The sequence below is a fragment of the Chryseobacterium sp. C3 genome, assembly GCF_014218905.1.
GTDB lineage: Bacteria > Bacteroidota > Bacteroidia > Flavobacteriales > Weeksellaceae > Chryseobacterium > Chryseobacterium mucoviscidosis.
Window position 1 is genome coordinate 170,961 of record NZ_JACLCU010000008.1, and the last position, 57,671, is coordinate 228,631.

The 57,671-nt window shown below is 36.3% G+C and carries 59 protein-coding genes (2 of these 59 cut by a window edge); 34 read left to right on the forward strand and 25 right to left on the reverse strand.

Features of this window, described 5'->3' with window-relative positions:
• On the forward strand, nt 1-59 hold the 3' portion of the coding sequence (locus H6W53_RS17805) for an SIMPL domain-containing protein (RefSeq protein WP_185208697.1). It extends 676 nt beyond the left edge of the window; 59 of the gene's 735 nt are visible here — the last part of the coding sequence; its start codon lies beyond the left edge, outside the window; the stop codon is at nt 57-59.
• 51 nt (nt 60-110) lie between these two features.
• On the opposite strand, the gene H6W53_RS17810 is transcribed toward H6W53_RS17805, so the two are convergent.
• From H6W53_RS17810 to H6W53_RS17830, 5 genes are all read right to left on the reverse strand, one after another.
• Nucleotides 111-623: a GNAT family N-acetyltransferase gene (locus H6W53_RS17810; RefSeq protein ID WP_185208698.1), complete on the reverse strand. Its 513-nt coding sequence runs from the start codon at nt 621-623 to the stop codon at nt 111-113.
• 2 nt (nt 624-625) lie between these two features.
• Nucleotides 626-847, reverse strand: a complete 222-nt coding sequence (locus tag H6W53_RS17815) for a PspC family transcriptional regulator (RefSeq protein WP_029297636.1) — start codon at nt 845-847, stop codon at nt 626-628.
• Complete coding sequence (locus tag H6W53_RS17820; RefSeq protein ID WP_185208700.1) at nt 840-2,114, reverse strand: DUF2851 family protein; 1,275 nt, start codon at nt 2,112-2,114, stop codon at nt 840-842. The genes H6W53_RS17815 and H6W53_RS17820 overlap by 8 nt, the downstream gene beginning before the upstream one ends.
• 279 nt (nt 2,115-2,393) lie before the next feature.
• On the reverse strand, nt 2,394-3,542 hold the full coding sequence (gene bshA, locus H6W53_RS17825) for an N-acetyl-alpha-D-glucosaminyl L-malate synthase BshA (protein ID WP_185208702.1): 1,149 nt from the start codon (nt 3,540-3,542) through the stop codon (nt 2,394-2,396).
• A 45-nt stretch (nt 3,543-3,587) separates the two neighbouring features.
• Nucleotides 3,588-5,282 (reverse strand): glycoside hydrolase family 3 protein, encoded by a 1,695-nt coding sequence (locus H6W53_RS17830; RefSeq protein WP_185208704.1) that lies wholly within the window; start codon nt 5,280-5,282, stop codon nt 3,588-3,590.
• A 118-nt stretch (nt 5,283-5,400) separates the two neighbouring features.
• On the opposite strand from H6W53_RS17830, the gene H6W53_RS17835 reads away from it, so the two are divergent.
• Nucleotides 5,401-5,913: a hypothetical protein gene (locus tag H6W53_RS17835; protein WP_185208706.1), complete on the forward strand. Its 513-nt coding sequence runs from the start codon at nt 5,401-5,403 to the stop codon at nt 5,911-5,913.
• 68 nt (nt 5,914-5,981) lie between these two features.
• On the opposite strand, the gene ribA is transcribed toward H6W53_RS17835, so the two are convergent.
• From ribA to H6W53_RS17875, 8 genes are all read right to left on the reverse strand, one after another.
• Nucleotides 5,982-6,578, reverse strand: coding sequence for a GTP cyclohydrolase II (ribA, locus tag H6W53_RS17840; protein WP_076395085.1), 597 nt, complete (start codon nt 6,576-6,578; stop codon nt 5,982-5,984).
• An 18-nt stretch (nt 6,579-6,596) separates the two neighbouring features.
• The gene (locus tag H6W53_RS17845; RefSeq protein WP_185208708.1) at nt 6,597-7,055 is read right to left on the reverse strand and encodes a hypothetical protein; all 459 of its coding nucleotides are present in this window, start codon (nt 7,053-7,055) and stop codon (nt 6,597-6,599) included.
• Nucleotides 7,052-7,666: a DUF4254 domain-containing protein gene (locus tag H6W53_RS17850; protein ID WP_087707868.1), complete on the reverse strand. Its 615-nt coding sequence runs from the start codon at nt 7,664-7,666 to the stop codon at nt 7,052-7,054. The genes H6W53_RS17845 and H6W53_RS17850 overlap by 4 nt, the downstream gene beginning before the upstream one ends.
• A gap of 17 nt (nt 7,667-7,683) precedes the next feature.
• The gene (locus H6W53_RS17855; protein ID WP_042721620.1) at nt 7,684-7,890 is read right to left on the reverse strand and encodes a twin-arginine translocase TatA/TatE family subunit; all 207 of its coding nucleotides are present in this window, start codon (nt 7,888-7,890) and stop codon (nt 7,684-7,686) included.
• Nucleotides 7,891-7,920: 30 nt separating this feature from the next.
• Nucleotides 7,921-9,486, reverse strand: a complete 1,566-nt coding sequence (locus tag H6W53_RS17860) for a peptidoglycan DD-metalloendopeptidase family protein (RefSeq protein WP_087707866.1) — start codon at nt 9,484-9,486, stop codon at nt 7,921-7,923.
• Nucleotides 9,483-10,322: a DUF4292 domain-containing protein gene (locus tag H6W53_RS17865; RefSeq protein ID WP_185208710.1), complete on the reverse strand. Its 840-nt coding sequence runs from the start codon at nt 10,320-10,322 to the stop codon at nt 9,483-9,485. The genes H6W53_RS17860 and H6W53_RS17865 overlap by 4 nt, the downstream gene beginning before the upstream one ends.
• Before the next feature lie 107 nt (nt 10,323-10,429).
• Nucleotides 10,430-11,446 carry a sugar phosphate nucleotidyltransferase gene (locus H6W53_RS17870; RefSeq protein ID WP_185208712.1) on the reverse strand — a complete coding sequence of 339 codons (1,017 nt, stop codon included), beginning with the start codon at nt 11,444-11,446 and terminating at the stop codon, nt 10,430-10,432.
• A gap of 143 nt (nt 11,447-11,589) precedes the next feature.
• Nucleotides 11,590-13,008 (reverse strand): lipopolysaccharide biosynthesis protein, encoded by a 1,419-nt coding sequence (locus tag H6W53_RS17875; RefSeq protein ID WP_185208715.1) that lies wholly within the window; start codon nt 13,006-13,008, stop codon nt 11,590-11,592.
• 161 nt (nt 13,009-13,169) lie between these two features.
• On the opposite strand from H6W53_RS17875, the gene H6W53_RS17880 reads away from it, so the two are divergent.
• Entirely contained in the window at nt 13,170-14,507 is a 1,338-nt protein-coding gene (locus tag H6W53_RS17880; protein ID WP_185208717.1) for a dihydroorotase, read from the forward strand.
• Nucleotides 14,508-14,673: 166 nt separating this feature from the next.
• Here the strand turns inward: H6W53_RS17880 and H6W53_RS17885 are convergent, their stop codons facing one another.
• Together H6W53_RS17885 and H6W53_RS17890 are read right to left on the reverse strand one after the other, a co-directional pair.
• Nucleotides 14,674-15,354: a response regulator transcription factor gene (locus tag H6W53_RS17885; RefSeq protein ID WP_185208720.1), complete on the reverse strand. Its 681-nt coding sequence runs from the start codon at nt 15,352-15,354 to the stop codon at nt 14,674-14,676.
• A gap of 15 nt (nt 15,355-15,369) precedes the next feature.
• Nucleotides 15,370-16,617: a sensor histidine kinase gene (locus H6W53_RS17890; protein ID WP_185208722.1), complete on the reverse strand. Its 1,248-nt coding sequence runs from the start codon at nt 16,615-16,617 to the stop codon at nt 15,370-15,372.
• A 162-nt stretch (nt 16,618-16,779) separates the two neighbouring features.
• On the opposite strand from H6W53_RS17890, the gene H6W53_RS17895 reads away from it, so the two are divergent.
• Nucleotides 16,780-17,190 (forward strand): DUF1573 domain-containing protein, encoded by a 411-nt coding sequence (locus tag H6W53_RS17895; RefSeq protein WP_076395107.1) that lies wholly within the window; start codon nt 16,780-16,782, stop codon nt 17,188-17,190.
• A 295-nt stretch (nt 17,191-17,485) separates the two neighbouring features.
• Here the strand turns inward: H6W53_RS17895 and H6W53_RS17900 are convergent, their stop codons facing one another.
• Nucleotides 17,486-19,102: a DUF1501 domain-containing protein gene (locus H6W53_RS17900; RefSeq protein WP_185208724.1), complete on the reverse strand. Its 1,617-nt coding sequence runs from the start codon at nt 19,100-19,102 to the stop codon at nt 17,486-17,488.
• A 4-nt stretch (nt 19,103-19,106) separates the two neighbouring features.
• The gene (locus H6W53_RS17905) at nt 19,107-20,741 is read right to left on the reverse strand and encodes a DUF1800 family protein (RefSeq protein ID WP_185208726.1); all 1,635 of its coding nucleotides are present in this window, start codon (nt 20,739-20,741) and stop codon (nt 19,107-19,109) included.
• 230 nt (nt 20,742-20,971) lie between these two features.
• Here H6W53_RS17905 and H6W53_RS17910 point away from each other — a divergent pair, with 230 nt between their 5' ends.
• From H6W53_RS17910 to H6W53_RS17950, 9 genes are all read left to right on the forward strand, one after another.
• Entirely contained in the window at nt 20,972-21,853 is an 882-nt protein-coding gene (locus H6W53_RS17910; RefSeq protein WP_185208728.1) for an SDR family oxidoreductase, read from the forward strand.
• A gap of 484 nt (nt 21,854-22,337) precedes the next feature.
• Nucleotides 22,338-23,210 carry a DUF2589 domain-containing protein gene (locus tag H6W53_RS17915; RefSeq protein ID WP_228457828.1) on the forward strand — a complete coding sequence of 291 codons (873 nt, stop codon included), beginning with the start codon at nt 22,338-22,340 and terminating at the stop codon, nt 23,208-23,210.
• A gap of 16 nt (nt 23,211-23,226) precedes the next feature.
• Entirely contained in the window at nt 23,227-23,925 is a 699-nt protein-coding gene (locus H6W53_RS17920; RefSeq protein ID WP_185208730.1) for a hypothetical protein, read from the forward strand.
• On the forward strand, nt 23,925-24,503 hold the full coding sequence (locus tag H6W53_RS17925; RefSeq protein WP_185208732.1) for a hypothetical protein: 579 nt from the start codon (nt 23,925-23,927) through the stop codon (nt 24,501-24,503). Before H6W53_RS17920 ends, H6W53_RS17925 begins: the two co-directional genes overlap by 1 nt.
• A 161-nt stretch (nt 24,504-24,664) precedes the next feature.
• Nucleotides 24,665-25,921, forward strand: a complete 1,257-nt coding sequence (locus H6W53_RS17930; protein WP_185208734.1) for a S8 family peptidase — start codon at nt 24,665-24,667, stop codon at nt 25,919-25,921.
• Nucleotides 25,922-25,923: 2 nt separating this feature from the next.
• A complete protein-coding gene (locus H6W53_RS17935) occupies nt 25,924-26,118 on the forward strand; it encodes a hypothetical protein (RefSeq protein WP_185208736.1) in 195 nt (64 codons plus the stop codon).
• Nucleotides 26,119-26,197: 79 nt separating this feature from the next.
• On the forward strand, nt 26,198-28,396 hold the full coding sequence (locus H6W53_RS17940) for a M1 family metallopeptidase (RefSeq protein ID WP_185208738.1): 2,199 nt from the start codon (nt 26,198-26,200) through the stop codon (nt 28,394-28,396).
• 271 nt (nt 28,397-28,667) lie between these two features.
• Nucleotides 28,668-29,495, forward strand: coding sequence for an endonuclease/exonuclease/phosphatase family protein (locus H6W53_RS17945; protein ID WP_185208740.1), 828 nt, complete (start codon nt 28,668-28,670; stop codon nt 29,493-29,495).
• A 143-nt stretch (nt 29,496-29,638) separates the two neighbouring features.
• A complete protein-coding gene (locus H6W53_RS17950; RefSeq protein ID WP_185208742.1) occupies nt 29,639-31,501 on the forward strand; it encodes a M1 family metallopeptidase in 1,863 nt (620 codons plus the stop codon).
• A 62-nt stretch (nt 31,502-31,563) separates the two neighbouring features.
• On the opposite strand, the gene H6W53_RS17955 is transcribed toward H6W53_RS17950, so the two are convergent.
• The 5 genes from H6W53_RS17955 to H6W53_RS17975 all read right to left on the reverse strand — a co-directional run bounded on the left by H6W53_RS17955 (nt 31,564) and on the right by H6W53_RS17975 (nt 35,379).
• Nucleotides 31,564-32,556: a zinc metalloprotease gene (locus H6W53_RS17955; protein WP_185208745.1), complete on the reverse strand. Its 993-nt coding sequence runs from the start codon at nt 32,554-32,556 to the stop codon at nt 31,564-31,566.
• Nucleotides 32,557-32,748: 192 nt separating this feature from the next.
• The gene (locus H6W53_RS17960; protein ID WP_185208747.1) at nt 32,749-33,387 is read right to left on the reverse strand and encodes a response regulator transcription factor; all 639 of its coding nucleotides are present in this window, start codon (nt 33,385-33,387) and stop codon (nt 32,749-32,751) included.
• On the reverse strand, nt 33,384-34,169 hold the full coding sequence (locus tag H6W53_RS17965; RefSeq protein ID WP_185208749.1) for a sensor histidine kinase: 786 nt from the start codon (nt 34,167-34,169) through the stop codon (nt 33,384-33,386). Before H6W53_RS17965 ends, H6W53_RS17960 begins: the two co-directional genes overlap by 4 nt.
• Nucleotides 34,148-34,795 carry a hypothetical protein gene (locus H6W53_RS17970; protein WP_185208751.1) on the reverse strand — a complete coding sequence of 216 codons (648 nt, stop codon included), beginning with the start codon at nt 34,793-34,795 and terminating at the stop codon, nt 34,148-34,150. The genes H6W53_RS17965 and H6W53_RS17970 overlap by 22 nt, the downstream gene beginning before the upstream one ends.
• A gap of 29 nt (nt 34,796-34,824) precedes the next feature.
• Nucleotides 34,825-35,379: a hypothetical protein gene (locus H6W53_RS17975; protein WP_185208753.1), complete on the reverse strand. Its 555-nt coding sequence runs from the start codon at nt 35,377-35,379 to the stop codon at nt 34,825-34,827.
• Between the two features lie 192 nt (nt 35,380-35,571).
• Here H6W53_RS17975 and H6W53_RS17980 point away from each other — a divergent pair, with 192 nt between their 5' ends.
• The gene (locus H6W53_RS17980; RefSeq protein WP_185208756.1) at nt 35,572-36,273 is read left to right on the forward strand and encodes an FKBP-type peptidyl-prolyl cis-trans isomerase; all 702 of its coding nucleotides are present in this window, start codon (nt 35,572-35,574) and stop codon (nt 36,271-36,273) included.
• A 121-nt stretch (nt 36,274-36,394) separates the two neighbouring features.
• Here H6W53_RS17980 and clpB read toward each other — a convergent pair whose 3' ends face one another.
• Nucleotides 36,395-39,001: an ATP-dependent chaperone ClpB gene (gene clpB / locus H6W53_RS17985; protein WP_185208758.1), complete on the reverse strand. Its 2,607-nt coding sequence runs from the start codon at nt 38,999-39,001 to the stop codon at nt 36,395-36,397.
• An 807-nt stretch (nt 39,002-39,808) separates the two neighbouring features.
• Between clpB and H6W53_RS17990 the strand changes: the two genes are divergently transcribed.
• The 20 genes from H6W53_RS17990 to H6W53_RS18085 all read left to right on the forward strand — a co-directional run bounded on the left by H6W53_RS17990 (nt 39,809) and on the right by H6W53_RS18085 (nt 56,442).
• Nucleotides 39,809-40,384 (forward strand): TetR/AcrR family transcriptional regulator, encoded by a 576-nt coding sequence (locus tag H6W53_RS17990; RefSeq protein ID WP_185208760.1) that lies wholly within the window; start codon nt 39,809-39,811, stop codon nt 40,382-40,384.
• A 351-nt stretch (nt 40,385-40,735) separates the two neighbouring features.
• Entirely contained in the window at nt 40,736-42,052 is a 1,317-nt protein-coding gene (locus tag H6W53_RS17995) for a phenylacetate--CoA ligase family protein (RefSeq protein ID WP_185208762.1), read from the forward strand.
• A complete protein-coding gene (locus tag H6W53_RS18000) occupies nt 42,053-43,138 on the forward strand; it encodes a 2Fe-2S iron-sulfur cluster-binding protein (RefSeq protein WP_185208764.1) in 1,086 nt (361 codons plus the stop codon).
• Nucleotides 43,139-43,250: 112 nt separating this feature from the next.
• Nucleotides 43,251-44,189 (forward strand): 1,2-phenylacetyl-CoA epoxidase subunit PaaA, encoded by a 939-nt coding sequence (paaA, locus tag H6W53_RS18005; RefSeq protein ID WP_108409168.1) that lies wholly within the window; start codon nt 43,251-43,253, stop codon nt 44,187-44,189.
• A gap of 4 nt (nt 44,190-44,193) precedes the next feature.
• Entirely contained in the window at nt 44,194-44,595 is a 402-nt protein-coding gene (locus tag H6W53_RS18010; RefSeq protein ID WP_185208766.1) for a hypothetical protein, read from the forward strand.
• A 22-nt stretch (nt 44,596-44,617) separates the two neighbouring features.
• Complete coding sequence (paaB, locus tag H6W53_RS18015) at nt 44,618-44,899, forward strand: 1,2-phenylacetyl-CoA epoxidase subunit PaaB (RefSeq protein ID WP_002981782.1); 282 nt, start codon at nt 44,618-44,620, stop codon at nt 44,897-44,899.
• 30 nt (nt 44,900-44,929) lie between these two features.
• Complete coding sequence (gene paaC / locus H6W53_RS18020) at nt 44,930-45,718, forward strand: 1,2-phenylacetyl-CoA epoxidase subunit PaaC (RefSeq protein WP_082171027.1); 789 nt, start codon at nt 44,930-44,932, stop codon at nt 45,716-45,718.
• A gap of 97 nt (nt 45,719-45,815) precedes the next feature.
• Complete coding sequence (gene paaD / locus H6W53_RS18025) at nt 45,816-46,280, forward strand: 1,2-phenylacetyl-CoA epoxidase subunit PaaD (protein WP_116548138.1); 465 nt, start codon at nt 45,816-45,818, stop codon at nt 46,278-46,280.
• A gap of 94 nt (nt 46,281-46,374) precedes the next feature.
• Nucleotides 46,375-47,175: an enoyl-CoA hydratase-related protein gene (locus tag H6W53_RS18030; RefSeq protein WP_185208768.1), complete on the forward strand. Its 801-nt coding sequence runs from the start codon at nt 46,375-46,377 to the stop codon at nt 47,173-47,175.
• A gap of 35 nt (nt 47,176-47,210) precedes the next feature.
• Nucleotides 47,211-47,564 carry a four helix bundle protein gene (locus H6W53_RS18035; protein WP_116095973.1) on the forward strand — a complete coding sequence of 118 codons (354 nt, stop codon included), beginning with the start codon at nt 47,211-47,213 and terminating at the stop codon, nt 47,562-47,564.
• A gap of 40 nt (nt 47,565-47,604) precedes the next feature.
• A complete protein-coding gene (locus tag H6W53_RS18040; RefSeq protein ID WP_185208770.1) occupies nt 47,605-48,738 on the forward strand; it encodes a 3-hydroxyacyl-CoA dehydrogenase NAD-binding domain-containing protein in 1,134 nt (377 codons plus the stop codon).
• 2 nt (nt 48,739-48,740) lie between these two features.
• Entirely contained in the window at nt 48,741-49,157 is a 417-nt protein-coding gene (locus tag H6W53_RS18045) for a hypothetical protein (RefSeq protein WP_087707812.1), read from the forward strand.
• Between the two features lie 9 nt (nt 49,158-49,166).
• Complete coding sequence (locus H6W53_RS18050; RefSeq protein WP_087707810.1) at nt 49,167-49,481, forward strand: hypothetical protein; 315 nt, start codon at nt 49,167-49,169, stop codon at nt 49,479-49,481.
• Nucleotide 49,482: 1 nt separating this feature from the next.
• Nucleotides 49,483-49,896 carry a PaaI family thioesterase gene (locus H6W53_RS18055; protein WP_185208772.1) on the forward strand — a complete coding sequence of 138 codons (414 nt, stop codon included), beginning with the start codon at nt 49,483-49,485 and terminating at the stop codon, nt 49,894-49,896.
• Nucleotides 49,897-49,993: 97 nt separating this feature from the next.
• Entirely contained in the window at nt 49,994-51,199 is a 1,206-nt protein-coding gene (gene pcaF, locus H6W53_RS18060) for a 3-oxoadipyl-CoA thiolase (RefSeq protein WP_185208774.1), read from the forward strand.
• 108 nt (nt 51,200-51,307) lie between these two features.
• A complete protein-coding gene (locus H6W53_RS18065; RefSeq protein ID WP_076395268.1) occupies nt 51,308-51,901 on the forward strand; it encodes a transferase hexapeptide repeat family protein in 594 nt (197 codons plus the stop codon).
• A 95-nt stretch (nt 51,902-51,996) separates the two neighbouring features.
• Entirely contained in the window at nt 51,997-54,492 is a 2,496-nt protein-coding gene (gene paaZ / locus H6W53_RS18070; RefSeq protein WP_185208776.1) for a phenylacetic acid degradation bifunctional protein PaaZ, read from the forward strand.
• 147 nt (nt 54,493-54,639) lie between these two features.
• The gene (locus H6W53_RS18075) at nt 54,640-54,801 is read left to right on the forward strand and encodes a bacteriocin-like protein (protein WP_165762953.1); all 162 of its coding nucleotides are present in this window, start codon (nt 54,640-54,642) and stop codon (nt 54,799-54,801) included.
• 178 nt (nt 54,802-54,979) lie between these two features.
• Complete coding sequence (locus H6W53_RS18080) at nt 54,980-55,714, forward strand: DUF4241 domain-containing protein (RefSeq protein ID WP_185208778.1); 735 nt, start codon at nt 54,980-54,982, stop codon at nt 55,712-55,714.
• Nucleotides 55,715-55,752: 38 nt separating this feature from the next.
• On the forward strand, nt 55,753-56,442 hold the full coding sequence (locus H6W53_RS18085) for an SMUG2 DNA glycosylase family protein (RefSeq protein WP_185208780.1): 690 nt from the start codon (nt 55,753-55,755) through the stop codon (nt 56,440-56,442).
• 179 nt (nt 56,443-56,621) lie between these two features.
• Here H6W53_RS18085 and H6W53_RS18090 read toward each other — a convergent pair whose 3' ends face one another.
• Together H6W53_RS18090 and H6W53_RS18095 are read right to left on the reverse strand one after the other, a co-directional pair.
• Complete coding sequence (locus tag H6W53_RS18090; RefSeq protein ID WP_185208782.1) at nt 56,622-57,449, reverse strand: T9SS type A sorting domain-containing protein; 828 nt, start codon at nt 57,447-57,449, stop codon at nt 56,622-56,624.
• 24 nt (nt 57,450-57,473) lie between these two features.
• Nucleotides 57,474-57,671, reverse strand: partial view of a phage tail protein gene (locus H6W53_RS18095; RefSeq protein WP_185208784.1) — the 3' end only. 348 nt of this gene lie beyond the right edge of the window; the window shows 198 of its 546 coding nt (coding positions 349-546); its start codon lies off the right edge, out of view; its stop codon occupies nt 57,474-57,476.

The following is a 57,671-nucleotide window of genomic DNA, read 5'->3' on the forward strand; positions in this document are numbered from 1 at the left end:
CCGCTTCAAAAGATAAGGAAGCAAGTATTACCATAAAGCTGGAATATCAGGTAAATTAATTTTTTACTGAAAAAAAAATCCGAAGCATTTAAAACTTCGGATTTTATATTTTAATGATAAACAATATCGTAGATTTCGTCTTTTACTTCCTTTAGACTTTCAGGTTGATAATTAGCAAGAAGCCATAAATTCAAAGGATTTTTTCCTTCGCCGTAACTTGGCTGAACATACATTTCATCAATCAGGCTGAAACCATTTTTCTGATAAAAAGAATAGCGTCTTTTCGTATCTTCGGTTAAATGCCCGTGTTCTATCTCCAGAACAATTCTTGGATAATTTTCAAAAAGATAACGGGTAATGTGAGATCCCAGTTTCTGGCTTCTGAATTCCTCAAACACTTCAAAATGTTCCACAAAAGCAAAATTGCTGAGTTCCCAGATGATGAGGTAGCCTATATTTTTAGCTTCGTGAAGTACAGAAATTATTTTCACTTTAGGGTGTGAGAACAGCGGAGACAATTTGTCCCAGTCTCTTCTTTCGTCTGCGGGAAACGTTTTGCAGTATGCCTCAAAAATTTCCTTAACCCTGTAATCTTCTGTAGAAGTGATGTGTAAAAATTCCATATCTATAAATCAAAAACATTGGGTCTTCTAGTGATAAAAATATCTTTTACCCAAAGTGTGAATGCCAGTCCCAGATAAATTAAAAAGAAAAATCCTGCCGTTGCAAAAGTAGAGTAGATGAAAAATACTCTCAGTTTAGAAACAGGAATTCCGAGTTTTGCGCCCGTTCTTGTAAGAACGCCAAACCATTCTCTTTCCATTTTGTGGCGAATATTGTCAAGCATTTGAAGATTCTTTTAAAATTTTAAATCCAATACCGCAATTTAAGCAATTTTTTCCTTCACAGGAATTTTTAAAATGATAAATCAGGCTTTGCGATTCCAGTGCTGTTTTACACTTCAAGCCCAGCTTTTTCCAGTCAGCAATAACTGAATTTTTTTCGGAGGGAATGTTTTTGTAGAAAAGCAGAATTTCGTCTGCAATTTCTTCGTTGTGATATTGATGATAGGTATATTTTAAAGGTAAAATAGTGTTCAAAATAATCAATTCGATAAAATCCCGCGATACAACTTTGTGCTGATTTACCGATGATATTTTCCCGAAATTATAATGATTGTTCCAGTATTCGGAAGCTTTTACATTCTTAAAAATTTCGAAAAGCTCTTCTGTATTTTTTACATGGATGATTTTTGAAAATAAGTTCTGATGCAGGAAATAAAGGTTCGCCAACTGCGACAAACGGAGCGTAGGAAAATTGGGTGGTCGTAATCTGAGAAATTTAGGGTGAAATTTAAGATCGGAAATGTTGAATTTTGCCTTAATAAAATCAAATTCCCGCTTCCAGATTTTCATCGTTTCATCCTCAGGATTTTCCAGCCAGCCGGAAACACCGAAAAATAAAGCTTCCAGTTGGGTTTCGTTTTGCCGGATCTTATTAATGATGGTGAAATCTATGCTTTCCGCAATTTGCCTGAAAATAAATGCATTCACCTTTAATCCGAAAGAATAGGCTAAAGAATGAAATAAAACGGCTTCAAAATTATTTTTAAACTGAGCTAAATTCTTCTCAAATTCTAAAGATTTCTCCGCCAGTTTTTTAAGAACATTTTCTTCATGAAATTGAACCGGAATTTTGCCGGGATCAAAAATATTTTCGCAGGGAACAAACTGTGTTCCGCCGATCAGTTTTTCATATTTCCACAGGATATTTTCGTCGATATGATCTTTTAATTCTATGGTAGGAATGTTTCTGTTTTTTAGTTCCTCAATCTCGCAATCGTTCTGAAAAACGACATGAAGAATTATATTCTGATAGTTGGGATCGTGTGAATGGTTGTGAAAGATCCAGTCGGAAGATTTTAAATGAAGTTCGATGTTTCCTGCAAAAGTAATCTCATTGATCTTTACCTTCGCCGCCAGAAAATCAGGACCGGAATCTGTATTCCATTTCCCGAAGTCTAAAATTTCAACAGGATTGCCTTCAAGATCTTTGAAGTCGAAATGCTTGAACACTTTATAGTTCCAGAGATATTGTAGTAGTTTTTCGGTCATGGGTGTTTAATGCAAATATAGAATAAAAATGATTTAAAAATATTAAATATTTGAAAATCAATTAAATAAGAAAATTATTTTATGAATAATTCAAAATTCATAAATCCTTTCAAAGAAAATAATTATTTGCATGAAAAATATTAATCTTCCAAAACTCGATGTATAAAAAAGCTGCATCCTTTTGAATGCAGCCGTTGTATTTTTATGGTATAAACCTCACAGGTTTTTAAAAACCTGTGAGGTTTTGTAATTCCAATTCCAATTTTTTTCAATATAAAACTATGCTTTGGTAAGTTCACTTTTGAAATTTTCGATGGTAGTTCTGTACATTTCTTCGTAGATCGGAAGAATATTTTTAAGGTCGAATTTTATCGCCTGTTCTTTGGCATTGATTTTCATCTTCGCCAGAAGTTCGTCGTTACTTAATAACTTGATGGTGTAATTGCTCATCGCTTCCACATTTCCGATCTCGGCAAGAAAACCTGTTTCTCCCTGAATGTTTACTTCCGGAATTCCTCCTGCATTCGAGCTGATGACCGGAGTGTTGGCTGCCATTGCTTCCAGTGCGGCAAGACCAAAGCTTTCCTGTTCAGAAGGCAGTAAGAATACATCCGAAAGCTGAAGGATCCTGTAAAGATCATTTACTTTACCCAAAAGACGGATTTTTGAAATCAGATCCGGATTTTCTTCCAGAAACTGGTTTACTTTCTCCATATCGGGACCTTCTCCGATGATGATGAGTTTGGATTTTACCTTTTTCTGAACATTCTTGAAAATCTGCAATACTTCTTCCACACGTTTTACAGGACGCAGGTTAGATACGTGGATCAGGATTTTTTCGTCCGGATTGGCAAACTGTGTTCTCTGGCATTCGTTGCATTCGTCAAATTCAGAATTATCGATAAAATTCGTAATCACCTGAATTTCTTTTTTAATCTTAAAGAACTGGAGCGTATCTCTTTTCAGACTTTCCGACACCGAAGTGATCGCATCCGATTGATTGATGGAGAATTCCACGGCGTGTTTGTAACTTGGATGCTGCCCGACCAATGTAATGTCTGTTCCGTGAAGGGTTGTAACCAAGGGAATATCGTTGTCGTCTTCCTTCAGCATCTGTTTGGCTGTAAACGCAGCATAAGCGTAAGGAATCGCGTAGTGTGCATGAAGCAGATCCAGTTTGTAGAGATTCACCACTCGGTAAATCATCGAGCTCAGCGCAATATCATAAGGCTGATATTGGAAAAGCGGATAAGTCTGAACATTTACCCTGTGAAAGAAAATATTCGGATTGGTAATATCTAATCTCGCAGGTAGCGCACTGCTGATGAAGTGGACTTCATAGCCTTTGTTGGCAAGCGACATTCCGAGTTCTGTTGCTACAATTCCGCTTCCTCCGTAGGTGGGATAGCAAAGTATGCCTATTTTCATTTATTTTTTTGGTTTTGATGTTGTAAATTTTAGAATTTACACCTTTTATTTTACAATTGCTGGAATGAGATCCATTCCCATTCCTGCCTTCAAAGTATCATTTACCAGAACAGGAAGTCTGCCTTGGATTTTTGTTTTTCCGTTGTATGCATCGGCTGTTGCGTTCATGGAGTCTTCATTGTTTTCATATGAAACCAGAACGGTAGAAACTTTAGAAATATCAATATCCTTCAATGAATAAGCACTTCCGAAAACATTTAGAATCACATTTTGGTTTTTCGTAAGATCGGATAATACTTTTTTTGAAGCGTCCGAGATTTTATATGGTTTGTAAGCCGTAGAATTATCTTTATGGAAACCGACAATCACTGTGGAATTTGCAGGAATCGTAGCAATTTCATCAGCTTTTTTAATCGTAATATTTGAACCTAATCGATTGACAAACGTCTGATAAGGAGCTTCTTCCAACGGAACGTAATAGGTTTGTTTTCCGTTTAACGGAAGTAGTTTTTTTTCATCCTTCAGTAAAGTGATCGCATTTGAATAGAGATTCTGAACTAAAGTTTTATGAGAATCATTATTTAAGTCTGAATTGATGTTTTCGGGATTCTTAGGAGTGTATTTCTCAAGCCCTAAAAAGTATTTGGTTAAAAGAATCTTTTTCACACTTTCCTCCACTCTGGATTGTGAAATTTCGCCGCTTTCAATAGCTTTCTGAATTAGTTTTTTTCCTTCTGCAACTCCCTGTGAAAACAGCATGATATCGTTTCCGGCTTTAAAAGCCATTGCATCCAGTTCTCCGGGTTTGTATCTGTTCGCAACAGCGCCCATATTAAGAGCATCGGTAATAATTAACCCTTTATATCCAAGCTTATTTTTCAACAGTCCGGTAATAATGTTTTTAGAAACGGAAGCAGGAATTCCTTTGGTGGTTTCCAATGCAGGAACATATAAATGAGCCACCATAACACCGCCGATTCCCTGATTGATAAGAGCTTTGTAAGGTGCCAATTCAACAGCGTTAAGTCGGTCTAAATTGTGAGCAATTAAAGGAAGATCCGCATGAGAATCTGTACTTGTATCTCCATGTCCCGGAAAATGCTTAATCGCCGCTAAAATATTGTTATTCTGAAGTCCGTTTGCGTAAGCTGATGCAGAATTCACCACATTACTTACTTCCGAACCGAAGCTTCTGTTTCCGATAATCGGGTTGTTCGGATTGGTATTTACATCCACAACCGGCGCAAAATCCCAGTTGATGCCCATTCGGTGACAGTCTTCAGCAATTTTAGCCGACATTTTTTCAATTAAACTTTTATCCTGAATAGCTCCCAAAGTCATTGCCCACGGAAATTTGTGTGCAGTTGCAATTCTCTGGTATAGTCCCCATTCTGCATCCATCCCGATCATTAAAGGAACTTTAGATTTCTGCTGAAATTCATTTACCAAAGTGATTTCTCTTGCCGCATCGTCCTGCATCAGAATTAATCCTCCGATCTTATCATTGGCAACAATATTTCTTACTTTTTCAATTTCACTTTCTCCTCTATTGGTGTAAAGTGCCACAATGAAAAGCTGTCCCAGTTTTTCGTCCTGAGACAGGTTTTTATAGGTTTTATCTACCCATTGGTTTGCCTTTTTCAAATCGTCTTTAGAAATATTTTTAGGCTGATATTGAGCAGATAGTTTTGAGCTTGAAAATATGAAAATGAAAAGTGAACTGTAAATAAGCTTCTTCATAATTTTTTGAATAAGAACAAAAATACAATTAAAAAAATGATGAAAACAAAGTTTTTGAAATTTTTGGTATATGATTTGAATACGGATTATAAATAATAAACAACTAAACTTTTATAAAATGAAAAAATTTCTTCCAATCTTAATAATGGCTTTTGTAAGTTTATTTATATTTAGCTGTGATAATAATGATAATACTGTTGGTGATGGTGATACATATCCAAAGATGAGAGATGTTTCCGGAAGTTTTACAAGTTCAAACGGGTATTCTTTTACTGTTCCTATTAACATAGAAAGTACAGATGTGGTTTTAGTATACAGAAGAGACCCGGCTGCAAGTAATGCTTGGCAATTAATTCCTAAAACCTATTATCTTTCAGGAGGTAGAGAATTAGATTATAATGCACTTTTCAGTTCTCAAAATCTTGAAATTTATACAGAAGCGAACTTTGACCAAGCAACAATGACATCTTCTGAGATGAGTACTTACCTGAATAACCAGACGTTCAGAGTTGTTTTAGTTCCGGCTAGTCCTGCTAAAAATTCATCCACTGTAGATACAAGTGATTACAATGCGGTAATTAAATATTATAACTTAGATGAATCTAAAGTAATCACTGTTAAAGCAAATTAAGAATATATCTTTTCAGTTTTTTATAATTACAAAAAAGCTCCGGAATTTCTTTCGGAGCTTTTGCTTTTTTATTTATCGCTGTCATCGAGTAAATGACCAAAATAATCTTTCTTTGTCTGTAAATATCCTTTACTTATCTCATTTGCCGGTATCTGCAACGGAACTCTTGAGTTAAGATGAATATTGCTTTCGGTTACGTATTTTACTTTTTCAGGATTGTTGGTAAGAAGATTAATGTCTTTTACCCCCAATAAATTTAGGATTTCAATGGCAACTCCAAAGTTTCTGTCATCCGCCGGAAGTCCAAGTTTTAAATTGGCTTCTACGGTATCAAAACCTTTTTCCTGTAAAGAGTATGCTTTTAATTTATTGATGATCCCGATGTTTCTTCCTTCCTGACGAAGGTAAATGATAATTCCTCCATTTTCATGGATGTATTTCATCGCAGCATCTAATTGCTGTCCGCATTCACATTTTTTGGAATGGAAAACTTCCCCGGTAATACATTCTGAATGAAAACGCACGTTTACAGGTTTGGAAAAATCTGTATTTTCTGCAACGATCGCCATGTGAGGCATCCAGTCGTTTTCGTTTTCAGAAAGCGCGATCATTCGGAACGTTCCGTATTCCGTAGGAACGTTGGATTCCGCCTGAATTTTAATCATTAATTCCTAATTGGTTTTTTAATTTCTTTTTACAGAATCTTCTATCGCAGAAATGTTGGTTTTTAATCTTACCAGATATCTGTTGAGAACCTCATTGTCGTCCCCTTTAAGATTCTGTCTTAGCTTTTGAATTTTTTTATAGGATTTTTCAAAGTCTTTTATTGCTCTGTTTTTCCCTTGAAGATTTCCTGCATCTATAGCGTAAAGATAATTTTGCAGGCTGTACTTTAAAATAGTGATTTCGGTATTTAAAGCATTGTTTTTAAACTGTGGAAAAGTAGCAATAAGATTGGATATTTCTGAAGCATTTACATTGTCACCAACATTAACTTCGATGTTATTTTTGGCTCCTTTATCAGAATCTGATCCTTTGGTTTCGCTATAAAAACTATTCGACAACGGAGAAAAATTGGGTTTTTCCGTTGCGCAGGAAGATATTATAATTAGTAGTACTCCAAAAAAAATTATTCGTTTCATTTTTGCTGCCCCTTTTGATAAAGGATTGGGTTAAGACTTTCATCATTGTACATTTTCATTTGTTTGTACACTTTCATCTTAACATCTCCGTTCTCGATATCAGTAAGCAACTGATTTATAGAAGTGGAAAGATCTTCATGCTGGGTAAGAAGAACATCCAGTTTGGCTTTACAAGCTGCTCTGTGCTCTTCTGAAGCAGATTCTCTATAGGCTTCCTGCGACATATGATAAACCTTTAATGCCAGAATTGATAACCTGTCTACCGCCCATGCGATTGTTTCGGTATTAATTTTTGCATCAGGTTTAGGAGTAATATTTTCAAACTTTTTCAGAAACCAGCTGTCGATGAATTCTACCAGATCAGTTCTTTTCTGATTGGAAGCATCAATAGTTCTTTTCAGTTGAAGAGCTTCAGTGGGATCTATATTTTCATCTCTAATTATATCTTCCAAATGCCATTGAACGGTGTCAATCCAGTTTTTAGCATACAAAATCCGTTCCAAAGTATCCTTTTCGAACGGGTTATTAATTAGAGTGTTAACGTCATCAGACACGTGATAGTCTTCAATAGCCTGATTGAAGACTTTCCATGCAGTCTCAGTAAAATTCATTGAGTGTGAAGAATTGTTTAGTTGCTCGAAGAGTTGTTGTTTGTTGTCTTATTTTCAGAACCCGGTTTGTCCTCTTCTTTTACAGCATCTTTAAATTCTTTGATACCCGAACCTACACCTCTCATTAGTTCAGGAATTTTTTTTCCTCCGAAAAGTAAAAGCAGAATGATCGCTACGATCAAAATGTGTTGCCAAGATAATGACAGTATTGTTAATGTATTCATTTCTAAAATTTTTACAAAGTTAGTCTTTTTTTAATAAGAAACCCAACCTAATGGATCTACCGGAGTACTTCCGTTCCATACCTGAAAATCAAGGGTATAGGTTCCGTCAAAATCCTGTCCTACTACTCCGACCGGTGTTCCTGCAGAAACCTGCTGTCCTTTGGAAACACTTACGCCGGAAAGATTGGAATAGATGGTAAAATAATTTCCGTGTCTCAGCATAACGGTTTTTGTTCCGTCGCTGTTTGCCAATACTGAAGATACAGTTCCCGGAAATACAGATTTTGCTCTGGTTCCGGAAGGTACGGAGATTTTTATCCCGTTATTTTCTTCATCAATATTTTTAAATACAGGATGAGGATGTCTCCCGAAACGGTGCGTAATCTGCCCGATTCTGTCTGCAGGATATCCTAATCTTCCTTTATTGTCTGCAAAATTACTTCCCGCAACAGTAGTAACGCCATAATTGGTCATTGCTTTGCTTTCTGCAGCTTTTTTGTCATCCTCTTTTTTCTTTGCTAAAGCAGCTTCTGCGGCTCTTGCGGCAGTTAGTTTATCAGATGCTTCTTTCGCTTTTGCTGCTGCTTCGTCTGATGCTTTCTTCGCGGCTACTTTTCTAGCCTCATCTCTTGCTGTTGCTTCGGAACGAGCTGCCTCTTCATTACGTTTTCTCTCTTCTTCCGCTCTTTTATCGGCTAATTCTCTGGCTTTTCTTGCTTCCACTTCGGCTGCCAGTCTTTCTTTTTCCAAAGCTTCTGCTCTTGCTTTAGCTTCTGCCTCAATTCTTGCTTTTTCTCTTTCAGCCGCTATTTTTGCCAGACGTATTTTTTCTGCTTCTGCTTTTTTTCTTGCTTCCTCTTCTGCTTTGGCTATGCGGATTTCTTCTGCAATAATGCTTCTGATCTGTCCTTCCAAAGCTTTAGACTGAGTCTGCTTCTGTCTTAGTTCAGCAGTAAGTTTAGATTCATTTTTCTTAAATTCTGCAACAAGCTGCTCCTTTTGAGCTCTTTCTGCATTTATCGTTGTTAAATCTTTTTGCTGACTAACCAATAAATTTGCTTTTTCTTTTACAGAGTTTTGTCTTCTGGCAATGGTCTGCTTTATTTTTTCTGCAGCATTGGTAATTTCAGCCGCTTTTTTATCCTGATAATCTGAATATTGCTTTAAATACTGAACTCTTCTTATCGCTTCTCCTAAATTTTTAGCCGAAAGGATAAACGTTACCTTGTTTTGTACTCCTTTATTTTTGTAGGCATTTACCAAAACCTTGGCATAATTGTCTCTTAAAACTTTAAGATCTTTATTCTGACGGTTAATTTCTAACTGACGCAGATAAATATCGTCCTCAATAAATCTTTTTTCCTTTTGGGTATTGGTATAAACTTTTTCTCTTAAAGCCAGTTTTTTATTAACATTATCAAGATAAGCAACAGAAAGTTTAGATTCTGTTCTTGTCTTTGCAAGGTCTGTATTTATTTGTGCAATTTGTTTTTTAAGTTCAGCATTTTGCTTTTGCAGCTGCTCTTTTTTCTGATTCTGCCCTTGGTGGAATCCGAACAGTAAAATACCTATTAAAAAGCTAAATTTTTTAATCATTGAATCTCAATTTTCTTATAACTAGATGGAACAGAATAAGGTGTTTCCATCCTCGAAAAATCAAATTTCGTATTTTCTATTAAAATCTGGCTGTTTTTACTTCCTTTTATAATTATTTTAACATTTTTTGGCAACTTTACATTATTTGGTTGAAGCTCCCAATCACTATATACGATCTGCATGGCATCATTGGATTTAGCATCCCTCAAATTTACTGTTGTAAGATCAAAATCCTCCGAATATTGCATCATGATTTTATATTCCCTTTCAATATTTTCGGTAGAAATTTTGATGTTGGAAATAGATTCCACAAGATAGCCATCAGTATTTTTTACGATTTTTGCATTTTTATCGCTTAAAGTGAAAAACGTTCTTCCTTCCAAAAGTTTTTCAAGATTTTTATAATCAATAAAATTAACGTTCAGAAGATTATTCAGGTAATCAAAATCCGAATCGATATAGTTTTTGTTGTATTTATCCATCGCCTTGATTCCTTGCGGAGTAATTAAAGCTCTTGCTGCATTAAAAAACAGAAAGTCTATTCTGGACCATATTTTTTTATCGGTTTCAATATAAATAACTGCATCCAGCGGACTTACTTTTATGTTGTCTGCCGTTATTTTGCTGGTAATTTTAAGATATTCAAACTGTGGATGAAGATAAATTTTCTGATAAAAATCCATTCTGTCTCCAACATGATTTTCTTTTTTGTCAGGATCCTTCATGTCATTCAAAACGAGACTGTCGGTATTCTGATTTTGTTGCATGGCTGTTTTTCTGGATTTACAGTTAAAAAGAAATACAGTTAAAATAAGTAATGGAATCCACTTTTTCATGCCGGAAAATTTGATAAATTGTTGCAATATTAACGCCAAACCACACAAAACATTTTGTGTGGCTTGAAGATAATTTATTTATGGTAATATTTTATATTTTCGAAAAATTATTTAGACAAAAAATCCAAAACGGAATAATCTCCCAGAGAAATTTCCCTTGCAACGCCAAAATACTGTGCGGAATTACCAATCATTGAATTGGAAAGGTTTCCATGGTTGATTCTTGTATTTTCCTGAATCAGAGAGTTTTCTATATTTGAATTAACGATGATGGTGTTATTCCCTAAAGAAACTCCGGGACCCACTTTTGAGTTTGAAATTTTCACGTTTTCCCCGATAAAACATGGCTGAATGATTAATGAATTTTCGATCTGCGCTGAAGTCGGAAAATGAGACATTGCATCTCTTTCGTATTCAAGAATTTTGCTGTTGGTTTCTACGGTTGCGTTTTTGTTTCCGCAATCCATCCAGTCATTCACTTTTCCAAGAGTGAATTTTGCTCCTTTTGTTCTCAGGTTTTCCAGTGCTGTAGTCAGTTGATATTCACCACCGTTTTTAATATCATTGTCCATGATATAATTAATTTCATCCATCAGTTTCTCGGCACTGTTGAAATAATAAATACCGATAATGGCAAGATCCGAAACAAAAGTCTGAGGTTTTTCCACAAAATCTGTAATGAAACCGTAGTTATCTAATTTAACTACTCCGAAAGCAGAAGGATCTTCTACACTTTTTACCCAGATTACTCCATCCGAGTTTTTATCTAAAACAAAATCTGCACGGAATAAAGTATCTGCGAAAGCAATCACTACATCTCCTGTCATGGACTGTTCTGCACATTTAATGGCATGAGCCGTTCCAAGCGGATCATTCTGATAGTAAATACTTCCTTTTGCTCCCAGTTTTTCGGCAATCTGAATAAGAGATTTTTCAATCTCCGGACCAAAATCTCCAATGATAAAAGCTACTTCTTCAATAGTTTCCCCCGCAACTTTAGCAATATCTTCCACCAATCTTTGTACGATCGGTTTTCCCGCGATCGGAATAAGAGGTTTTGGTACAGTCAGTGTATGTGGACGTAATCTGGAACCGCGTCCAGCCATAGGAACAATAATTTTCATAAATTATATAAATATGTTTTTTTTGTTAGTTCTAATTTTTTATAAATATAGCAATAAAACCTTTGAGTGTGATAGTATCGCTAAGAGTTTTAAAGTTTTGTCTGATATAGTGAGAATCCGTTATAAGCAAATTCTTAGCCAATTTATCTTTTTATTTTAGAAAGAAGCATGTCTTTTTCGGAATAGATTAGAATGCCGGTGTAAATGATGAATAATAAATTCCCGATCCACAAGTTGTAATCAAAAAACTCAACAATCACATAGCTGAAAACTGCCAAAAGCGCAATGAAAAAAGATATTTTCTTCATTCTGTAAGGAATCGGATAATATTTTTGACCTAACCAATAAGAAAGAACCATCATTGAAAAATAGGCTGCCAAAGTTACCCATGCTGAAACCATGAAACCATAGGTTTTTAAAAAAGCAAAATTTAAAATAATGGTAATAATCGCTCCTGTCCATGAAATGTAAGTTCCAACTCTTGTCCGGTCGGTTACTTTATACCAAGTCGAAAGATTATAATAAATTCCGAAGAACAAGTTAGCAATAACGATAATAGGAATAATATTTATGGCAATCCAGTAAGAACTGTTCGGAACCAGCAAAAGCTTGATCCATGAAACGTTTGCAATTATGCCCAAAGCTACGACCGAAGCAAAAAAAGAAAAATATTCCGTTACTTTTGCATATGTAAGTTTAGCGTTTTCATTTTGCATTTGTTTAAAGAAGAACGGCTCAATTCCCATTCGGTAAGCGGTAACGAAAAGCGTCATTAAAACAGCCATTTTGTAGCATCCTCCATAAGCTCCTGCGTCTCCATCTTCAATTAAAAATCTTTGTATGAATTTATCAAAATTTTCATTTACCATGAACGCCAAACCAGCAATCATAATCGGCCATGAATATTTGATCATCTGAAGAAAAAGATCTTTTGAAAATTGAAATTTAACTTTTAAAATTACAGGTAAAACCAGCAAAACCCCTAAAAAGCTTGCCGCAAGATTGCTGTAAAAAGGATAAGAAACTTTTTCTTTTAAGCCTAATTTCAAAGAAAATTCCTGTGGTATATAAAGGAATAATGCAATTGCAAATGCACTTTGAAAAACAGCCTGAATTACTCGGATTGCAGTATATTTTATGGGTCTGTTATGAAATCTGAACCAAGCCAGAGGAATAACTAGAATGTTGTCGAAAAATGCAATCCATGCAAACCACGTGATGAATTCCGGAGTATTTGAATAATCAAAAATGTCTGCAATCGGCTGGTTAAATAATAAAACAAAGATTAAAAAAACAAAGGATAAACCTGTCAGAAACCAGAAAGAGGTGTTGAAAACTTTCTGCTCATTGTCTTTATCAGAGGAAAATCTGAAATAAGCAGTTTCAAAACCACACGAAAGGACAATATTGACGAAAGAAATCAGCGCATAGAGATTGGTGAAAATTGCAAAAGCACTGTTGTCGATATTTTTAATGAACAGATAATTAAGTAGTACAACAATTATCCTCGGCATAATCGCCCCGATTCCATAGATAATAGTTTCGTTAAGAAGTTTTTTCAAGATCTGAAATTTTATGCAAATGTAAATATTTAGAAATTGATTTTTTATCAGCCGCATTAAAATTCATTCATAAACCTTAATTTTGAAGAACTTTGTCAAAGTTTTAAACTTTGACAAAGTTGGAAGCATGGCTCCATCTCTAATTTGTAAAAAAAGTAAAAATGAAAACCTTAATCAAAAATGTAAAAATCGTAAACGAAGGAAAGATTGTTGAAGGCGATATTTTATTGGATAACGATTTAATTTCCAAAATAGATTCTCAAATTTCCGAGCAAGCAGATCAGGTTATTGATGGCGGTGGAAAATATCTTTTACCGGGTGTTATCGACGATCAGGTGCATTTTCGTGAACCGGGATTAACGCACAAAGGAGATATTGAAACAGAATCGAGATCGGCAATTGCAGGAGGAACAACCAGTTTTATCGAACAACCCAATACCGTTCCGAATGCGATAACACAGGAATTATTAGCAGATAAATACGAAATTGCCTCCCAAAAGTCTTACGCCAATTACGGTTTCATGATGGGCGGAACCAATGATAATCTGGAAGAAGTTTTAAAAACCAATCCAAAAAATGTTCCCGGAATTAAATTGTTTTTAGGTTCCTCCACCGGAAATATGTTGGTTGATAATCCTGAAACTTTAGAAAAAATCTTTAGCAATACAAAAATGCTCATTGCCGTTCACTGTGAAGATGAAGCAACGATCAAAGCAAATACTCAAAAATATCTTGATGAATACGGGGAAGATATTCCGGTGAAATTCCATCATTTGATAAGAAGTGAAGAAGCCTGTTATAAATCTTCATCCAAAGCCATTGAATTAGCAAAGAAAACAGGAGCCAGACTTCACGTTTTCCATTTGTCAACGGCAATAGAAACGGAGCTTTTCAGGAACGATATTCCTTTAAAAGATAAAAAAATTACCGCAGAAGTTTGTGTTCATCATTTAACATTTACCAATGAAGATTATGAAACCAGAGGCGGATTGATCAAATGGAATCCTGCCGTAAAAACGCAAAAAGACAAAGACGGACTTTGGGAAGCATTACTGGACGACAGAATTGATGTGATTGCAACGGATCATGCACCTCACACTTGGGAAGAAAAACAGAATCTGTATACAAAATGTCCTTCAGGAGCGCCTTTGGTTCAGCATTCTTTGGTGGTGATGCTTGAAAATTATAAGAACGGAAAAATTTCTTTAGAGAGAATTGTTGAGAAAATGGCTCATAATCCTGCCATTTTATTCAGAATTGAAAAAAGAGGTTTCATAAGAGAAGGCTATAAAGCAGATCTTGTTTTGGTAGATTTAAACGAAAACTGGACAGTCGAAAAAGAAAATATCCTCTACAAATGCGCTTGGAGTCCGTTGGAAGGAATGAATTTCCATTCTAAAGTCACCCATACTTTTGTCAACGGAAATCTTGTATACGAAAACGGAAAAATTAATGAACAGAAATTCGGGGAGCGTTTGCTTTTTGAAGTTCAGGAATAAGATCGACATAACCGATATCAATAGGAGCGGGCTTTAGCCCGCTTTTTCATTATTAATAACTTGAATTGGCTTTAGCCGAAACTTATCCCAAAGTTCGGATAAAGCCAATTTTTTATTTGGAATATTTAGATCAAATTCAGGCTAATTAAGAGTGGATACAAAAAAATCATTTCTCAGAAAAGCGAAAACCAATCCCATGAAGATTCTCAATGGAAATATTTTCTTCATCGGAAAAAACTTTTCGCAGTCTTGAAATAAAAACATCAAGGCTTCTTCCCATAAAATAATCATCATCGCCCCAGACTGCTTTAAGAATATCCTGTCTTTTGAGAACCGTATTTTTATTACGGATAAAAAACAACAACAGTTCAGATTCTCTCTGAGTAAGTGTTACTTTATTGTCAGAATTTTGTAAAGTGTAATTGTTCGGATCAAAATCATATTTTCCTACTCTGTATTTTTGTGGCGAAGATTCTTTTTTCTTAGATCTTCTCAGGAAGACTTCAATTTTAAGGATAAGCTCTTCAATGCTGAAAGGTTTTACCAGATAATCATCCGCTCCGATTTTCAATCCTTTGATGCGGTCTTCTTTCAATGCTTTGGCAGAAATAAAAATAATGGGAATTTCAGCATCTTTTTCTCTGATATGCTGTGCAACCTCAAAACCATTCATTTCGGGCATCATGATATCTAAAAGGCAGATGTCGAAACTTCCTCTGTTAAAAGCTTCCAGAGCAGATTTTCCGTCCGAATAACAGGAAATATCATAATGATTTTCCAGACTGTCCTGAATGAGGAACGCAATGGTTTTATCGTCTTCGGCGTAGAGAATTTTAGATTTTTCCATGATTACACATATTCTTTACAAAGGCAGAAACAGAGTCGTGGTAATTCCTTTATCATTATTATTTTCAACAGAAATCTTCCAGTTATGCTGCTGAACTACTTTTTTTACATAAAAAAGTCCCAGTCCGAAACCATTTACCTCATCGCTTTTTGAAGTGTTTACCCTGTAAAATTTATCAAAAATATGAGGAAGATTTTTCGCAGGAATCCCGATTCCGTTGTCTTTGAACTTTAAATATAAACCTTTTGTGTCATTTAAAGAAGAAATAATAATGTGCGGTTGGGTTTCGCAGTATTTTATGGAATTGTCCAGAATATTGTAAATGATATTGCTGAAATGAAATTCGTCGGCTATAACGGAAATATTATCATCAATAGATAAATCAATCGAAATGTTTTCATTCTTCTGCTTTACGGTTTCTGCAATTTCCTGAATGAAAGGCTTTAAAACAATTCGCTGCGGTTTCAGAGACAATCCTGAAGCATCATTTTTGGCAATATTCAGTATTTTTTCAATATGATTATTCAGTTTGTGGCTCTGATCCGTGATGATGGAAGTATACGTTTGTAATTTGGGATTTTCCTTGATCTGTTCCTGCTTGGTTAAAGCTTCTGAAGCCAGCAATATCGATGAAAGAGGTGTTTTGAATTCATGCGTCATATTATTGATGAAATCTCTTTGCAGCTCCGAGAATTTTTTCTGCTGAATAATCGTATAAATGGAATATACATACACAAGGAGAATGATAATCAGGGCAAAGGTGAGAAGATACCAGAAGCGTAACGAACTGATGAGATACGTGGTTTTATCCGGAAAACGGATGGAAAAATAATACACCAGATTTTTATGCTTCGGAAATTTAATCACTTTTTCATTCGGGCTTTCCTGATGTTTGGATACGAATTTTCCGTAGATCATCTGATCGCTGTGGCAATTGTACAATGCGTAAACATAATCGGTATTGATCTGAAAACGTGTGAATTCGGTTTTCAGGTAGTGTTCCAGAACTTCAGGGTGAAATTCATTGTTAATATTTACCACGTAATAATCATTGGAAATATTCTGAACCGGACTTTCCGTAAAGGAAGTTTTTCCGCCGGAAAGTTTTTCAACCACTTCCAGTAAAGCAATGTTTACAGTCTGATTGAATTTCTTGTCTTCAAGATTATAAGCCTGTCGTGTCCACAAAAGCTGTGCTATCAGAATTCCGATAATAGCAACAAAACCAAGCGTTATAATAATATTGAGTTTCTTTATTTCCATTTTACAGGAACAATAATATCCAAAAATATCTATTAATTCCTGATCATTAACAACTTATTAACAAATGTTTGAGACCGCTTAACAGGATTAATATAAATATTCATCTTACATTTGTGAAAACAAAAATAAATCGGTTCTTTTTAATTATTAAAATTTATACTCATGAAAAATTTAAAAATTTCAGCATTATTAGCTGTTTTGGCATTTTCTCCGTTTTTTGCAAATACACTTCCGACTGACAATAATCCGGTTGTAAGAATTCTTGCAGACGTTACATGGAAATCAGAATCTATTGATGTTGGGAATATTCCTCAGGGAAAACCAAAAACCATCAGATTCGAATTTACAAATACTTCAAAGAAGCCTATCATTATCGAAAATGTAGCGCCTTCTTGCGGATGTACAACTGCGGATTATACAAAAACGCCTATTCTTCCGGGTAAAAAAGGATTTGTAGAAGCTAGCTACAACGCTGCTGCAGCGGGTCCGTTCATGAAAACAGTAAATGTTACCACAAGCGACAGCAAAACTCCAAAGACTCTTTCTTTTAAAGGTACAGTTGTTGCTTCTTAATCTGAATAAATTTAATCTTGTTCAATATAAAAACAGCCCGACAATTTCTGTCGGGCTGTTTTTGATTTAAAATCTGTTTAAACTAATTTCAGAATTAGCTACAAAAGGCGCAAAAGACAATGTTAAAGCGTTAAAGCTAATTTCAATAATATTCAAAGCGCTCAAAAGAATAAAAATCAAAGATTTTTAAAAACTATTGTGAACTTTTTCATTTATAATGATCAGCTTTAAATAAAAGTTTAGTCATCTTTTGTACCTTTTGTGGTTAAATAAAAAGTTTGAACAGGCTCAACTTCTAACGGTGCGAAACAATAATTTTTCTGCTCATTTCTTCAGAATCTGTATTAATTTTCAACAAATAATTTCCTTCAGGAATTCCCGAAACATTAATTTCAATACGGTTGGAGATTGGTTTTTCTGACGAACTGTAAATCACTCTTCCGCTCATATCCATTAACTGATACTTTATATTTCCGGATATTCTGCTTTCAAATTCTACATACACAAACTGGCTTGCCGGAATTGGATAAATCTTAATTCCTTTGTCGGAAACCACATTCGATGTTCCCAAAGTTGAGCATACTGCATTCGCTTTTTGAGAATTTTTAATCACATCCACTTTCTGATTTCCTGTAACGTAATAATCCAGTTCCGAAGTAATCATCAGACTCGTACTTGCGCCAAGCCAATCCTGAAGAAGAGAAGCGAAAATCTGCCGGTAATCATATCTTCTTTGATTTTGGTTGTAGTAATAACTTGTCTGGTTGGTAAACACAGGATGATCTCCCAAAATTCCTGCGGCAGCAGCGTTTCCTACCACAAAAAATGGAGCAAGATCTCCATGATCGGTTCCCACACTTCCGTTTTCGCGAACCTGTCTTCCGAATTCACTGAAAGTAACCGTCATTATTTTATCTGCAATTCCCAACTGCTGAATATCTGCCTGAAAAGCGGCAACAGAATTGGAAATATCTGCCAATAGATTCGCGTGGGTTCCCAAATGCGTACTTCCCGTCTGTACCTGACTCACATGGGTATCGAATCCGCTTAAATTCACTTGGAAAATCTTGGTCTTGCTGCCTCCTTTAATCATTCTTGCCACTGTTTTCAGTTGTTTTCCAAGAGACGAATTAGGATAAGTAGTGGTTGAATTGTTTCCGGCGTTGAAAACCTGCATCACGCGGTCATAATACGCATCCATACTCGTGGCGACTCCTTTTATATAGTTGAGAAGATCATTATACTCAGAATTCATTAAATTCAAATTGCTGAAAACACTCGACTGAAATCCGGTCATGTTGTATTCGATATTTTTCTCAGTCGTGTGCTCATAAAACAGACACGGATTGAGATTTCCCATCTGTATAGCAAGCGGATCAGGATTCAGTGTTGTCGGATTTCCGGCAAGTCCAGGATACAGCGCACCAAGATACCTTCCGAAAATACCGTCGAGAAGATCCGAGTTTGTAGTTCCGTCTTTCCCTGCAAACATTAAATTTTCTGACCGGAAATGCGAATAATTCGGATTCGGATAGCCGACTCCGTTCATTAAAAGCAGTTTTCCGGAATCATACAGATTTTTAAAACCTGTCATAGAAGGATTAAGACCTACAAGTTTACCCGAAGATACCGTGCTGTCTAACGGAATATAACTTCCTGTTCCTGAACTTTCAATTTTTATATTGGGACGCAATGCGGCATAGGTACTGTACTGGCTGATCGGGATTACCGTATTCAGTCCGTCATTGGCTCCTGCAAGTCTCAGAATAACCAAAGAGCGATCGTTAACCGTATCACAGTTCAGTTGAAAATCCAAAAACTGATTCATAAACCTCGAAGGCATTCCGTTAAGATAAAACGGAGCTCCGACTCCCGCAAGAGATATTAATTTTAAAAAATCTTTTCTGTTCATGATCTTAAATTATTTGGAATTCTGGAGATTTAATGATGGCTTTTACCAGTCTGTCAATAGGGATCTTTACACTATTGGCATTTCCTGTACTGAGGTAGTTATTCCATTCATTCTGCCAGTTGATGGTACTTAAATTATTCAGAAAAACACCTTTAAAATAATCATAACGGGTGCCGTCCGGAACTTCCACAAACATCATCTGGAGAAATTCTGTAACCAGTGTATCTGCATTGGCAGGATTTGAAAAATATCCGCTGTCTTTTACAAAAGATGCATTGTTCAGTTTAAAGGTAAAGCCATTATAGGTAAGACCGTTGATGAGATAATCTATTGTATTGTTGTACCGTATTCTCAGAGATGATGTTGTGATCCAGTTTTTATCGTAATTTGGGCTGCTGTAATATCCCGCATATCCGTTTACTGACTGCGGATTAAAAACAGGCATTCCCATATTCGAAGAATAATTATTCACCACGTTCATCAGACTGTGTATTGCCGAAGGATTTGTATTGTAAAGCGGAATCTGAAGATTCAGCAGAGAAAACATATGGAGATAAAGCTCAACCGGATTTCTTACAATGTTTCCAATCGTCTGATCTCCCGTAATACTGTCTTCCTCATCATAAAAATGTTTACTTTTAAGAAGCGTGGTGAGAGCAGGAATAATATTGTAATTGTCTGCTTTCAGAGATGCTGCCAAAGGAACAATGATGTCGTTTTCGATCTCGGAGGTAATTAATCTTCCCACAAAATAACGATACATTCTTCTGCAATACGCTTTTGCCGTTTCATCCTGATTAAAAACCATGTTAATGAAATTCTGAAGCTCAGCTTTAATCGTTGCGTCTGTATTTCCTCCCGAAATTGCCTGATTTCCGAAAGCTGACGAAAAAGTTTTGGTTCCTGTATCGTGCGTATTTACTTTTACCTGACCTGTCGGAATATTCGTTGCCGGATCCAGAGATGTAAGTCTTGCCGTTTTATCAAGATGTACCGATGAAGTCAGGGAGAATCCTGTTAAAACTCTTGCTGCCTGTTGTACATCTGTTTCCGTGTAATTGGTATAATTTCCCGTAGCAATCTGCGGTCCTTTTAAAATCGTAAACAATTCCAGAAATTCCCTTGCATAATTTTGATTGGGACTTGTGCTCAGATTCACATTATTATTCAGGAAAACAAGCATTCTCGGATTTTGTGTTATTCTGAAAGCCAGTTCTTTAAGACTTCCATTCGCATGAAACCTGAGAAGCTCTTTATAATCATAATTCGTCCAGAAAGAAGCATTATCATCCGTTACAAAAAGAACATGAAGAAAATAAGCAATCTTGTGTTGTGCAGAAGGATCCTTCAAAGCACTGTAAAGCCACCAGTAAAGATCGTTTCTCACGCTGTTTGCCGTACTTTGGGTATCGGTAATCGTAGGATTTGCCGCTGTCGGGACAATTGTTTCACCCACGTTATTCAGCGGAGAAGGCGGAACAGGATTACTGAACGTAAATAATTCTGCAAGTGCCTGTTGCGGAGTTTTGGTCGCAAAATCCAGAACTTTAGCCTTTGTAATGTTGTAAGTGGTGCGTCTGAGAAGATGATAAGCATTCGAAAATCCCAGAACTGTGGTTTTAGGAGTAAGACTTGGCATAATTATGCTTTATTTTGAACAAATGTACAATTTTAATGAACTAAATGTAATTTTTTAAACCAATTATAAAGATTAAATTTAATATATATTGAAAATGTTTCATTTTTCGTTTTGTTTGAGAGACTTCAGTATTCTGTCTGATTATTCTATATCCTGCATAGCTTTTTACTCTGCCAAAACAAATATTTATAGTAAATTTACTACGTAACGTAATCTGTTAAAACTAAATTATGAATCTTTATACACAGCCGATGCTTCGTGAAGGAGCTTTAAAAGATAAAGTAGCCATTGTAACAGGAGGAGGAAGCGGTCTCGGTAAGGCAATGACCAAATATTTTCTTGAATTAGGCGCAAAAGTAGTCATCACGTCCAGAAATCTCGAAAAACTACAGGGAACTGCAAAAGAACTGGAAGAAGAAACAGGCGGAAAAGTTCTTTGCGTAGCATGTGACGTAAGAAACTGGGATGAGGTAGAAGCTATGAAGGAAGCAACGCTAAAAGAATTCGGAAAAATTGATATTCTGTTAAATAATGCAGCCGGAAATTTTATTTCACCAACAGAAAGATTAACACATTCTGCATTTGATTCTATTTTGGATATTGTATTAAAAGGAACGAAAAACTGTACCCTTTCTATCGGAAAACACTGGATTGATTCCAAAACTTCGGGAACGGTATTAAATATCGTAACGACTTATGCATGGACAGGTTCTGCTTATGTGGTTCCGTCCGCTTGCGCAAAAGCAGGCGTTTTGGCAATGACGAGATCTTTGGCGGTGGAATGGGCAAAATACGGAATCCGTTTCAATGCCATTGCTCCGGGACCATTTCCTACAAAAGGAGCATGGGACAGATTGCTTCCGGGAAACTTGCAGGAAAAATTTGACATGAGAAAGAAAGTTCCTTTAAGAAGAGTAGGAGAACATCAGGAACTGGCAAACCTTGCGGCTTATTTAGTTTCAGATTATTCAGCTTATATGAATGGTGAAGTCGTAACCATCGATGGTGGAGAATGGTTGCAGGGAGCAGGTGAATTTAATATGTTGGAAGATATTCCGCAGGAAATGTGGGATGCTCTGGAAGCGATGATTAAAGCTAAAAAATCAAATTAAATTTTAGATTTTAATGTTTTCACTGTCATTCTGATCGGAACGAAGTGGAGTGAAGAATCTCCAAAAAAGAATATTTAGATTCCTCCTTCGTCAGAATGACAATGTGTATAAAAATTTATTTGGATAGACTTTATTTATCATGCTTGGATTTTAACCACGAAGAGCACTAAAGATTTCATAAGGAACACAATATTTGTGAGCTTTGTGGATAACCTTAGTGTACGTTGTGGTAAAAAATAATAATGATTACAGTGAGCAACATTTAATTATAACATATTGCGGATAATCAGAAAAATTTAAATTGTTTTCTAATTTAAAAAGAAAAAAATCCTTTAAATAAAGCAAAAAGTAGATTCTCAATGGGGAATCTACTTTTTTTATTTGGGTGATTTTACGGTTGAAATTTAGGTGAATTACTGAGACAACTCATCACAGGCGATGATACATTTGCAGTATCAATTTTTAATAACCTAAACAACCAAACATGGAAACATTAAAGTCGGTGTTGGAAGCGAACCACACCAAGAAAACAAAAAGTGAATTAATTGATTTATTAACAGGACTGGAAAAATCTTTAAGTCCTGCAGTCTACGAAAAAGTATCGGGTATTGAAACTTCCGAGCTTTCTTCCCTTTCCAACAAAGAATTGGTAAGCATTATTGAAGACTTCAAGAAAAATTACGATGAGAAGTGGGAAAAATCTTTCGCAGCCGTTTCTTCGGAAGTGATGAAAATGATGGCAGGAAGAATGGCGGCAGACGATCAGGTTTTCAAAACTTCAGGAGCCGAAAGTGCAGATTTTGCAGCAGAATTGGGAAGCATTGATTTTGCAACCATCATCGGAGGTCCGTTGGATGCGTGTGTAAAAGCACAGTCGAATGCATCAATCAGCACAGTAAATTTCATCAAAGAAGTAGGATTCGAGCAGGATGGAAGCGACAGCAAACTTCGTATGGCGGAATTCAAGTACAAAAAAATGGGACCAAACCCTGATTTTGATCCGGCAGAACCCGAAAGTTCTACCAACCCGAAAGAGACAATGAACGATGTTGAAATTTCAGTTCCTTTCATTGCATTACTAAATGTTCCGAGCTTCAGAATTGAAACCTGCGAAGTGGATTTCAATGTAAAATTAAATTCTACTTACACCAAAGATGTAAGCGATGAATTCGGGATCACTGCAGGAGCTTCAGGAGGTTTCGGACCTGTGAAATTCAAGGTGGATGTTTCTTACAAAAGAACTTCAGCCACAGGAATTAAAGTGGAAAAAGAATATTCTCTGGGCGTAAAAGTAAGAGCAACCAACGACGAAATGCCTGCAGGATTGGAAAAAGTTTTAGGATTACTTGCACAATAAAAACCCTTTACGAGAAATGATTAAATTATCAGATTACCTGGATTATCTCAACAACGAGATAATTCAGGCTCGTAAAAAAGCAGACGAAAATGCGGTAATGATCGCAAAAGAATATGCTAAACACGAGTATTTAAAGTTTTTTAAAGTTCCAAGATATTCGCTTCCGAGTGTAAAGATGGATATTCCCATCAAGATCACAGATATTGATGCAGATTCGAAGTACAATTTCAAGTACAGCGAAGATCAGCTTGTGGAAGATGTTAACAAAAAAATCCGCCTTGTCAATAAAGAGAAAAACCTCAATATGACGGAGATCAGCAAAAAACAGCTTCAGACCAAAGAATTTACCAGTCTTTTTAAAGCACTTGAAACCGGAGACCAGAAATTTGGTAAAAAACCTTCTGTGGAATTGCTTAAAGTTGATCTCAGACAGAATGTTAAAAGTTTAAATTCAGGAATTTTTCACGTGCAGGAAGGAAACGGCGAAGAGGAAGTGAACGAGCTGAAAGAAATTTTTAGTAATGCTTTGCTGAACAGATTCAGCCTCGTGAATTCTAAAATCAATAACATCTACATCGATCCCAATACCAACTCTGCGGAAGACAAAGACAAACTTTTCGTCAATCTTCATGTGGAAATGGAAGACGAAGGAATCAGAATCGTCTCTTTTAAAGACAAAGACGGCAAAGAAGTCGAACAGATAATTTTTGAGTAATGCAGGAACTCGTTCATCATACGATACAGAAAATTCAGGAATTGCTTGAGCATTTTAATAAAGTTCAGGAGCTTTATCTGTCGAAGTCTTTCGATTTTGATGCGCAGTTTGAGGAATTTCTCTATGAATTTTTAGATTACCTGAAAACAAAAGGAAATACCACTTACGAATCTGAAGTTTTAAAGGTTATGAACATGATTTCCACTGTAAAAAGAGGGTTTAATCCTGTTCAGATGGAAAAAATAACTTCGGGAAAACGTGAGCTGACTTGGGGATTTTCATTCAGTGCAATGGAAAGTGTCCACAAATTTTTAATGGAAATGTACACCAAAGAGCAGAAAAAACTGGATGAAGCAGAAGAAATTTTATCAGGATTAATAGTTTCTCTCTATCAAAACGGGATACTGAACGACGAAATCGTGAAAAGTCTCGCCAATGTACCAAAAATTGAAGACTTCTGGAATTCTTTAATCAAACAAAACACTCAGATTACCGGAATCAATAAAAAACTCAGATTACAGATGATTTCGGAAGACATTTACCTGCTTCTTGAAAAAGTTCTTTTAAAATTAAACTAATCTGTAATAATTTAAAATCTCTGTGTTCTTAGTTAAGTGAAATCGAAGATTCGACGTAGTCAAACACCTTTGTGAGCCTTAAAAGCAATTAGTTGTAAAAAAAACTTAGTGCCCTTTGTATTAAAATTAAAAGGCGAATAATAGATTTAAAAACAAAACCCATGGAAAATGAAAGATACATTGTTGTTCTCGAAGATCAGCATAAAAATTCCCTCAAAAAAATTGAAAATGAATTTGATGTAAACATTACCTCATCAGAATTTCTTTCCGCAGAAAACCGAGCCTATGATGTTATTGATGAAGATAACGGAGTTCTCTACAAAAATCTGGGTGTTCTTGTGGTTGAAAATATGGATGAAGCACAGTTGAAAAGCGCTGTGAAAAACGATTCTAACCCGATCGTTTATTTTGAAAAAGAAAGACATTTTTTTTCGGCGGATGAACTCTCCATCATCAGTGAACTGAAAAAACAGTCCGCAGAGATTGCAGACAAAATCACCGAGCTGGAAAAATACATTATAAATAAACCGTTACCGCAGAAACCTTTAGTAGAAATGGAATGGGGACTCAAAGCTTTGGGTCTCGGAAATTCACTGTACACAGGGAAAGGTATTGATATCTGTATTCTGGATACAGGTATTGAACTTTCTCATCCCGATTTTTTCGGAAAAAATATTGAAGGGAAATCCTTTATTGCCGGAGAAGACTGGAGCCGCGATCCCAACGGTCACGGAACACACTGTGCAGGAGTTGCAACAGGAAACATTCGGCTGGATAACGGAAAAAGATATGGAATCGCAAAAGACGCCAATTTAAAAATTGCAAAAGTGCTTTCCGATGCCGGAAAAGGAACCACAAGCAGCGTTATTGATGCCATAGATTGGGCAATTACAAAGAAATTCAGAATTCTGTCCCTTTCACTCGCTTCTCCGGTTCTGCTTAATGAAGCACCTTCTCCGCTTTTTGAAACCGTGGGTGCAAGAGCTTTGGAAAACAACTGCATCATTATTGCAGCAGCAGGAAACGACAGCAACAGACCCGCTGTTCCCAAACCTGTTTCCATGCCTGCAAACTCCATGTCGGTAATGGCAGTCGGAGCAATTGACGGACAGATGAAAGTAGCTAAATTTTCCAACGCAGGCTTAAATCCTTCAACCGGAGGAAACGTCAATATCTGCGCTCCCGGAGTCGATATCATCAGTTCTTATCCCAAAAATTCTAAGAATAAAACCGGCAATTATTACGCAATGAGCGGAACAAGCATGGCAACACCGCATGTTTCAGGGCTTATTGCCTTATATATGGAACAGTTTCCCGAAAAATCGGCAAAAGAAATCTGGGAACTCGTAGAAATGAAGGCAAAACCCATCGAAGGTTTGAAATACAGAGACATCGGAAACGGACTTATACAGATATAATGATGAAAACATACTTAGCAGTTCTCAAAAAAAATACAGATATCGGACAGCTTGAAAAAGAACTGAAAAAAAACAATGTAAAATTGTCTGCCCACTATAAAACCATCGGAGTCGTAAAACTCGAAAGCGAAAAGCCGGTTTCAGATAAAGATTTTGAGCAGTATTTCCTTTCTGTGGAAGAAGACAAAGAAATTTAACAAGATAAATGAAGACATCAGACTTTTCTGCCCGGAGAAGTCTTATTTTTGTTTACTTTGTTAAATTAAAAATAGTAATATGAACTTCAAAATTCCAACCCTTGTTTCTGCGCTTGCCGTGATGTTCTTTTCACAGTCTGCATTGGCTCAGGAAGCCTCGAAATACAGCTACGTAGAAGCTTTCAAACCATTTTTCTATACACAGACAGGTACGCCTACAAGATCCGCAAGCGGACAGCCGGGACACGCCTACTGGCAAAATTCGGCGAGTTACAATCTCGATGTAAGCCTTAACGAAGCCAAAAACGAACTTACAGGAACTGCAGAAATCACCTATACCAACAACAGTCCTGATAAAATAGGATTTTTATGGCTGCAGCTCGACCAGAATTTATTTGCAAAAGACTCAAGAGGAAATGCAGTCGTACCGACTTCGGGAAGCCGCAACGGAGCGCACGGTGAGGAATTTGACGGCGGTTACAAAATAAAATCCGTAAAACTGGACGGTAAAGACGTAAAATATACCATTACCGATACCAGAATGCAGATCGATCTTCCTGCTGAACTGAAAGCGATGGGAGGAGTCGCAAAAATTAAGATTGAATATTCTTTCCTTTCTCCAAAGTACGGTTCCGACAGAATGGGAATTCAGGATACGAAAAACGGAAAAATCTTTACGATAGCACAATGGTATCCGAGAATGTGTGTGTATGATGATGTCATGGGATGGAATACGCTGCCTTATCTCGGTGCTTCGGAATTTTATCTGGAATATGGAGATATTACCGCAAACATTACCGTTCCTGCCAATCATTATGTGGTGGCTTCAGGAGAATTACTGAATTCAAAAGAAGTGTATTCCAAAGAAGAAATCAGCCGGTGGGATCAGGCAAAAAACAGCGATAAAACAGTGATGATCCGTTCTGAATCTGAATTAGGAAAAAATAATTCCTCAGGAACAAAAACATGGAAATTTAAAATCAATCAGGCAAGAGATTTTGCATGGGCTTCGTCTCCGGCATTTATTCTGGATGCAGCAAAAATCAACCTTCCGAGCGGGAAAAAATCTTTGGCAATCTCTGCTTATCCTGTAGAAAGTGTGGGGAAAGAGGCATGGAGCAGATCTACAGAATACACAAAAGCGGCGATTGAGCATTACTCTGCAAAATGGTACGAATACACGTATCCGGCTGCAACCAACGTAGCAGGAAACGAAGGCGGAATGGAATATCCGGGAATTGTTTTCTGCCATATGGACTCCAAAAGCGGCGATCTTTGGGGCGTTACAGATCATGAATTCGGGCACAACTGGTTCCCGATGATTGTGGGTTCCAACGAAAGATTATTTGCTTGGATGGATGAAGGATTTAATACATTCATCAACGAGCTTTCTACGGAAGCGTTCAATAAAGGTGAGTATTACGAAAAGAAAAATATTGCGCAGATGAGCGGATATATTATGAGTGACGGTTTTGAACCCATCATGGTAGGTCCGGATAATATGAAAGAAAACAGCATCGGAGCTTTGGCGTATTTCAAACCGGGAATGGGACTGCAAATCTTAAGAGAATCTATTTTAGGGCCTGAAAAATTCGACAAGGCATTCAGAACCTATGTTGAAAGATGGGCTTTCAAACATCCTACACCTTGGGATTTTTTCCACACGATGGAAAATGTGTCGGGTGAAGAGCTGAACTGGTTCTGGAGAGGCTGGTTCATCAACAAATGGAAAATCGATCAGGGTATTAAAAATGTAAAATACGTTAACGGAGACTTTAAAAACGGAGCCCAGATCACGGTTGAAAATATCGGACAATTACCAATGCCGACCAACGTTCAGGTTAAATTTAAAGACGGAACGCAGCAAATGGTAAAACTGCCGATCGAGGTCTGGAAAAGAAATGCAGAATGGACATTCAGAATCAATTCTACAAAAGAAATCGATCAGGTGAAACTGGATCCGAATTCAGAGATTCCGGATGTGGATTCTAAAAATAACACCTGGAGTTCCGCTGATGCAAAACCGACGGAAAAAGTAAATCTTAAAGAATTTACGGGAACTTTCGGAAGCAAGGATCTTCCGATGAAAATTGTATTTACAGAGAAAAACAACCAGCTTTTTGCTCAGGCAACAGGACAGCAGGAATTTCCTCTGGAATATACCGGGAACAATACGTTCAGTCTGGAAATGATGCAGATTTCTTTAGTCTTCAGTCAGGATAAAAAATCATTTTCCTTTAAGCAGAGCGGAAGAGAATTTAAATTTAATAAAGAATAATTTTAATCTTTTTAACCATTAAGTTCTAAATTAAGAAGTTAAGTTTTATTAAGGAAAATCAAGATTTTCAATCTTAAAGAATGGTAAACATAATTTGACCTTAACTCCTTAAATGAAATCTTAATGGTTCTATTTTTACCATATCAAGCTCCGGAAAATACTCCGGAGTTTTTTGTTTTTAAATTGAATTTAATATTAAAATGCATAATTCTAAAGACTTTTTTAAGGAGAAACCTTACTTTTGTTACTTGGTTAATTAAAATAGATGATTATGAATTACAGATTTTCAATCGTGTTCCTGATGGTTTTTGCATTGGGATTTTCGCAGAATCTTAAGGTGATGAGTTTTAATATCAGACTGAATGTAGATTCGGATAAAGAAAATTCGTGGACGAACAGGAAACAGGATGTTGCAGATTTGTTGACGTATTATCATCCGGATTATTTTGGCGTTCAGGAAGCGTTGCCGGATCAGATGAAGGATATAAAAAACGGATTTAAAAACTATGATTATGTAGGAGTGGGAAGGGACGACGGAAAAGAAAAAGGTGAATTTTCGGCTATTTTTTATGATACAGAGAGATTGCAGGTTTTAAAATCGGATACGTTCTGGCTTTCGGAAACTCCTGAAAAACCTTCAAAAGGATGGGATGCCGCATTGAACAGAATTTGTACCTACGCTGTTTTCAGGGATAAAAAATCTAAAAAAGAATTCATGGCACTGAATCTACATTTCGATCACATCGGAAATGTAGCAAGAGTGAAGTCTTCAGAATTAATTTTAAAGAAAATCAAAGAAATCAATCCTAAAAATTTACCGGTAACTGTGAGCGGAGATTTTAATTTAACGGAAGATTCGGAGCCGATAAAAATTATGTCGCAGAATATGCAGGACAGTTTCTATCATTCAGAAACAAAACATTACGGTCCGAAAGGGACTTTTACAGGCTTCAATGTAAATGAAATTCCGCAGGACAGGATTGATTATATTTTCGTGAAAGGTTTTAAGATCAAATCTCACAGACACATCAACGACAGAAGAGAAAATCTACTGTATCCATCGGATCACTTTCCGGTTTTGGTGGATTTAATGTTTTAAAATGGCTTTAGTCAAATATTTAAGATAATAAATGATTTCTGCTTAATTGTAAGCTGTCAAAAAATAATACAAACGGTAATAATTATATTGCCGTTTTTTGTTACTTTTATGTTAAATAAAATACTTATTATAAAAAGATTTTAATGAAAAAGCTTGTTTTGGGTGTATTGTTTTTAGTTTCATGGCAATTTTCCGCGCAGGAATTGTATATGCCGAGAAATATTAAAAAAGCATACGAAAACGGAACCCGTGATTTGTCGGGCGCTCCGGGTAAAAATTACTGGCAGAATAAAGGGATTTATAATGTTGAGGTAAAGGTAGATGCCAATTCTAAGGTGGTTTCGGGAAAGGAAACCATCGTCTATACCAACAACAGCCCGAATGATCTGAATGATCTTGCCATAAGATTTGTTAATAATCTTCATAAACCACAGGCTCCGAGATCGGGCGTTGTTTCCAAAGATTTTCTTTCTTCGGGGTTGCATATTAAATCATTTGCTGTAAATGGTGAAAAATATAACGTAAACAGCGACGATTGGGGAACTGTTGAAAAAATAAAGCTGAATTCAGCCTTAAAATCCAAAGCAAAAGCTGAAATTAAAATAGAGTGGGAGTATCCTTTATCTGTACAAAGCGGAAGAGAAGGACAGATAGATCCTGAAACATTTTATGTAGCTTATTCTTTCCCGAGAGTCTCTGTTTATGATGATTACAATGGATGGGATATGCTTCCGCATTCCGACAGGCAGGAGTTTTATAATGATTTCAACGATTACAGTTTTGCCATAACTGCGCCTAAAAATTATGTAGTCTGGGCAACCGGAGATTTCCTGAATCCCGATGCCGTTCTTCAGTCTGAGTATTTAAAAAGATATAAGTCTTCATTAAAAAGCGACAAAGTTATTCACATTGCGACTGAGCAAGAAATGAAGTCCGGAAAAGTGACAAAGCAGAATAAATGGAATACGTGGAAATTTAAAGCCAGTCATATCACCGATTTCTGTTTTGCTTTAAGCAATCATTATGTTTGGGATGCGGCAAGTGTACAGCTTAAAACGAAAAGAGCAAGTGTTCAGGCAGGTTACAAAGCAGATGCAAAAGATTTTGAGCATTATGTGGAATGGATGCAGTATAATCTCGACTGGTTTTCTAAAAACTGGCCCGGAGTGGAATATCCTTACAATGCAATGACCGCAATTCAGGGGTTTGCAGACATGGAATATCCGATGATGATTAACGATACCAGTATTCCGGATGATTTTCAGGATGCGAGATTAACGGCAGATCACGAAATTGCACATACCTATTTTCCTTTTTACATGGGCATCAACGAAACCCGTTATGCTTTTATGGATGAAGGATGGGCGACAACGCTGGAATATTTAATCGGAATTGATGAAAACGGTGAAGCAAAAGCAAAAGAATTTTATAAAAATTTCAGGGTAAAAAGATGGATCAATGATCCTTCTGCGGAACAGGATCAGCCAATTATTACGATGAGTACTCAGGTAAGCGGAGCAGGGTACGGAAACAATTCTTATGTAAAAGCATCCCTTTCTTATCTGGCTTTAAAAGATTATCTGGGAGATGATCTGTTTAAAAAAGCATTACATCATTATATGAACAACTGGAACGGAAAACATCCGATTCCGTGGGATTATTTTAATTCTATGAATACAGGTTCGGGAAAAAATCTGAACTGGTTCTTTAATAACTGGTTTTACACCAATAATTATATCGACCTGAAAGTGTCTTCAGCATCTCAGATGAATGATCTTCTGACGGTAAATGTAGATAATGTGGGCGGTTTTGCCATCCCTTTTGATGCGGAAATCGGCTATGAAGACGGAACTGTGGAGAAGCTTCATTTTTCGCCATCGGTCTGGGAAAAAGATCAGAAAAAAACAATGCTTACGGTTCCGATTACCAAAAAAGTAAAATCGGTAAATCTTGATGGTGGTATCTTTATGGATTATACACCGAAAGACAATACTAAAACATTATAAACAAATTCCGGCTGTTTCAGAGAAACAGCCGGAATCATTTGTATTAAAATTAACAATAAAGATTAGTATAGTCTTAGTCCTGATCTTGCTCCGTTAGAAGCTACAACAGACTGCATTCTGGTTTTTTGTCCTGCGGAGAACATAAACATGGCAGCATCATCCACATAATCCATGTAATTCATGAACATTACAGATCTCTGTACGCCGCTGCAGGTATTGTAAAGAGGGTAGCTTGGTTTTCCTGTGTTAGCTGTTGTTTGCGTAGGTGTATCGCTTACAAGGTCGTTTCCACAGTTCGCATCTCCCCAGATGTGTCTTAAGTTCAAGTAGTGTCCTACTTCGTGGGTGGCTGTTCTTCCAAGATTAAATGGAGAAGAGGCGCCGGTTTTACCAAAATAAGGAGCGGCAATTACCACACCATCATTCCATAATCCGGAAGATTCAGGGAAAGTCGCATAGCCAAGAACCTGTCCCATATTTCCTACCGTCCAGATGTTTAGATAATTAGAAGGACTTGTTGCGTCAATTCCTCCGGTAGATGCTTTCTTCATGGCATCATTGGTACCCCAGCTTGTTTTGGTAGTAGATTTTCTCACCACATTTGCCAGTCTGAATCTTACTTTCACATCACCTGCTTTTACCCCCTGAAATTCGGAAGGAATTTTTGAAACGTCGGTGTTTGTTCCTGCATAATCCGCATTAAGAACTGCAATTTGTTCTGCAATACGAGCGTCAGAAACATTTTCAGCAGTTGTTCTGTATAAGACATTTACCACTACCGGAATTTCAACAGTACCATCGGATAATACTTTCCCCAGCTTCATGTCATTTTCAAATCTTTCGGTTTTAGCTTCAATTTCAGAATATTTCTGTCTCAGCTCCGAACTGTTTTTCAATGCCACTTTTCGGATTTCTTCAGAAGCACATCCTCTTTGCAGTGCGGTTCCGGAAATTGCAGGCGTGTTTTCAGATTCTTCGGTCTGGTTAGAAACGTTGTCGCTGTTACAAGCAGAAAGGAAACTCAGCATAAGAGCTCCGAACATTAGTTTTTTCATAAAAATACAATATTTTGTTTCGGAGATGAAATTATACTATTTGAAGTAATTATGCAAGTATTTCACCTTATAGTTGAATTATTTTATTATTCAATAAATAGTAATTTCCAATATATGTTGCTGTATTTTTATTTAAACGGTATTTTTGTTGATTATTTAAAACTATTATTGAGTAATGCTTGAGTGTTGATTCTAACCTGCAAAACCGTTTTTAATGGCAAAAACGGCAAGACCAACCCGCGTTTTAAGATCTAATTTATCACAAAGCTGATCTCTGTAGCTTTCTACCGTTCTCGGGCTGCAGCACATTTTATCCGCAATTTCTTTATAGCTGAGTTCTGTAACGGTGTATTTTAAAAACTCTTTCTCGCGGTCGGAAATTTTCACATTATTGGCTGCATCTTCATTATTCATATTGGAAAAAATGATCTTGGAAGCCCATTCCGGATAAAAAAAACCGTCATTGTTAAGTTTCGTCAATGCATTCTCCAGTTCCTTTGGATGAGTATTTTTCAGTAAATAACCTTTAGCTCCGTTCCGGATCATTTTAATAACGCTTTTATCGTCGCCCTGCATGCTTAAAGCCATTACTTTAATGTTCGGATGATGTTCCTTAAGCCAGAGTACCGTTTCAAAACCATCCATAATCGGCATACTAATGTCAAGTAGGATGATATCCGGAATTTTGCTGTTATTTTCGAATTTCTGGATGAGGTCTTTTCCGTTTTCGGCAACGTAGATTACTTCAAACTCCGGAAAATTATCAATAATTCCTTCCAAAGCTTTTGCGATAAGTACATGATCGTCTACAATTACTATCGTTTTTTTCATGGCTGTCTTTTTAAAATAATGTTGAGCGTAGTTCCCAAATTTTTCTGACTTTCGAGGCAAAAATCTGCCCCGATAATTTCGGCTCTGTTTTTCATATTGGTAAGCCCGATTCCGTTGGATTTGATGCTGGACTGATCGAAACCAACCCCGTCATCTTTAATATTCAGCTCCCAAAGTAACTCCTGAGAAGTATTCAGATTGATGAAAATATTTTTACAGTCTGAATGTTTGATGCTGTTCTGAATAAATTCCTGAGTAATTCTCAATAATACGTTTTTATGCACAAAGCTGAGATCCAGTTGGTTAAAATTATGCTGAAAATCGACATGACATTTTTTAAACGCATTGGTATTGTCTACTTCTTCCTGAATTAAAGTTACGATTTCCTTTTGATTAATGTTGTCGTCCGTTAATGTTTTTGAAAGGCTCCTGAGATCGTGAAGCGACTGATTGATGATCTGTGAAACCTGCTCAATTCTTTCGCTTACCTCCGGAACTTTATTCTCATACAAAAGCTGCTGTGTGTAAAGGCTCACTAACGTTAATTTCTGCCCGATATTATCATGAAGTTCGCGCCCGATCTGCTGCATCGTTGCCTGCTGAATTTCGAGCTGCGTTGCTAACAATTCTTTCTGGTGAATTTCGTTTTTTATTTCAATCTCATTCAGATATTCTTTCTTGCGCTGTTTGTATTTGCGGATATAAACCATCACTGCAGCTACAAACAATACAAAAAAGATATTGAATAGAATTAACGTTACTAAGAGTTCTGTTTTCCCCATATGAATGAAATTGAGAATAAAAGATACATGACGATTCCTGAAAGTAAAAAGTAGGAAAAATAAATATTATAGATTTCTTTATAATTTCTGATAAATGGAAAAAAAGTCCAGAATGGAAGTGTACCTATATAGAATAATGTAACCCCCAAATTGATGTAAAACATAGGGTTTTTGTTAAAATTCAGAATATTGGACGAATTAATTTGTTTATAATATTCCATAATCACAAGGATCATTAAAATTAAACAACCTAAAGTGTAATTAATTGAAAACATTACATTATCTGTATCTAAAATAAATTCACTTGGAATAAATGATAAAAGATAAATAGCAGATAATGCTAAAAATGTTTTCTGTTTTTCAAAAGATTTTGCAGCATACAGCCAAAAGAAAAATATAAACTGTACAGGAATAACAAAATAATTATAAAAGGCTTGTTTATTATAGTCTATAAAATTTTCTCCCCACTTTCCAATACATTCACAAAGGAATATAAATATTAAATAAAATACAAAGTATTTCCAATACTGATTTTTAATTTGCTTATAATAACAAACAGAGATTAAGGCAGCTATGCCTTCACTCCAGAATAAAGATTCATATATAAATTTTTGGAAATCGGTCATTGTATTTAATTAATATTTCTTTTTTTAGATTAAAATGATTCTGTAACCGTGTTGTTGGGAGGAATAAGATGACCATGATTCTGACAGACTACCTCTCCCTGCAAACCAGAATTTCTTGCCGAAGCCATCGCCAAAAACTCACCGCTTCCGCTTGCGCTTAAAGGATTGAAATCATAGCAGAGTTTATCTCCGTTTTCGTCTTCCTGTTTCATGGTGGGAACCAAGACTAAAGTGTGCCTTTGTGCATATTCTGTTCCGATCGGAGTTCCCGACATGATGTTCCAGTCCTGCTCTTTAGGATAAGCCGCATAATAAAATCGTATTCCCAAATCCTGATCTGTAACTCGGGAATCGTTTTTCAATGCTTCATTTTCAATGTCTGAAATAAATTTTTTCAGCGTAGCCAGATCAAAATGAATGGAATGGGCATCATCAAATCCTAAATTTTGGTTTATACACGCCAGCTGATTTTTTCTGTAGTTCTCTACAAGAGTTCTGATCAAATCGCAATGAAGGGTGTTGGGATTAGAAATTGATTCGGCAGATTCAAATTCTAAGTTGTCTAAATTTGGTCTTGTTTCCATAAAGCTAGTTTTAAAAGGTGAAAGGTTAGTTGGTATTGCAAATCTCGTAAAATTTTAAAGTAATACGACACGGTTTTTTCCTGATTATTTATGGGGTTTTTACGGATTGTAAATTTTAATTAAAATTATAAAGATTTTGGATAGATTTGCAGCGATTATTAAATTCATTAATCGTAAACAATAAATTATCAAATGAAAAGACAGACTATCGCATTACTTTGCATAGCAATATTTAGTGTTTCATGCGCTAAGAAAGATGAAAATGCAGCGGATGGCAAATACACGGATGATCAGAAAGCTTCTTATTACATAGGTCTGAGTATTGCCCAAAACATGAAACAGGAAGGCTTCAAAGTAGATGCCGATCTTTTGGCTCAGGCTATTAAAGAAGAAATGAATGGAGGAAAAAAGCTGATGCCGGCTGAAGAAATGGAAGCTTTTATGCAGGAGTTTATGCAGAAACAACATGAAAAAAAGCAGGCAGCAGCAGGCGTAAAGGCAGATGAAAATAAGAAAAAAGGTCTGGATTTTCTTGCCAAAAATAAAAGCAATCCTAAAGTGAAGACCACGGCTTCCGGTTTACAGTATGAAGTCTTGCAGGAAGGTGATGGTAAAACAAAACCAAAAGCGTCTGATATTGTACAGGTAAAATATACCGGAAAACTTCTGGATGGAACTGTTTTCGACTCTACCGACAAAAACGGTGGCGCACCAATGGATATTAATCTGGGCGCAGTAATCAAAGGATGGACAGAAGGTATACAGTTGATGAGCAAAGGATCGAAATACAGATTTTACATTCCTTCAGAGCTGGCTTATGGAGACAATGGAGCCGGACCAATTCCTGCTGGAGCGACGATTATTTTTGATGTAGAATTGGTGGATATAAAATAGATTGTAACTTGGGCAACAGTGAGATTTGCCTATTTTACATCTGATATACTACAAATAAAATTTCCGCAGATTTTTTGGTCTGCGGAAATTCTTCAAAAATAATATATATGAAAAAAACTACTTATAAATCGGTCGGTCTGAAAACCAGACCTGTCTCTTCGAAATAATCTAAAGTGATTCTGTCTCCATCACTTACCGTTCCTGCCAGAATCTCTCTTGATAATTTGTTGAGAACTTCCTGCTGAATGACTCTTTTCAGAGGTCTTGCTCCGAACGCAGGATCATACCCTTTATTCATCAGATAATCTACAGCATCCTGAGTTGCCGTCATAATGATATTTCTTTTCGAAAGCATTTCATTAAATCCTCTCAGTTGATAGGTAACGATTTTTCCGATTTCCTTTTTTCTTAAAGGCTGGAATAATACAACCTCATCAATTCTGTTTAAAAATTCCGGACGTAACGTCTGTTTCAATAAATCAAAGACCTCATCTTTTGCCTCTTCCAGTGTTTCCGGACTAATATTATCATCCTTGTCACGCAGAGCGGAGTCGAAACGCTCCTGAATTAAATGTGAACCTAAATTCGAAGTCATAATAATGATCGAATTTTTGAAATTCACCACTCTTCCTTTGTTATCTGTTAGTCTTCCGTCGTCTAAAACCTGTAACAATGTGTTGAAAACATCAGGATGCGCTTTTTCAATTTCGTCTAAAAGAACCACAGAATACGGTCTTCTTCTCACGGCTTCCGTTAATTGCCCGCCTTCATCATAACCCACATATCCCGGAGGAGCACCCACTAATCTCGAAACACTGTGACGCTCCTGATATTCACTCATATCAATTCTCGTCATATTGTTTTCATCATCAAATAAAAACTCCGCTAAAGCTTTTGCCAGCTCGGTTTTTCCGACTCCCGTTGTTCCTAAGAATAAGAAAGATCCGATTGGTTTTTTATCATCACTCAATCCCGCTCTGTTTCTTCGGATCGCATCCGCAACAGCGGTAATCGCCTCGTCCTGTCCAACCACTCTGTGATGCAGTTCGGTTTCCAGATTCAATAACTTTTCTCTTTCAGACTGAAGCAGTTTCGTAACAGGAATTCCGGTCCATTTAGCAATCACTTCAGAGATGTTTTCAGAAGTTACTTCTTCTTTAATTAACTCATTCTGATGATTTTGCATTTCGATTTCAAGCTTTTTCAGCTCTTCCTCTTTTTCACGCAGTTTTCCGTATTGGATTTCCGCTACATTTGCGTAATCTCCTGCTCTTGAAGCTCTTTCTGCCTCTAACTTCAGAGATTCTATATCTTTTTTAATCTGCGTTAAATCTTCAGATTTTTGCTTTTCTTTCAGCCATTTGGCGTTAATTTCATTTCTCTGTTCAGAAATCTTCGCAATATCTTCTTTTAAATGGTCGATTTTCGTCTGGTTTCCTTCTCTTGAAATCGCAGCCAGTTCAATTTCCATCTGCATTAATTTTCTGTCTAAAACGTCCAGCTCTTCCGGTTTCGAATTGATCTCCATTCTCAATTTTGCTGAAGCTTCATCAATTAAATCAATCGCCTTATCCGGTAAAAATCGGTCCGAAATATATCTCTGCGACATTTCCACTGCTGCAATAATCGCCTCATCTTTGATTCTTACTTTGTGGTGCGCTTCATACTTATCTTTAATTCCACGAAGAATTGAAATTGCCGATTCTGTATCCGGTTCTTCCACCATTACCTTCTGGAAACGTCTTTCTAAGGCTTTATCTTTTTCAAAATACTTCTGATATTCATTTAAAGTCGTTGCTCCAATCGCTCTTAATTCTCCTCTTGCTAAAGCTGGTTTCAAAATATTTGCAGCGTCCATCGCTCCTTCACCGCCTCCGGCTCCCACCAAAGTGTGGATTTCGTCGATGAAAAGAATAATCTGTCCTTCCGATTTAATAACTTCATTCACCACGGATTTCAGACGCTCTTCAAACTCACCTTTGTATTTTGCACCGGCAATCAAAGCGCCCATATCCAGTGAATATAATGTTTTATCCATCAGGTTTTCGGGAACATCACCGCTGATAATTCTGTGGGCGATCCCTTCCGCGATCGCCGTTTTACCAACGCCGGGTTCACCAATCAGGATCGGGTTGTTTTTTGTTCTTCTGGAAAGAATCTGCAACACTCTTCGGATTTCTTCATCACGTCCGATTACAGGATCTAATTTTCCTTCCGCCGCTAATTCGTTGAAGTTTTTAGCGTATTTATTTAAAGACTGATACGTTTCTTCCGAACTTGCAGAAGTGGCTTTCGAGCCTTTTCTTAATTCTTTAATTCCGCCTTCCAGAAGACTCTTGGTAACACCCATATCTTTCAGCATTTTTGAAACTTCTGAATTCGTTTCCAATAAGGAAAGCCATAAATGTTCAATTGTTACATATTCGTCGCCCATTTTTTTAGCACTGTTGGGCGCATCAAGCAAAACTTTATTTGCTGATTGTGATAGGTAAATATTGCCTCCCTGAACTTTAGGGAGCTTCTCTAAATTTTCGCGGTTTCGCTCTCTTACCAAAGCTGCATCTGCTTCAGATTTTTTTAATAAGAAAGGCGATATATTTTCATCTACCTGAAAAATACCTTCCAGTAAATGTTGAGGTTCGATCTGTTGGTTGCCAAATTCCATTGCCACCTGTTGTGCAGCCTGAATTGCTTCCTGAGATTTTACGGTATATTGATTTAAATTCATATTTTGTATATTTTTGATTCTTTAGTTTTTAGTTTTTAGTTTCCAATTTTAGATTTTAGACATCAGATTTCAGACCATAAGAGTCAAGTAAATGTTAATTTTTTAATCAGATTTTCTAATTTCTGATGCCCTTAATCTTTATTTAATCATTTAATTCGGGTACATTATCGCAAAAAGTATTCTATTGTTGAATTTTTAAAAATATTGGACAAAATTTCCGAAATCTTTATTTTTAATCTGTTTTGGAAAGACAAAATTTCCGATTCGTAGAATTTAAGTGAAAATTATCGGAAGAACCGTCAGATTGGGTTGAATCTCAAAATACGTCTAACCTTATTTTTTTGATTGGATCATTAAGATTTTAATTAAGAAGTTTAGAATATTTAAGAGCTGCTTCGCTTTCCAAAATAATGCTTATTAAAAATCTATTGATTTTTTCTTAATTAAACTTAACATCTTAAATCTTCTTAATGGTTTAAGTAATAAATTTTTTTTAAACTCATTTTAAATTTAACCACAAAAGAAACAAAAGACTTTATTGGATTTATTTAAAGTTTTTCAAAAGTCTGAAGAGAAAAAATCTTTGATTTTTTTAACTTATGTGCTCTTTTTTTTCATTTAAGTATTAAACTTAAGAAACTAAAGTGTTTAAATCTTTTGCATCTTTTGTGGTAAAAAAGTTTAATTTTTTCATTTCATCATTTTGAAAAAGCATTATGCAGTGTTTAGCTTTTAATTCTTAAGTTAAAAATCATCTTCTCAAAATCAAATATTAAAATCAAAATAATTACTTTTGCGTTTTTACAAATGGAGCTTAAAGAAAAACAGAAGAAAATTTTAGATGTTGCTGTGGAACTTTTCAAGGAGAAAGGCTACATGGGAAGCTCTGTTCGTGATTTGGCAACCAGACTGAATATCAAAGCAGCTTCTTTATATGCGCACATCCGCTCAAAGGAAGAAATTCTGGAATGGATCTGCTTTGGCATCGCGCAGGAATTTTTTGATGAACTTCAGGAAGTAAAAAACACCAATATTCCACCAAAGGAAAAGCTCAATCTTTTTATTGAAAAACATTTGTCGGTTGTTCTGAAAAACCGTGATGTCACGCACATCTATTCCAACGAATGGAAACATCTGGAAGAGAGATTACCCGAATTCATCGAACTAAGAAAAAATTATCAGCAGGAAGTTGAACAGTTGATTTCTGAAATTTATACCGCTGAAAACTGGGAATTGAGATCACCCGCTTTTACCACGAGATTTATTCTCCATACTTTAAACAACTCCTATTTTTGGTTTAAAAGAAATATAGAATCCGGTTCGGATATCACCGATGAAATTAGGGATAAAATTCTTTTTGGTTTACTGGGAAATCAGAAATAGTAATTTTAAACTTAAAATTCCCAAAACTTTATCAAAGTTTTTGTCATTCTGACGAAGGAAGAATCTCACAATTATTTTAAGATTATTTTACTCTATTCAATGCTGCTTATGCAGTAAGATATCATTTCGACGAAGGAGAAATCTATTAAACATTAAATAAAATAGATTCTTCACTTCTGAACTGCGTTCTTAGACTATCTGTCTATGTTTCGAATGACAAAATCCTACTTAAACTAAACCTCAATCTTAGCCTTAATTATTTAGAATCATTAAAAATCTGACGAAAATCATAAAAATTTTGTCACATTCCAAAATCTTTTTAAATTTACACCTAACAAATGTTAGTTAGTTATGGATTTTGGTGTTGAATATCTTAAGCTCGATCAGTTGAGACAGCTTCAGTCTGAGCGGTTGGCAAATTTGGTAGACTATCTTGGAGAGAAGTCGGAATTTTATAAAAGAAAATTTAAAGAATCAGGAATATCTCCACAGGAAATAAGGTCGATTGAAGATATTACCAAACTTCCGATAACATACAAACAGGATTTGAGAGACAATTATCCGTTTGGGTTATTTACCGTTCCGAAAAATGAACTGCAGAGAATTCACTGTTCAAGCGGAACAACGGGAAAACCAACGGTGGTGGGATATACAAAAGAAGATGTTGATTTATTCAGCGAAGTCGTGGCGAGATCTTTGAATGCAGCAGGCGCAAAACCGGGAATGCAGTTGCATAATGCATATGGTTACGGAATCTTCACGGGCGGATTGGGATTGCATTACGGAGCGGAAAAACTGGGAATGAGCGTTCTTCCGATTTCGGGAGGAATGACGGCGAGACAGGTTGATCTGATTATGGATTTTCAACCGGAAGTAATCTGCTGTTCGCCATCTTACGCTTTAACCATTGCTGATGAATTTGCTAAAAGAGGAATCCCCGCAGAAAAAATCAGTTTAAAATATGCAGTTTTGGGATCAGAACCCTGGACAGAATTAATCAGACAGCATATTGAAGAAAGATTAGGCGTTCATGCAACCAATATTTACGGATTAAGCGAAATTATCGGACCCGGAGTTTCGATGGAAGATTTTGAGGAAAAAGGAGGTTCTTACATTTGGGAAGATCATTTTTATCCCGAAATTCTCGATCCGGTTACAAAAGAGCCCGTTCCGTTTGGTGAAGAAGGCGTTTTGGTGATTACCACTTTAACGAAGAAAGCAATGCCGCTTCTGCGTTACTGGACAAATGATATCACAAGTCTTTACTATGACGAAAATGGTAAAAGAACGATGGTAAAAATGCGTCCGATTTTGGGAAGAGCCGATGATATGCTGATTGTAAGAGGGGTAAATGTATATCCAAGTCAGATTGAAGAAGCATTTTCTTATGTGGAAGGCGTAGTTCCGAACTATTATTTAACTCCTGTTGAGAAGGAGCAAATGTGTGTTGCACTGGATATTGATGTTGAAATTGGTGACGAATTGATCGCCTCGAAAAATTTAAATCAAAATACAGACGATTATGCTATTTTTGTCGGAAGCTTTGGAAAAAGTATAGAAAACGAAATAAAAAAGAGGGTAGGAATTACCACAAAAGTGAAAATTCATGCTCAGGACAGTCTTCCGAAATGCGAAGGTGGAAAAATTAACAGAATACTTAAAAAATAAATGAATTCATTTTATAAACTTAAAACAGTAAAAGTTCAGAAAGATACCAACGATGCAGTAAATGTAGCGGTTGAAATCCCTGAAGAGCTGAAAGATAAATTCAGATTCAAACAGGGGCAGTATCTTAATTTCCGAATGATGATCAACGGAAATGAAGAAAGACGTTCTTACTCCATTTGCAATGCGCCGAGTGAAAAAAGCAACACGCTGGAAGTTTTAGTGAAATTATTGGAAGGCGGAAAAGTTTCCGGTTATTTCAATGAGCATCTTCACATGGATGAAATTCTTGAGGTAATGCCTCCGATGGGCGGTTTCAACACGTCTTATCATCCGACAAACGTAAAAACATACATTGGTTTGGCGGCAGGAAGCGGAATTTCTCCGGTTTTATCAAATATTAAAGAAAGTCTTTATCAGGAGCCGAATTCCAACGCGTACCTGTTCTACAGCAACAGAAGCATGAATCACGTGATGAAAAAGGCTGAAATCGATAAATTGACAGAGCATTTCAACGGAAGATTGAAAGTAGTTTATCTCGTAAGCCGTGAAAAGCATGAAGACCCAATTTTCGAAGGAAGAATTTCCCCTGAAAAACTGGAACATTTATTTGAAAGATATGCAGATATTGATGTAAAAGAAGCCACGTATTTCATTTGCGGACCTTCTGAAATGATCAAAGGAATCGCAGATTATTTAAAGAAAGATAAAAAAGTACCGGCGATTCAGGTTCTATTTGAATATTTCACCGCTCCTGACGAAGAAAATACGGAGGAAATGAGCGACGAATTCAAGGCCATTGCCAATATTGAAAGTATGGTTACGGTAATCATTGACGATGATGAATATTCTTTCCACCTGAATTCAAAAAAAGAAAGTATCTTAGATAAAGCATTGAAAGACAATCTTCCTGTACCTTTTGCGTGTAAAGGAGGAGTGTGTTGTACGTGTAAAGCCGAAGTTTTGGAAGGCGAAGTCTTCATGGAAAAAAACTACGCGCTTACCGAAGAAGAAGTAGCCCGAGGTTACGTTCTTACCTGCCAGTGTCACCCGACAACCAATGTGGTGATGCTTAATTATGATGTTTAAGACAATTTGAAAATGAGTCAATGTGCTAATTTGAAAATGCCATGATTGTGTTTTAATTTCAAATTGCCTAATTCTCAAATTTTCAGATTAATTAATTTTCAAATTTAAAAAGATGGATTTAGAAAAATTTGTACAGTACGTACACGACGAAAATAAAGTAGAACCGAAAGATGTAATGCCGGATGATTACAGAAAACTATTGGTTCGTCAGATTTCACAGCACGCACATTCTGAAATTGTCGGAATGCTGCCGGAAGCCAACTGGATTTCCAGAGCACCTTCTTTGAGAAGAAAAATGGCTCTTTTGGCGAAAGTTCAGGACGAAGCAGGTCACGGTTTATACCTTTATTCTGCGACAGAAACTTTAGGTGATGGAACCATCAGAGCCGACAGAGATGCAACGTATGAAGATATGCTTTCAGGAAAAGCAAAATATTCAAGTATCTTCAACTATCCGACTTTAAGCTGGGCAGATATTGGTGCCATCGGTTGGTTGGTTGATGGTGCTGCGATCATGAATCAGGTCATGTTGATGGGAAATTCTTACGGTCCTTACTCAAGAGCGATGGTGAAAATCTGTAAAGAAGAATCTTTTCACCAAAGACAGGGTTATGAAATTTTGATGGCTCTTTGCCGTGGTACAAAACAGCAGAAAGAAATGGCTCAGGCTTCGTTAAACCGTTTCTGGTGGCCGGCTTTAATGATGTTTGGTCCAAATGATGACAGTTCGCCAAACTCCAAAATCTCGATGAATTACAGAGTGAAAAGAGAAAGCAATGACAGTCTTCGTCAGAGATTTATCGACGTTACGGTTGCTCAGGCTGAATTTTTAGGATTAACCATTCCGGATAAAGATCTAAAATGGAATGAAGAAAGACAGCACTACGATTTCGGGGAACTTCCTTGGGATGAATTTATGGAAATCTTAAAAGGAAATGGTCCTGCCAACAAAAAGCGTATCGAAACCAAAAGAAAAGCTCAAAGAGAGAATTCTTGGGTAAAAGAAGCGGCGGCAGCGTTTGCAGAAAAACAACAAAAAGAAGTAATATAAACTTGTGAAAGCTATATTTCAAACATTTTTATTTGCAGTTTTATGCAGTTCATGCTCTCTAGCAAATGGATCTCAATCAAATCCAGAAGTTTGGGAAGATAACAAGGAAAATTTACAAAATATTGTAGATAGAGTTCTTTTAAATCCTGAAAAATTTGAAGAGGGAGAAAATTTAATTCCTGAAGATTTAAACTTTTCTTATGATAAAACTTTTGATATTAAAGGAAATTTAAAAGATAAAAATGATTTGAAAATAACTTTTTATACTGATAGAGGACTTATAGATCATTATTCAGCAATAATTTATACAACTCAAAAGGGTTTAATAAAACAACTTGATGAAAATGTAAAAAATGGTGGAAATGATTTTAAGCTCCAAAATAATTGGTATGCTATAAATGATTAAAATTTAAAATTAAAATTTGACTATGGCAAATTTAGATATGTGGGAAGTGTTTATTCAGACTAAACCGGGATTATCTCACAAACACGTTGGAATTGTACAGGCGCCAACAGCAGAAATGGCTTTGCAAAACGCAAGAGACGTTTATACAAGAAGAAAAGAAGGAACTTCTGTTTGGGTAGTCCCAAGTAAATACATCGTAACTTCAGAAGGAGTGGATAAAGAAGCATTTTTCGATCCGGCAGATGACAAATTATACCGTCACCCAACCTTCTACGAGATCCCGAACGATGTAAAAAATATGTAAAACAGCAATTGGCTGTTAGCTGCTTGCAATTTGCCAAAAGCTAGACGCCAAAAGCCAAAAGCTAAAACAATGAACCCATTATATAATTATTTATTAAAATTGGCAGACGACAGTTTCATTATGGGACAGCGTTTGTCTGCGTGGTGCGGTGAAGGTCCTTATCTGGAGGAAGATATTGCATTAACGAATATTGCGTTGGATGAACTTGGTCAGGCGAACAACTTTTACGTTTACGCTTCAAGACTTTTAGACGATGGAAAATCTGAAGATGATATCGCCTTTTTAAGATACGAACACGAATATGTAAATGCACACTGGACAGAACTTCCGAACGAAGATTATGCCCAGACGATTTTAAAAGTGTATGTTTTTGCAGTATATCAGAAACTGATGTACGAAGCATTGTCCAATTCAGCAAATGAAGAATTGGCAGCGATTGCTCAAAAATCATTAAAAGAAGTAAAATACCATTACACGCACGCTGCTTCCTGGATGAAAATTTTCGCTCAGGGAACAGAAGAAAGTAAGAGCCGTCTGGTAAAAGCCATTGAAAATATTTGGGAATATACGAAAGGTTTATTCGCAAAAACAGAAGGAGAAGATGATTTGGTAGCTTTAAATATTGCTCCGAACACCGATGCTCTTTATGAAGAATTTGTAACGATCACCCAAAAAGATTTTGCAGATTTTCAGTTAGAATATCCTACAAATCCTTTCATGCAGCCAAAATCCAGAACAGGATATCACACAGAATATTTTGGATATATCCTTTGTGAATTGCAGTATATGCAGAGAGCATATCCGGGCTGTACGTGGTAAAAAAATCAATGAGTTAATTTGAAAATATGCTAATTTGAAAATTGAGGAGTGCCATAAATTTTCAAATTACCCAAATTTTCAAATTTTCAAATTAATTATGAAAAATCCTTTAGACATATTAGAAATGGTTCCCGATCCGGAAATTCCGGTAATTAATATCGTGGAATTGGGTATTGTAAGAGAGGCGAAAATTACTGGCGAGAATTCCTGCGAAGTAACGATTACGCCTACTTATTCTGCCTGTCCCGCCATGTTTACCATTGAGGAAGACATCATCAAAATTATGAAGGAAAACGGATGGGAAGCGAAAGTGGTGACCAAAATGTTTCCGATCTGGACGACGGACTGGTTAACCGATGAAGCGAGAGAAAAACTTCGGGTATACGGAATTACCCCTCCCGAAAAAGGAGCCGACGAGCATCATATCGGGAAACCGAAAAAATGTCCACGTTGTGGTTCCATGAACTCAAAACAGATCAGCAGATTCGGGTCTACGTTATGTAAGGCTTCGTATCAGTGTTTAGACTGTTTAGAACCTTTTGACTATTTTAAATGTCACTAAACAATTTGAAAATGTGCTAATTTGAAAATGAGTAAATTAGTGGTGAACTAAAATTTTCAAATTGTCTAATTTTCAAATTAAAAAATTATAAACTATGTATACACAACTCGATATTGAGTCGCATTTCGACGGAAAACTTAAAATTGCTTATCTCAATCAGCCGGATACCATGAACGCGCTTACAAAGCCGTCTTTATCAGATCTGAAAGATTTTGTAAAAGAATGCAGTGAAGATCCTGCAGTAAGATGCGTGGCAATTTCCGGAAGAGGAAGAGCTTTTTGTTCCGGTCAGAATCTTGATGATGCTTTTGTTCAGGGCAATGAACATCATGACAACGATATCATCAGAAAAATTGTAACAGATTATTACAATCCTTTGGTAATGGAAATTACCCACTGCAAAAAACCGGTTGTGGCTTTGGTAAATGGTCCTGCAGTTGGAGCCGGAGCGATGTTGGCGTTAATCTGCGATTTTGTTCTGGCAAATGAAAAAGCTTATTTTGCTCAGGCTTTCTCCAATATCGGATTGATTCCTGATACCGGTGGAACCTATTTTTTACCAAAATTACTGGGAAGACAATTAGCCAATTATTTAGCATTTACCGGAAAAAAATTATCCGCGGAAGAATCTAAATCATACGGTTTGGTTGCTGAAGTTTTCACTGAAGAAGAATTCAGTTCAAAATCAATGGAAATTTTGGAAAGAGTTTCCAATATGCCGACTGTTGGTTTAAAATTAACCAAAAAAGCATTTGCGCATTCTTACGACAATACACTGAAGCAGCAGTTGGAATTAGAAGGTGATCTTCAACAGAAAGCAGCAGAAACAGAAGACTTTAAAGAAGGAGTAAGTGCCTTTTTACAGAAAAGAAAACCTGAGTATAAGGGAAAATAATTAATTTGAAAATGAGTTAATCTGAGAATTTGAAAATGAGAAATGATAAAGAGAATATTATTGTAAATAAGACTTTTGATTTTGCTTTAGACATCATTGAATTTTCAGAAGGTTTGTACGAAACTAAAAGATTTCCATTAGCAAATCAGATTTTCAAATCTGGAACTTCGATTGGAGCTAATGTTAGAGAAGCTCAAAATGCAGAAAGCAAAGCAGATTTTATCCATAAATTGAAAATTGCCGCTAAAGAAGCTGATGAAACAGAATATTGGCTTTTACTGTGTTTAAAGTCTCTACATTTGCAATCGCCCAATGAAAAATTAATTTCAGATTTAAAAGAAATTGTATTAATTCTATCTAAAATTATTTCAAGCTCGAAGCTTAAATAATTTTCAAATTAACTCATTTCCAAATTTTCAAATTAAAAATATGAATGTAGGAATTATTGGTGCCGGAACTATGGGAATCGGCATTGCACAGGTAGCCGCAACGAACGGATGCAAAGTCTGGATTTATGACGCTAATGCAAAACAGGTAGAAACGGCAACCGTAGGTTTGGAAAAAACATTGACTAAACTGGTTGATAAACAGAAAATTTCATCAGAGAAAATGACTGAAATTTTAGCCAATATTTCCATTGCTACAGAATTAAAAGACTTCAAAGATTGTGAATTGATCATTGAAGCCATCATCGAAAACAAAGAAATTAAGACCAAAGTTTTCACAGAATTAGAGAAACACGTTTCAGAAAGCTGTGTGATTGGTTCCAATACTTCTTCCATTTCCATCACCTCTCTTGGTGCGGAATTACAGAAACCGGAGCGTTTCATCGGAATTCATTTCTTCAATCCGGCTCCGCTGATGCCTTTAGTAGAGGTTATTCCATCCTTATTAACCGAAAAATCTTTAGCGGAAAAAATCTACAGTCTGATGAAAGATTGGGGAAAAACTCCTGTTGTTGCAAAAGATATTCCCGGATTTATCGTCAACAGAATTGCCCGTCCTTACTATGGAGAAGGATTGAGAATTGTTGAAGAAAACATCGCAACGGTAGAACAGGTTGATGATGCGATGAAAACTTTAGGTAACTTTAAAATGGGACCTTTTGAATTAATGGATTTAATCGGAGTTGATGTGAATTTCTCGGTGACTAAAACTGTGTACAACGAATATTTCTACGATCCGAAATACAAACCGTCTCTTCTTCAGCAGAGAATGTCCGAGGCAAAACTTCACGGCAGAAAAACAGGAAAAGGGTTTTACGATTATTCGGAAGGAGCTGTTAAACCGGAACCTGTGAAAGACGATGCACTTTATCAGCAAATATTCATGAGAATTATTTCCATGCTGATTAACGAAGCCGTAGAAGCAAAAAGGTTAGGCGTAGCAAATGACAAAGATCTGGAACTCGCAATGCAGAAAGGCGTTAATTATCCCAAAGGTTTATTGGCATGGGGAAAAGAAATAGGATATTCTAAAATCTCCGAAACTTTGCAGGATCTTTACGAAGAATATCAGGAAGAGAGATACAGACAAAGTCCGTTGCTGAAAAAGTTAATTTAAACATGAAACATAAAACTCTTAGAATAGATTTGTTATCTGATTGGCAAAAGCATTTTGCTTTTGGATTAGGAGAGGTCATACTAAGCGAAAAAGATAGTGATGAAAATATTATTACTGAATTAGTTTTAGCAACAAATGCTTTTGATTTAATAATGAACTTAGATAATGACTTTTTGCATCATTCTTCGGAGAGTACGGTTTATAGATACAACTATTCAAGAGTGTATGATATGATTGGCTGGGCTTCTGAAAAAGAAGAACAAATTATCGATATCATAGAATTTTATGATTATCTCATTAATAATGAAAACCAAGTTGATATTAAATTGTTTGGAAAAGAATATGATGAGATAATAAATATTTGCAAATCAGTAATGGAAAATGAAAATAAACTTTACCTTACTGCTGACAATTATTAAATAAATTTTATGAATATTGAGGACTTCAGAGCTGAACTGGAAACAAGACTTATCATTGAAAAAGAATACATCATTCAGGAACTTTCTTCAATACATGATTATCAGGAAAAGCTTGAATTATTAGGTAAATTCAATGAAAAATATAAAGAATTGATTAAAAGATTAGCAAATGAATTTGGAATTGATTTAAATGAACATTTTCAAACAGAAGATCCTTCAAATTCCGAAAATCTTTCGTCCCATCAGATTATTCTTGGAAAGACCATGTCGGTTTACGACAAGTTGGCTGATGAATTATTTGAAAAAATAACTAGCAAAAATTAAAATGAATCCGAGACAGGTTGCAGAATATATGTTTGATCAGGATTATTTTTCCCAATGGATGAATATCAAACTGATTGAAGTCAAAGAAAATTATTGTTTAATAGAAATGCCCATTAAAAAAGAAATGATTAACGGGCTGAAAACGGTTCACGGAGGCGTTACGTTCGCTTTTGCAGATTCTGCACTGGCTTTTTCGTCCAACAATTCCGGTGATGCAGCCGTTGCATTGAATTGCATCATCAATTTTACCAAAGCCGGAAAAGAAGGCGATATTTTCAGAGCAGAAAGCATTTTGGTCAATGAAACCAGAAAAACCGCTGTTTACGACATTAAAATTACCAATCAAAACGAAGAATTGGTTGCCAAATTTGTCGGAACGGTTTATAAAATAGGAAAAAAAGTAACGGAATTATAAATTTGAAAATTTGGAAATGAGGCAATTTGAAAATTATTTTTTACTGCTTTTTTTCATTTTCAAATTTTCAAATTAACACATTTTCAAATTAAATAAAATGAACAACGTATATATAATTGACTACATAAGAACTCCCATTTCAAAATTGAGCGGAGGTCTTTCAGAAGTAAGAGCCGACGATTTGGCTGCCATTGTTATTAAAGAAATTGTAGCAAGAAACCCTGAAGTTCCTGTTGAGGAAATTGAGGACGTTATTTTCGGATGCGCCAATCAGGCAGGTGAAGACAACAGAAACGTAGCCAGAATGGGGCTTTTATTGGCTGGGCTTCCTTATAAAATCGGAGGGGAAACGGTGAATAGATTGTGTGCTTCAGGAATGTCTGCGGTGGCAAATGCTTTCCGTTCTATTGCTGCAGGAGAAGGTGAAATTTATATCGCAGGTGGAGTAGAACACATGACGCGTTCTCCTTATGTAATGTCAAAACCAAGTACAGCTTTCGGTAGAGATAGCCAAATGTTTGATACCACTTTCGGATGGAGATTTGTAAATCCGAAAATGAAAGAAATGTACGGGATTGATGCGATGGGTGAAACGGCAGAAAATTTAGCGGATATCCACAACATCAGTCGTGAAGATCAGGACAAATTTGCCCTTTGGTCACAGCAGAAAGCTACCAAAGCTCAGGAAAGCGGAAGACTGGCGGAAGAAATCGTAAAAGTTGAAATTCCACAGAAAAAAGGTGAACCGAAAATCTTTGATACAGACGAATTTATTAAGCCGACTTCTTCAATAGAAGGATTAGGAAAACTTCGTCCGGCTTTCAGAAAAGAAGGAACGGTAACCGCAGGAAATGCATCCGGAATGAATGACGGAGCAGTAGCTTTAATCTTAGCAAGCGAAGAAGCTGTAAAAAAATACGGGTTGAAACCAAAAGCGAAAATCTTAGGATCTTCCGTTGCCGGAGTTGAGCCAAGAATTATGGGAATCGGACCTGTAGAAGCCACTCAAAAACTATTAAAAAGACTGAATCTTTCATTAGACGATATGGATATCATCGAATTGAATGAAGCATTCGCTGCTCAGGCTTTAGCCGTAACAAGAACCTTAGGTTTAAAAGATGACGATTCAAGAGTAAATCCAAACGGAGGTGCTATTGCAATCGGTCATCCACTTGGAGTTTCAGGAGCCAGAATCGTTGGTTCTGCGACAATGGAACTTCAAAAACAGGATAAGAAATATGCATTGTGTACACTTTGTATCGGTGTCGGACAAGGGTATGCGATGGTGATTGAACGAGTTTAATTTGAAAATGAGCTAATTTGAGAATTTGAAAATACTATTCACAGCGTTTTAATTTTCAAATTGGCACATTGTCAAATTTCCAAATTGATTTATTTTCAAATTAAAATTATGAATATCTACTCATATCACGGAATTCGGCCGATAATAAAACCTTCCGCGTACGTTCACCCGCAAGCGGTGATTATTGGCAACGTGGAAATCGGCGAAGAAGTTTATGTTGGTCCCAATGCAGTGATTCGTGGCGACTGGGGAAAAATTATAGTGAAAGACGGTGCCAATGTTCAGGAAAACTGTACCCTTCACGTTTTTCCGGGAATTGAAACTATACTTGAAGAGTCTGCACATATCGGTCATGGAGCGATTATTCACTCGGGACATATCGGCAAAAACTGTCTGGTCGGAATGAATTCAGTCGTGATGGACAAAGCAGTCATCGGAGATGAATGTATCATCGGTGCTTTAGCTTTTGTTCCGGCAAACTTCAGATGTGATGCCAGAAAATTAATTGTAGGAAGTCCTGCAAAAATCATCCGCGATGTTTCCGATGAAATGATTAAATGGAAAACAGAAGGAACAAAACTGTATCAGGAATTGGCAAGAGAAGGAAAAGATGCTATTTTGCCTTGTGAACCTTTTACAGAATATGTTCAGCAGATTCCTACGAAAGTTGTAGATTACAGCATCTGGGATGATATTAAGTAAAATTAAATAATTTGAAAATGTGCTATTTTGAAAATTTTATCATAGGAAACTAATTTTCAAATTGACTCATTCTCAAATTTTCAAATTAGATAAATATGGAAAAGTTAAAAAACTATATCTATGGCGAATGGATCGAAGGAAACGGAAACGGAATTCCTTTATATAATGCTGTTAATGGAGAACAGGTTGCCATTTCCGACACGGAAGGTCTGAATTTTGAGCAGGCTTTGGATTACGGAAGAACAGTAGGTTATAAAAACCTTTCATCGATGACGTTCTACGATCGTGGAGAAATGTTGAAAAAAGTAGCACTTTATCTCCTTGAAAGAAAGAAAAAATATTACGAACTATCGTATAAAACAGGAGCTACTCACGTTGATTCCTGGGTAGATATCGAGGGAGGTTTCGGTACTTTTTTCACGTATTCAGGATTGGCAAAAAGGATGCTTCCGAATACGCCGTTTTGGGTAGATGGTGATACGCAGAAAATTTCAGCAAACGGAACTTTCTTAGGAACTCATATTTTAACACCGAGTGAAGGGGTTTCAGTACAAATTAATGCTTACAACTTTCCGGTTTGGGGAATGCTGGAAAAATTGTCCACATCATTGTTAGCAGGTGTTCCATCCATTGTGAAACCTTCTCCGTTTGGTTCTTATTTAACGAATGCCGTCTTTCAGGATATGATTGAAAGCGGAATCCTTCCTGAAGGAGCGGTTCAGTTGGTTTGCGGTGAACCGGGAAATATTCTGGATTATATGCAGGATGGAGATTCTGTATTATTTACGGGTTCTGCAACGACAGGAAGAAAATTAAAATCTTTGCCTTCGATTGCAGGAAATGCGGTTCGTTTCAATATGGAAGCAGATTCTTTGAATTGTTCTATTCTTGGATTGGATGCAAAACCGGGAACTCCCGAGTTTGATTTATTCATTAAGGAAGTACGTAACGAAATGACGACGAAAGCCGGACAAAAATGTACAGCGATCCGTAGAATCATCGTTCCTGAAAACTTAATCGGAGACGTTCAGAATGCTTTGTCCAAAGCTTTAGACCAGACAAAAATCGGAAACCCGTTGAATAGAGAAACAAGAATGGGTTCTTTGGTGGGAAAACAACAGTATGATGAAGTTGTAAGAAAAATAAATTTATTAAAAGCCGAAACAGAACTGGTTTACGACGGAAAGCACGAATTGATAGATGCCGATTACGAAAACGGAGCATTTATGAGTCCGAAACTCTTCCTGAATGATAAACCTTTTGAAAAAAATATCTCTCACGATGTCGAAGCATTTGGTCCGGTTTCTACATTAATGCCTTACAAAGATGCGGAAGAAGCGGCGGCGTTGGCAAAAAGAGGAAAAGGAAGTTTGGTAGGTTCCATCGTTTCCCATGATAATAATTTCGTTGCCGAAACGTCTTGGAAAATGGCTTCACAGCACGGAAGAATTTTTGTATTGAACAGAGACAGCGCGAAAGAAAGTACAGGTCACGGTTCTCCGCTTCCGACTTTAATGCACGGCGGTCCCGGAAGAGCAGGAGGAGGAGAGGAAATGGGCGGATTGAACGGTCTTCATTTCTTCCTTCAGAAAACAGCTATTCAGGGTTCTCCGGATATTTTAACTGCCATTACAAAGATTTATCAGCAGGGAGCTGAAAAAAAATATTCAGATAAACATCCGTTCCAGAAATATTTTGAAGAAGTTGAGGTGGGAGATTCTCTGGAAACAGCAGGAAGAACGGTTACCGATGCAGATATCGTAAATTTCTCCAATGTTTCGTGGGATCATTTCTACGCACACACCGATGCAACGAGCTTAACAGGAACTATATTTGATAAAACCGTTGCTCATGGCTATTTCATTCTTTCAGCAGCGGCAGGATTATTTGTTTCAGGGAAAAAAGGACCGGTTATCGCAAATTACGGACTGGAAAACTGTTCGTTCTTCAAGCCGGTGTATGCAGGAGATACCATTACGGTGTATTTAACGGCGAAAGAAAAAATCAATCGTGGCGTAAAAGGAAGAAACATTCCTTCCGGAGTGGTAAAATGGCTGGTTGAGGTCGTGAATCAAAGAGATGAGATCGTTTGTGTGGCAACTATTTTAACATTGGTGGCAAAACAATCTCCTTTTATTGATTTAAACTTAAAAAATATTCAGAAAATGCTGAATGGATTAACAGAATCTACTCAGCCGAACTGGGGTAAAATGTCTCCACAACAAATGATTGAACATTTGGAGCATGGGGTTTTGGTAAGTCTTGGCGAACCTGAAGCAGACAAATGTTTCACTCCTGAAGAGCAATTGGAAAAATGGCAGGATTCTTTGTATAATCACCGAAAAATGCCAAAAGATTTCCCTGCGCCGTTTTTAGAGGATGACGAAAAACTATTGGAGTTAAGACATAAAAATCTTGAAGCTGCTAAACAGTCTTTCATTGATAACTTAAAAAGATTTGTGATTTATTATAAAGAAAATCCACAGGCAGAACACCTGAATTTCGTTTTCGGAAAACTGAATAAGGAAATGTGGGAACTTATGCACAAGAAGCATTTTACACATCATTTTGAGCAGTTTGGATTGATTTAAATATAAAGCAGCATTCTTTAATGAATTGCTGCTTTTTAATTGTATAACTATTTGATTAAATTGTTTTTAAATGATTTTATTGCTAACTTTAGGATGCGAAATCCGAAAAGCATAAAGAGTAGGAACAATCATTAAAACTAAATCATCATGAAAAACTTAAAAAAATTGTCAAGACCAGAGTTGAGAGCCATTGAAGGATCTGGTCCAAACTGGTCTTGTACACCAACTTCGTGTCCTAAAGGAAGCTGCTGTATTCCGGGAAGCTGGCCGAGTACTCCAAGAGCGTGCGTTATTTGTGCAGATTCTTAGTCGTCCAAATAAATTTTATGTATCATTTTACTTAGCCTGTTTCGGTTAAAATAATTCTAAACACCCTTTCAGCTTGTGTTGAAAGGGTATTTTATAATTTTATGTTAAAAAACTTATGGATAGTTATGTCTTTATTTTTATTCTTTATTTTAAGGCTTAAAATTAAATCATAAAAGAAATGAACGAAAACTGGCTACAGAAATATGAAGAAGTAAAAAATGTTCTCATATGTCCGACGGATTTGGAAACTTATTTTACGTCTGATGAAATTGCAGGGCAGCCATTGGAAACGATGGAAATCGGAAATGTTTCCCTTCCTTCCGGAAAAATAGTGGTGAGAGATCCGCTTGTGAATCTGAATGCCAATCAATCACCTTATTTTATTCAGGCTCCGCAAGGAAATTTTCCAGTAACGGTTGCCGTGGTAAAATCTGAAGATTGGGGAGATAGATATGCTGTTGTAAAAGTTGAATTTGCAAAAGAAAAGCCTATTATTTACAGGGAAGCTTTAGTAGGAATTGAGGAATTGGAGGATGTAAGTGAAGATGATTTCTTTGGTTTTGAGGTAGATGCGGGACTAGGCTGTATTGCTGATGCGGAAGTGCTTCCTTTTGTGGATAAATTTTTTGATGAAGCAGATATTGATAATGTTTACGACGATTATTTTGCCGATTTATTTGAGAAAAGCTATCAGGAAAATCCTAAAAACCAGAGAGATGCCGGAGACTGGATCAACTGGAAAGTTCCGGATACCAATTATCATATTCCTATGTTTGCAAGTGGCTTTGGAGACGGTACTTATCCTGTATATTTTGCTTATGATAACAATAACAGTATTTGCGGATTATACATCCAGTTTATAGATATTGAATTAGCCTTAAGCGAAGATGGAGATGAGGATGATGTAGATTAAAAAGATCAGCCAGATAATTTTTTTCTTAAAAACCAAATATGACGAAAACTTTTGCTGAGGAAGTAGTAGAATTTAATCGAAACTTACATTACTCCGGAAATCTTCCCGATGATTTTCAGGTGTTAAATCCTTATCTCGACAATCCTGAAACCATGATTGTTATGGAAAGGTTTTATCATAAATATTACAATGATTTCAATAACAGAAAATTTCTGATAGGGATTAATCCCAGTCGTCACGGAGCAGGCGTTACAGGAGTTCCTTTTACAGATACAAAACGTCTCGAAAGCGTGTGCGGAATTAAAATGGAATCTGCTCATACGCATGAAGTTTCCTCGATATTTATGTATGATGTGATTGAGCAGTATGGCGGAGCAGAAAATTTTTATCAGGATGTTTATATTAATTCTCCGTTTCCTTTAGCAATTGTCAGGAAATCGAAAGGAAGCTGGATCAACGCCAATTATTATGATGATAAAGAACTTTTCAGCGATGTAAAAAATTTTATGATTGATTGTTTAAAAAAGCATATCATCCTGAATATCGACATTTCGGAAGTCTTTGTTTTGGGTAAAAAAAATGCAGATTTTATTTCAAAATTAAATAATCAAGCCAATTTATTTGAAAAAATGACAGTTCTGGAACATCCAAGATACATCCAGCAGTACAAATCCAAAGAGAAACAATGGTATATTGATAAGTACATTGTAAAAATTAAAACTCCCTGAATTTCTCAGAGAGTTTTAGAACGGTGATATTAAATATCGCCAGAACGAGGGAAAACATGATAATCCCCCGATTGCTCAGGGGACATCATCACAATATTATGCTTTAAAATCTTTCACGGTACAATCACCTATCTTAATGAATTTCATGGTTATTAGTTTTTACCTTAACGATAAGCGTATTATTTTTTGATAATTTTATAAGACTCTTTAGAAGACTTTATCATGTAAACACCTTTTGGAAGATCAGAAATATCAGATTCGTTTGTTCCTTTTTGTGTTTCAATTGTTTTTACCAATTGTCCGCTTTGGCTGTACACCTCAAACTTACTGTTTTCCTCAGTTTTAATGGTAAGTGGACCGCTTGTTGGATTAGGATAAATCCCTGAATCTTTTTTCGATGATCTTACTTCATTGGCAGCTAATACAAGTCCGGTATCTTTTACCCATGTAAATGCATCTAATCCCATATATTGATAACCACCTCCTGCGGTAATTTGTAGCTGATCGATAACGATATTGCTATAATTCTGTCCGTTAAGATTAGTCATGTCTATTAAAGTATATCCATTCGTTGTAGCAATAGAGTTAACAAACCCTGTAGTTTTTGTCTGAGAAAATTTTGTAACTCCGGATAATTTACCTGTAATAGTTAATGTCCCAGTTACATTCTGTGCAGTATTTGCTGCGCCTAAATAAACCCAGAATCTGTTTACTTTAAATAAATTAGATGTTGTCTTAATACTAAAAGAAGTTCCGGCAGATTGGTTACCCGCTCCGGAGTTATCTATATATCTGTTGTCAATTGCGGTACCACTCCATCCAGTCCCCGGATAAGAAGCCTGAATATCGTAGGTATTTACATGCGACAGAATATTGAATATTACTCCATTATCAGTAAAGCTTGCGCTTGCATTAGATTCTGTCTCAAATTGTTCCGTACTAGTCTGTCCAAAAGAAAAGACCGAAATAAAAAGAACAGATAAGGTAAAAAGTATAGTACTTTTCATGATTTTAAATTTTTAGGTTATTAATTATTGTCTTGATGGATATATACCATTTACGCAGATAATATAATTAAGACCAAGGTAAGGTGGCATATTGTTAACAGGCACATTTTGCCCTGTAAACGTTACTGAAGCTCCATTAATTTGTGTATTAGGAGCCGCATCTGTAAAACTTGGAACAGGTTGAAAATCTCTTCCTGCATATGTTCCTGAAACAGCAATCGA

Coding starts and splice junctions, on each gene's coding strand:
- H6W53_RS17810 (WP_185208698.1), bottom strand. CDS start 623: ATGGAATTTTTACACATCACTTCTACAGAAGATTACAGGGTTAAGGAA.
- H6W53_RS17815 (WP_029297636.1), bottom strand. CDS start 847: ATGCTTGACAATATTCGCCACAAAATGGAAAGAGAATGGTTTGGCGTT.
- H6W53_RS17820 (WP_185208700.1), bottom strand. CDS start 2,114: ATGACCGAAAAACTACTACAATATCTCTGGAACTATAAAGTGTTCAAG.
- bshA (WP_185208702.1), bottom strand. CDS start 3,542: ATGAAAATAGGCATACTTTGCTATCCCACCTACGGAGGAAGCGGAATT.
- H6W53_RS17830 (WP_185208704.1), bottom strand. CDS start 5,282: ATGAAGAAGCTTATTTACAGTTCACTTTTCATTTTCATATTTTCAAGC.
- H6W53_RS17835 (WP_185208706.1), top strand. CDS start 5,401: ATGAAAAAATTTCTTCCAATCTTAATAATGGCTTTTGTAAGTTTATTT.
- ribA (WP_076395085.1), bottom strand. CDS start 6,578: ATGATTAAAATTCAGGCGGAATCCAACGTTCCTACGGAATACGGAACG.
- H6W53_RS17845 (WP_185208708.1), bottom strand. CDS start 7,055: ATGAAACGAATAATTTTTTTTGGAGTACTACTAATTATAATATCTTCC.
- H6W53_RS17850 (WP_087707868.1), bottom strand. CDS start 7,666: ATGAATTTTACTGAGACTGCATGGAAAGTCTTCAATCAGGCTATTGAA.
- H6W53_RS17855 (WP_042721620.1), bottom strand. CDS start 7,890: ATGAATACATTAACAATACTGTCATTATCTTGGCAACACATTTTGATC.
- H6W53_RS17860 (WP_087707866.1), bottom strand. CDS start 9,486: ATGATTAAAAAATTTAGCTTTTTAATAGGTATTTTACTGTTCGGATTC.
- H6W53_RS17865 (WP_185208710.1), bottom strand. CDS start 10,322: ATGAAAAAGTGGATTCCATTACTTATTTTAACTGTATTTCTTTTTAAC.
- H6W53_RS17870 (WP_185208712.1), bottom strand. CDS start 11,446: ATGAAAATTATTGTTCCTATGGCTGGACGCGGTTCCAGATTACGTCCA.
- H6W53_RS17880 (WP_185208717.1), top strand. CDS start 13,170: ATGAAAACCTTAATCAAAAATGTAAAAATCGTAAACGAAGGAAAGATT.
- H6W53_RS17885 (WP_185208720.1), bottom strand. CDS start 15,354: ATGGAAAAATCTAAAATTCTCTACGCCGAAGACGATAAAACCATTGCG.
- H6W53_RS17890 (WP_185208722.1), bottom strand. CDS start 16,617: ATGGAAATAAAGAAACTCAATATTATTATAACGCTTGGTTTTGTTGCT.
- H6W53_RS17895 (WP_076395107.1), top strand. CDS start 16,780: ATGAAAAATTTAAAAATTTCAGCATTATTAGCTGTTTTGGCATTTTCT.
- H6W53_RS17900 (WP_185208724.1), bottom strand. CDS start 19,102: ATGAACAGAAAAGATTTTTTAAAATTAATATCTCTTGCGGGAGTCGGA.
- H6W53_RS17905 (WP_185208726.1), bottom strand. CDS start 20,741: ATGCCAAGTCTTACTCCTAAAACCACAGTTCTGGGATTTTCGAATGCT.
- H6W53_RS17910 (WP_185208728.1), top strand. CDS start 20,972: ATGAATCTTTATACACAGCCGATGCTTCGTGAAGGAGCTTTAAAAGAT.
- H6W53_RS17915 (WP_228457828.1), top strand. CDS start 22,338: ATGGAAACATTAAAGTCGGTGTTGGAAGCGAACCACACCAAGAAAACA.
- H6W53_RS17920 (WP_185208730.1), top strand. CDS start 23,227: ATGATTAAATTATCAGATTACCTGGATTATCTCAACAACGAGATAATT.
- H6W53_RS17925 (WP_185208732.1), top strand. CDS start 23,925: ATGCAGGAACTCGTTCATCATACGATACAGAAAATTCAGGAATTGCTT.
- H6W53_RS17930 (WP_185208734.1), top strand. CDS start 24,665: ATGGAAAATGAAAGATACATTGTTGTTCTCGAAGATCAGCATAAAAAT.
- H6W53_RS17935 (WP_185208736.1), top strand. CDS start 25,924: ATGAAAACATACTTAGCAGTTCTCAAAAAAAATACAGATATCGGACAG.
- H6W53_RS17940 (WP_185208738.1), top strand. CDS start 26,198: ATGAACTTCAAAATTCCAACCCTTGTTTCTGCGCTTGCCGTGATGTTC.
- H6W53_RS17945 (WP_185208740.1), top strand. CDS start 28,668: ATGAATTACAGATTTTCAATCGTGTTCCTGATGGTTTTTGCATTGGGA.
- H6W53_RS17950 (WP_185208742.1), top strand. CDS start 29,639: ATGAAAAAGCTTGTTTTGGGTGTATTGTTTTTAGTTTCATGGCAATTT.
- H6W53_RS17955 (WP_185208745.1), bottom strand. CDS start 32,556: ATGAAAAAACTAATGTTCGGAGCTCTTATGCTGAGTTTCCTTTCTGCT.
- H6W53_RS17960 (WP_185208747.1), bottom strand. CDS start 33,387: ATGAAAAAAACGATAGTAATTGTAGACGATCATGTACTTATCGCAAAA.
- H6W53_RS17965 (WP_185208749.1), bottom strand. CDS start 34,169: ATGGGGAAAACAGAACTCTTAGTAACGTTAATTCTATTCAATATCTTT.
- H6W53_RS17970 (WP_185208751.1), bottom strand. CDS start 34,795: ATGACCGATTTCCAAAAATTTATATATGAATCTTTATTCTGGAGTGAA.
- H6W53_RS17975 (WP_185208753.1), bottom strand. CDS start 35,379: ATGGAAACAAGACCAAATTTAGACAACTTAGAATTTGAATCTGCCGAA.
- H6W53_RS17980 (WP_185208756.1), top strand. CDS start 35,572: ATGAAAAGACAGACTATCGCATTACTTTGCATAGCAATATTTAGTGTT.
- clpB (WP_185208758.1), bottom strand. CDS start 39,001: ATGAATTTAAATCAATATACCGTAAAATCTCAGGAAGCAATTCAGGCT.
- H6W53_RS17990 (WP_185208760.1), top strand. CDS start 39,809: ATGGAGCTTAAAGAAAAACAGAAGAAAATTTTAGATGTTGCTGTGGAA.
- H6W53_RS17995 (WP_185208762.1), top strand. CDS start 40,736: ATGGATTTTGGTGTTGAATATCTTAAGCTCGATCAGTTGAGACAGCTT.
- H6W53_RS18000 (WP_185208764.1), top strand. CDS start 42,053: ATGAATTCATTTTATAAACTTAAAACAGTAAAAGTTCAGAAAGATACC.
- paaA (WP_108409168.1), top strand. CDS start 43,251: ATGGATTTAGAAAAATTTGTACAGTACGTACACGACGAAAATAAAGTA.
- paaB (WP_002981782.1), top strand. CDS start 44,618: ATGGCAAATTTAGATATGTGGGAAGTGTTTATTCAGACTAAACCGGGA.
- paaD (WP_116548138.1), top strand. CDS start 45,816: ATGAAAAATCCTTTAGACATATTAGAAATGGTTCCCGATCCGGAAATT.
- H6W53_RS18030 (WP_185208768.1), top strand. CDS start 46,375: ATGTATACACAACTCGATATTGAGTCGCATTTCGACGGAAAACTTAAA.
- H6W53_RS18035 (WP_116095973.1), top strand. CDS start 47,211: ATGAGAAATGATAAAGAGAATATTATTGTAAATAAGACTTTTGATTTT.
- H6W53_RS18040 (WP_185208770.1), top strand. CDS start 47,605: ATGAATGTAGGAATTATTGGTGCCGGAACTATGGGAATCGGCATTGCA.
- H6W53_RS18045 (WP_087707812.1), top strand. CDS start 48,741: ATGAAACATAAAACTCTTAGAATAGATTTGTTATCTGATTGGCAAAAG.
- H6W53_RS18050 (WP_087707810.1), top strand. CDS start 49,167: ATGAATATTGAGGACTTCAGAGCTGAACTGGAAACAAGACTTATCATT.
- H6W53_RS18055 (WP_185208772.1), top strand. CDS start 49,483: ATGAATCCGAGACAGGTTGCAGAATATATGTTTGATCAGGATTATTTT.
- pcaF (WP_185208774.1), top strand. CDS start 49,994: ATGAACAACGTATATATAATTGACTACATAAGAACTCCCATTTCAAAA.
- H6W53_RS18065 (WP_076395268.1), top strand. CDS start 51,308: ATGAATATCTACTCATATCACGGAATTCGGCCGATAATAAAACCTTCC.
- paaZ (WP_185208776.1), top strand. CDS start 51,997: ATGGAAAAGTTAAAAAACTATATCTATGGCGAATGGATCGAAGGAAAC.
- H6W53_RS18075 (WP_165762953.1), top strand. CDS start 54,640: ATGAAAAACTTAAAAAAATTGTCAAGACCAGAGTTGAGAGCCATTGAA.
- H6W53_RS18080 (WP_185208778.1), top strand. CDS start 54,980: ATGAACGAAAACTGGCTACAGAAATATGAAGAAGTAAAAAATGTTCTC.
- H6W53_RS18085 (WP_185208780.1), top strand. CDS start 55,753: ATGACGAAAACTTTTGCTGAGGAAGTAGTAGAATTTAATCGAAACTTA.
- H6W53_RS18090 (WP_185208782.1), bottom strand. CDS start 57,449: ATGAAAAGTACTATACTTTTTACCTTATCTGTTCTTTTTATTTCGGTC.